Source organism: Paraburkholderia rhizosphaerae (assembly GCF_004366595.1).
Taxonomy (GTDB): domain Bacteria; phylum Pseudomonadota; class Gammaproteobacteria; order Burkholderiales; family Burkholderiaceae; genus Paraburkholderia; species Paraburkholderia rhizosphaerae.
In genome coordinates this window covers 461,083-502,491 of the sequence record NZ_SORE01000001.1, presented here as the reverse complement: position 1 = coordinate 502,491, position 41,409 = coordinate 461,083, and the positions used below count along the sequence as shown (strand labels likewise).

Annotated in this window: 39 protein-coding genes and 1 pseudogene (1 of these 40 only partly in view); 16 read left to right on the top strand and 24 right to left on the bottom strand. The window is 61.5% G+C overall.

The genetic code is table 11. The annotated features are described in order from the left end of the window. Positions 1-156: 156 nt before the first annotated feature. The 3 genes from BX592_RS02150 to BX592_RS02140 form a co-directional block, all read right to left on the bottom strand. A complete protein-coding gene (locus BX592_RS02150) occupies positions 157-1,098 on the bottom strand; it encodes an SMP-30/gluconolactonase/LRE family protein (protein ID WP_134189977.1) in 942 nt (313 codons plus the stop codon). Between the two features lie 216 nt (positions 1,099-1,314). Then, positions 1,315-2,895 (bottom strand): aldehyde dehydrogenase (NADP(+)), encoded by a 1,581-nt coding sequence (locus tag BX592_RS02145; protein WP_134189976.1) that lies wholly within the window; start codon positions 2,893-2,895, stop codon positions 1,315-1,317. Positions 2,896-2,976: 81 nt separating this feature from the next. Beyond that, the gene (locus tag BX592_RS02140) at positions 2,977-3,918 is read right to left on the bottom strand and encodes a dihydrodipicolinate synthase family protein (RefSeq protein ID WP_134189975.1); all 942 of its coding nucleotides are present in this window, start codon (positions 3,916-3,918) and stop codon (positions 2,977-2,979) included. Positions 3,919-4,438: 520 nt separating this feature from the next. Between BX592_RS02140 and BX592_RS02135 the strand changes: the two genes are divergently transcribed. After that, a complete protein-coding gene (locus tag BX592_RS02135; RefSeq protein ID WP_208327833.1) occupies positions 4,439-5,143 on the top strand; it encodes a helix-turn-helix transcriptional regulator in 705 nt (234 codons plus the stop codon). Here the strand turns inward: BX592_RS02135 and BX592_RS02130 are convergent. After that, positions 5,127-5,435, bottom strand: a complete 309-nt coding sequence (locus BX592_RS02130; RefSeq protein ID WP_134189973.1) for a helix-turn-helix domain-containing protein — start codon at positions 5,433-5,435, stop codon at positions 5,127-5,129. The genes BX592_RS02135 and BX592_RS02130 overlap by 17 nt on opposite strands. 151 nt (positions 5,436-5,586) lie before the next feature. Here BX592_RS02130 and BX592_RS02125 point away from each other — a divergent pair, with 151 nt between their 5' ends. Continuing rightward, complete coding sequence (locus BX592_RS02125; protein ID WP_134189972.1) at positions 5,587-6,183, top strand: acyl-homoserine-lactone synthase; 597 nt, start codon at positions 5,587-5,589, stop codon at positions 6,181-6,183. A 169-nt stretch (positions 6,184-6,352) separates the two neighbouring features. Here the strand turns inward: BX592_RS02125 and BX592_RS02120 are convergent, their stop codons facing one another. Together BX592_RS02120 and BX592_RS02115 are read right to left on the bottom strand one after the other, a co-directional pair. Further along, entirely contained in the window at positions 6,353-7,861 is a 1,509-nt protein-coding gene (locus BX592_RS02120; RefSeq protein WP_134190017.1) for an MFS transporter, read from the bottom strand. Between the two features lie 181 nt (positions 7,862-8,042). Beyond that, on the bottom strand, positions 8,043-8,735 hold the full coding sequence (locus BX592_RS02115; RefSeq protein ID WP_134189971.1) for a FadR/GntR family transcriptional regulator: 693 nt from the start codon (positions 8,733-8,735) through the stop codon (positions 8,043-8,045). 256 nt (positions 8,736-8,991) lie between these two features. On the opposite strand from BX592_RS02115, the gene BX592_RS02110 reads away from it, so the two are divergent. The 3 genes from BX592_RS02110 (at position 8,992) to BX592_RS02100 (ending at position 11,804) form a co-directional block, all read left to right on the top strand. Beyond that, positions 8,992-9,471, top strand: coding sequence for a universal stress protein (locus BX592_RS02110; protein ID WP_134189970.1), 480 nt, complete (start codon positions 8,992-8,994; stop codon positions 9,469-9,471). Positions 9,472-9,642: 171 nt separating this feature from the next. Continuing rightward, complete coding sequence (locus tag BX592_RS02105; protein WP_134189969.1) at positions 9,643-10,401, top strand: helix-turn-helix domain-containing protein; 759 nt, start codon at positions 9,643-9,645, stop codon at positions 10,399-10,401. Positions 10,402-10,505: 104 nt separating this feature from the next. Then, a complete protein-coding gene (locus tag BX592_RS02100; RefSeq protein ID WP_134189968.1) occupies positions 10,506-11,804 on the top strand; it encodes an SUMF1/EgtB/PvdO family nonheme iron enzyme in 1,299 nt (432 codons plus the stop codon). Positions 11,805-11,899: 95 nt separating this feature from the next. On the opposite strand, the pseudogene BX592_RS02095 reads toward BX592_RS02100, so the two are convergent. The 8 genes and pseudogenes from BX592_RS02095 to urtA all read right to left on the bottom strand — a co-directional run bounded on the left by BX592_RS02095 (position 11,900) and on the right by urtA (position 19,733). Then, a pseudogene (locus BX592_RS02095) lies at positions 11,900-12,937 on the bottom strand (aliphatic amidase). Positions 12,938-13,030: 93 nt separating this feature from the next. Beyond that, the gene (locus BX592_RS02090; protein ID WP_134189967.1) at positions 13,031-13,381 is read right to left on the bottom strand and encodes an FmdB family zinc ribbon protein; all 351 of its coding nucleotides are present in this window, start codon (positions 13,379-13,381) and stop codon (positions 13,031-13,033) included. Positions 13,382-13,407: 26 nt separating this feature from the next. Beyond that, the gene (gene fmdA / locus BX592_RS02085; RefSeq protein WP_134189966.1) at positions 13,408-14,646 is read right to left on the bottom strand and encodes a formamidase; all 1,239 of its coding nucleotides are present in this window, start codon (positions 14,644-14,646) and stop codon (positions 13,408-13,410) included. A 107-nt stretch (positions 14,647-14,753) separates the two neighbouring features. Then, complete coding sequence (gene urtE, locus BX592_RS02080) at positions 14,754-15,443, bottom strand: urea ABC transporter ATP-binding subunit UrtE (protein ID WP_134189965.1); 690 nt, start codon at positions 15,441-15,443, stop codon at positions 14,754-14,756. Positions 15,444-15,454: 11 nt separating this feature from the next. Next, positions 15,455-16,198, bottom strand: coding sequence for an urea ABC transporter ATP-binding protein UrtD (gene urtD / locus BX592_RS02075; protein ID WP_134189964.1), 744 nt, complete (start codon positions 16,196-16,198; stop codon positions 15,455-15,457). After that, complete coding sequence (gene urtC / locus BX592_RS02070) at positions 16,188-17,375, bottom strand: urea ABC transporter permease subunit UrtC (protein WP_134189963.1); 1,188 nt, start codon at positions 17,373-17,375, stop codon at positions 16,188-16,190. Before urtC ends, urtD begins: the two co-directional genes overlap by 11 nt. Positions 17,376-17,448: 73 nt before the next feature. Next, positions 17,449-18,366, bottom strand: a complete 918-nt coding sequence (gene urtB / locus BX592_RS02065; RefSeq protein WP_134189962.1) for an urea ABC transporter permease subunit UrtB — start codon at positions 18,364-18,366, stop codon at positions 17,449-17,451. Positions 18,367-18,425: 59 nt separating this feature from the next. Then, positions 18,426-19,733: an urea ABC transporter substrate-binding protein gene (gene urtA / locus BX592_RS02060; RefSeq protein ID WP_134189961.1), complete on the bottom strand. Its 1,308-nt coding sequence runs from the start codon at positions 19,731-19,733 to the stop codon at positions 18,426-18,428. 190 nt (positions 19,734-19,923) lie between these two features. On the opposite strand from urtA, the gene BX592_RS02055 reads away from it, so the two are divergent. Together BX592_RS02055 and BX592_RS02050 are read left to right on the top strand one after the other, a co-directional pair. Further along, positions 19,924-23,361 carry a hybrid sensor histidine kinase/response regulator gene (locus BX592_RS02055; RefSeq protein ID WP_134189960.1) on the top strand — a complete coding sequence of 1,146 codons (3,438 nt, stop codon included), beginning with the start codon at positions 19,924-19,926 and terminating at the stop codon, positions 23,359-23,361. Then, complete coding sequence (locus BX592_RS02050; protein WP_134189959.1) at positions 23,354-24,322, top strand: response regulator; 969 nt, start codon at positions 23,354-23,356, stop codon at positions 24,320-24,322. Before BX592_RS02055 ends, BX592_RS02050 begins: the two co-directional genes overlap by 8 nt. A 65-nt stretch (positions 24,323-24,387) precedes the next feature. On the opposite strand, the gene cynS is transcribed toward BX592_RS02050, so the two are convergent. Beyond that, positions 24,388-24,837, bottom strand: coding sequence for a cyanase (cynS, locus tag BX592_RS02045; protein ID WP_134190016.1), 450 nt, complete (start codon positions 24,835-24,837; stop codon positions 24,388-24,390). A gap of 107 nt (positions 24,838-24,944) precedes the next feature. After that, positions 24,945-25,073: a hypothetical protein gene (locus tag BX592_RS34820; protein WP_279589162.1), complete on the bottom strand. Its 129-nt coding sequence runs from the start codon at positions 25,071-25,073 to the stop codon at positions 24,945-24,947. On the opposite strand from BX592_RS34820, the gene BX592_RS02040 reads away from it, so the two are divergent. Then, positions 25,072-26,361 carry a serine hydrolase domain-containing protein gene (locus BX592_RS02040; protein WP_134189958.1) on the top strand — a complete coding sequence of 430 codons (1,290 nt, stop codon included), beginning with the start codon at positions 25,072-25,074 and terminating at the stop codon, positions 26,359-26,361. The two genes, BX592_RS34820 and BX592_RS02040, sit on opposite strands and share 2 nt — an antisense overlap. Before the next feature lie 12 nt (positions 26,362-26,373). On the opposite strand, the gene BX592_RS02035 is transcribed toward BX592_RS02040, so the two are convergent. From BX592_RS02035 to BX592_RS02005, 7 genes are all read right to left on the bottom strand, one after another. Then, the gene (locus tag BX592_RS02035; RefSeq protein WP_134189957.1) at positions 26,374-27,078 is read right to left on the bottom strand and encodes an ABC transporter ATP-binding protein; all 705 of its coding nucleotides are present in this window, start codon (positions 27,076-27,078) and stop codon (positions 26,374-26,376) included. Between the two features lie 11 nt (positions 27,079-27,089). After that, positions 27,090-27,809, bottom strand: a complete 720-nt coding sequence (locus BX592_RS02030) for an ABC transporter ATP-binding protein (protein ID WP_134189956.1) — start codon at positions 27,807-27,809, stop codon at positions 27,090-27,092. After that, the gene (locus BX592_RS02025) at positions 27,806-28,951 is read right to left on the bottom strand and encodes a branched-chain amino acid ABC transporter permease (RefSeq protein WP_243849243.1); all 1,146 of its coding nucleotides are present in this window, start codon (positions 28,949-28,951) and stop codon (positions 27,806-27,808) included. The genes BX592_RS02030 and BX592_RS02025 overlap by 4 nt, the downstream gene beginning before the upstream one ends. Next, positions 28,948-29,814, bottom strand: coding sequence for an ABC transporter permease subunit (locus BX592_RS02020; RefSeq protein WP_134189955.1), 867 nt, complete (start codon positions 29,812-29,814; stop codon positions 28,948-28,950). Before BX592_RS02020 ends, BX592_RS02025 begins: the two co-directional genes overlap by 4 nt. Before the next feature lie 49 nt (positions 29,815-29,863). Further along, a complete protein-coding gene (locus BX592_RS02015) occupies positions 29,864-31,090 on the bottom strand; it encodes an urea ABC transporter substrate-binding protein (RefSeq protein WP_134189954.1) in 1,227 nt (408 codons plus the stop codon). Positions 31,091-31,133: 43 nt separating this feature from the next. After that, positions 31,134-32,651 (bottom strand): amidase, encoded by a 1,518-nt coding sequence (locus BX592_RS02010; RefSeq protein ID WP_134189953.1) that lies wholly within the window; start codon positions 32,649-32,651, stop codon positions 31,134-31,136. A gap of 201 nt (positions 32,652-32,852) precedes the next feature. Next, a complete protein-coding gene (locus BX592_RS02005; protein ID WP_134189952.1) occupies positions 32,853-33,911 on the bottom strand; it encodes a substrate-binding domain-containing protein in 1,059 nt (352 codons plus the stop codon). Between the two features lie 200 nt (positions 33,912-34,111). Here BX592_RS02005 and BX592_RS02000 point away from each other — a divergent pair, with 200 nt between their 5' ends. The 8 genes from BX592_RS02000 (at position 34,112) to BX592_RS01965 (ending at position 40,834) form a co-directional block, all read left to right on the top strand. Then, the gene (locus tag BX592_RS02000) at positions 34,112-34,546 is read left to right on the top strand and encodes a MarR family winged helix-turn-helix transcriptional regulator (RefSeq protein WP_134189951.1); all 435 of its coding nucleotides are present in this window, start codon (positions 34,112-34,114) and stop codon (positions 34,544-34,546) included. Between the two features lie 107 nt (positions 34,547-34,653). Next, complete coding sequence (locus BX592_RS01995; protein ID WP_134189950.1) at positions 34,654-35,643, top strand: acetamidase/formamidase family protein; 990 nt, start codon at positions 34,654-34,656, stop codon at positions 35,641-35,643. 313 nt (positions 35,644-35,956) lie between these two features. After that, complete coding sequence (locus BX592_RS01990) at positions 35,957-36,913, top strand: ABC transporter substrate-binding protein (RefSeq protein ID WP_134190014.1); 957 nt, start codon at positions 35,957-35,959, stop codon at positions 36,911-36,913. 3 nt (positions 36,914-36,916) lie between these two features. After that, complete coding sequence (locus tag BX592_RS01985; protein ID WP_134189949.1) at positions 36,917-37,750, top strand: ABC transporter permease; 834 nt, start codon at positions 36,917-36,919, stop codon at positions 37,748-37,750. After that, positions 37,751-38,572, top strand: a complete 822-nt coding sequence (locus BX592_RS01980; RefSeq protein WP_134189948.1) for an ABC transporter ATP-binding protein — start codon at positions 37,751-37,753, stop codon at positions 38,570-38,572. A gap of 84 nt (positions 38,573-38,656) precedes the next feature. Further along, positions 38,657-38,950: a hypothetical protein gene (locus tag BX592_RS01975; RefSeq protein WP_134189947.1), complete on the top strand. Its 294-nt coding sequence runs from the start codon at positions 38,657-38,659 to the stop codon at positions 38,948-38,950. 370 nt (positions 38,951-39,320) lie between these two features. Then, complete coding sequence (locus tag BX592_RS01970; protein ID WP_134189946.1) at positions 39,321-39,935, top strand: rhomboid family intramembrane serine protease; 615 nt, start codon at positions 39,321-39,323, stop codon at positions 39,933-39,935. Positions 39,936-40,009: 74 nt separating this feature from the next. Then, entirely contained in the window at positions 40,010-40,834 is an 825-nt protein-coding gene (locus tag BX592_RS01965; protein ID WP_134189945.1) for an alpha/beta fold hydrolase, read from the top strand. An 84-nt stretch (positions 40,835-40,918) separates the two neighbouring features. Here BX592_RS01965 and BX592_RS01960 read toward each other — a convergent pair whose 3' ends face one another. Next, positions 40,919-41,409 carry the 3' portion of a quinone oxidoreductase family protein gene (locus BX592_RS01960; protein WP_134189944.1) on the bottom strand. It continues 472 nt past the right edge of the window, so only the last 491 of its 963 coding nucleotides appear in the window; its start codon lies beyond the right edge, outside the window; the stop codon is at positions 40,919-40,921.

Here is a 41,409-nt window from a genome sequence, read left to right as displayed (position 1 = left end):
CTATAGCCCATCTGCGCGGTACGCGACCGATGGCCGAACGAACGCAGGTCGTTCACGCCGTACCAGCGATGGCTACGCAATTCCTCGGGGGTCTTTCTCTTTGCCACAGCAGCGGCTCCTGACAGATGTGGGTTCGATAGCAGGCAAGCGGAACGATCAGCCGCCTTTGACGCCCTGCGTGTTCACATAAAGCGCGTACAGGCCGTGGCTTGCCGCCATGAAGAGCCGGTTGCGATGCCGCCCGCCGAAACAGACATTCGCGCACCGCTCGGGTAGTGCGATATGGCCGAGCGCTTCGCCGTGCGGCGAAAACACGCGCACGCCGTCGAGTTCGTCGGTGCCCATACCCCAGCCGCACCAAAGATTGCCGTGGATATCGACGCGAAAACCATCGGGTGTACCCGCCGGCCCTGCATCGATCAGTACGCGGTTGTTCTCCAGCGCGCGGCCGTTCTGCACGACATCGAATGCGCGAATCGTGCGTGGCTCGCTGCGCGATTCAACGATGTAAAGCACCGACTCGTCCGGCGAAAACGCGAGTCCATTCGGGCCGATCACATCGTCGTTGACGAGCGTCACTTCGCCAGACTGATCATCGATGCGATACACACACTGCGGCAGTTTCGATTCCTGCTGTTCGCCTTCGTAGAAGCTGTCGATGCCGAAGCTCGGATCGGTAAACCAGATCGAGCCGTCCGATTTGACGATCACATCGTTCGGCGAGTTGAAACGCTTGCCCTGATACCGATCGGCAAGCACGGTGATCGAGCCGTCGTACTCGGTACGCGTCACGCGGCGCGTCAGATGTTCGCAGGTCACGAGCCGGCCCTCGCGGTCGCGCGTATTGCCGTTTGCGTTGTTCGACGGCCGGCGGAACGGAGTCACTGCGCCGGTCTCTTCGTCCCAACGCAGAATCCGGTTGTTCGGGATGTCGCTCCATAGCAGGTAGCGCCCGTCGCCGAACCACACCGGCCCTTCGGACCAGCGTGCGCCCTGAAACAGGCACTCGACCGATGCGGACGCGAGTCGCAACGCGGTAAAACGCGGGTCGAGAATACGAATGGAAGGATCTGGATAGCGGCGGCTGTTGTCGGTCATTGCGAGGTCGGTTGTGGTCTGCGACGGCGGCGCGCGGGTGGAGATACGTCGCGCGTCGCGTGTCTTGAATCGAAAGCAGCGTCGTCGGCCACTGCGCTGCACAGCGCTGCGCGAACGTACGCGTGTTTTTCGTGCGTCAGAATGACAACGGCGCGCGTTGCCGTGATGGCTTCGCGCGCCGCATGGTCACACGGGAGTTAAGCGTAGACCGTCGCGTTAAGCCTGCACCGGCTTGCCGTCGAGAATACGCAGCAGTTTAAGCGGATTCTCGTCGTGCAGCGCTTGCGGCAACAACGCGGCCGGCAGGTCCTGATAACACACGGGACGCAGGAACCGCTCGATTGCCATCGCGCCGACCGACGTCGCGCGCGCATCGGACGTGGCCGGATACGGGCCGCCGTGCACCATCGCGTGACACACTTCAACGCCTGTCGGAAAACCGTTCGCCAGAATGCGGCCGGCCTTGCGCTCAAGCGTCGGCAGCAGTTGCCGCGCAATTTCGTAGTCTTCCGGCTCGATTTGCAGCGTCGCGGTCAGCTGGCCTTCGATGTACTCGGCCACCTTCACCATTTCGGCAATATCGCTGCAAGTGACGATCAGCGATGTCGGTCCGAAGATCTCGTCTTCGAGTTGCGCGGTCGCGAGGAATTGCATCGCGTTGGTCTGGAACAGCGCGGGCAGTGCCGAGCACGACGCATCCGACTGCTGTCCTTGCGCAATGCTTTGCACGCCGTTCAATTCGCGACGCTGCGACACGCCATCTTTGTACGCGTTTGCGATGCCGGCGGTCAGCATGGTTTGCGCGCCCTTCTGCGCAAGAGCTTTCGCGGCCGCATCGATAAACGTCTGCTTGTGTGGCCCATCGAGCAGCAGCACGAGACCCGGATTCGTGCAGAATTGGCCGACGCCGAGCGTCACCGATTCGACGAAGCCGGTCGCGATCGCTTCGGCGCGCTTGGCAAGCGCACCAGGCAGCACGAAGAACGGGTTGATGCTGCTCATCTCCGCGAAGACCGGAATCGGCTCGCGGCGCTTTGCCGCGATATTCACCAGCGCGACGCCGCCGCGACGCGAACCCGTGAAGCCGACCGATTTGATCGCCGGATGTGCGACCAGCGCTTCGCCGATTTCATTGCCCGCGCCGACCAACAGCGAAAACACGCCTTCGGGCAAGCCGCTGTCGGCCACTGCCTTCTGGATGGCACGGCCTACCAGTTCCGACGTGCCCAGATGTGCCGGGTGCGCCTTGACGACGACCGGGCATCCCGCCGCGAGCGCCGAAGCGGTATCGCCGCCCGCGACCGAAAACGCGAGCGGGAAATTGCTCGCACCAAATACGCCGACCGGGCCGACCGGGATTTTCTGCGCACGCAGGTCGGAGCGCGGCAGCGGCTTGCGTTCCGGCATCGCGGAATCGAGCGTCGCTGCGAGCCAGCGGCCTTCGCGCACCAGCGATGCGAACAGACGTAGCTGACCGACAGTGCGGCCGCGTTCCCCTTCGAGGCGCGCCTTCGGCAGCGCCGATTCGGCTTGCGCGCGCTCGATCAGCGCGTCGCCAAGCGCGACGATGTTGTCCGCGATCGCTTCGAGAAGACGCGCGCGCGTCTCGAGCGGCGCCAAACGATACGGATCGAACGCCAGCGCGGCCAATTCGCAAGCGCGGTCCACTTCCACCGTGCCGCCGGCGCCGAATTCGGGCTCGATCTCCATGTTACGGGCCGGGTCGAACGCGCGCAGCGTGCCTTTGGTACCGCGCACCGCGGACCCGCCGATCAGCATGTCTCCGGTAATCTGCATGTTGCAACTCCTGTCGTGTGCCGCGCGCCGATCATTGGGGTTGTTGCGCGCGGCTCAAAACCAAATAGTGGGTATGCGCCTTCAGTTGTCCACGGAAACTTCCGCGAGACGGCGCTCGAATGCGAGCAGTGCCTGCGTCGCAGCATCGATCTTCGCATGATGTTCGACCGGAGTCGAACTGAGCAGCGGAAGCAGCGGCCCCATGTTTGCGATTTTCGACATCGTCACCGCGTCGTGCAGCACGCGAATCAACGAGATTTTGTCGCGCAGCGTTTCGAGCGGCATGAACGCGTCATACAGATTGCGCGCTTCGCCGCCGCGATTCGATTTCACCGCATTGAGCAGCGCCATCACCGTGCGCGGCGCAATGCAGCCCGATCCTGTCGTCCAGGCAGCGAGTCCGAATTCCTGCACATGCACGAGTGCCGGCCGTTCGCCCATGCCCGAAATCACGCGTGCGCGATCGACCTGCTCGAGCAGGCGCCGCAAGTACAGATCGTTCGATGGATCGCGCCGCGCGATTGCATACTTCACCGCAATCAGCGTGCCGCGATTGACAAGGCGCGCGAGCGCATCGACGTCGACATAGTCTTCGCTCCTGATGTACAGCGTGAGCGGCATGCCGGCGACTTCGGCGATGCGCGTCAAGCCGTACTCGACGCCCGTCGACGTCGTAAAGCCCGGAAACGGCAACACCATCGCGGTGCGGTACGCGGTCCGCGCAAGGATGCGCGCCTGATCAAGCATCTTGCCGTAGTCGGCGCCGATCGCGGGAATCACGCGTGTCTGGGGTCCAGCACTCTGCGCCAGCAGGTCCAGCAATTCGTGATACTCGCTGATTGCGACGTGGTACAGGTTCGCGTTGCCGCCGTACAGCAGCGTGCGCACCCCGCCCGCTTCGATATGGCGAATCAGCTTCTCGTTCTGAGCGGGATCGAGACTGAAATCCGCGTGTCGGGCGAGCGGCGGAACGGCCATCACGCTGGCAGAAAACTCGTGCTCGTGAATCGGAGAGACATTCATGGCGGCTCGCGTCGAAGATGCGCTAGGCCGCCAGGGTACCACTCGCCCGGCTAGTTGTCAAACAACTTGGCAACATCCGGGTATATCAGTAGGTCAGGGGAGTCGTCATCTCGCCCAAGTAGGTTCAATATGACGTAAAGATCTATGCAAACAATGTGACGTTTCAATGACAAAAAGCTCACATCGCGCCCCCGCGAATGTATTTAACCTTATTACCGAGATTGATTTTGCCCGTCCATTGCAGCGTTATCGGAAGATATATTTGCCCTAATTGCCGAAGCAAAGTTCGGTAAAAACGCTTAATTGCCGTCCGTTTTCGTCAATTCCGAATGGCGGGTCCGAATTCGACGTAAGGTTTTCCAATCGACAATTTTGACTGTCGCAGTTTTTCAGTAAAACAAGAATAATGATGCTAAATTGATACAGTACAGAACGAGTGGTCATGGCGCGCACACACAACCCGCGGCATGATTCGCCGCGCCCCGAGAGAACTGTCTTGTCGCTACCTTATTTTGAGCAGCTGTCGCCGATGCTCAACGCTACCGACGACACCACGTGGTTCAACGAACTCGCCCGTCTGGCAGATGGTTGGGGGTTCAACCGCGTGCTCGTCGCGATCGTGCCGCGCCCGAGTATCCGGATGGAAGACTCGTTCCTGCGCAGCTCGTACGCACCGGCCTGGCGCCAGTTTTACGACGCGCACGGCTTTGCGCACATCGACCCGACGGTCGCGCATTGTGTATCGAAATCGTCGCCGCTGATCTGGTCGCCAGATCTGTTCGCGACGAATCCGCAGCAGTCGATGTATGAGGAGGCACGCCTGCACGGGCTGCGCGCGGGCGTCACTCTGCCGATTCACGGGCCACAGCAGGAAAAAGGAATGATCTGCTTCGTGAACGACAGCAACCCGACCAGCGAATTCTGGCGCCATATCGACGTCGTATTGCCGAATCTGGTGTTGCTGCGCGATCTCGTGATCGACACGAGCCAACCGTACCTGAGTAGTCACACGCAGGCGCTGTTGCCGAAGCTGACACCGCGCGAGAGGGAGTGCCTACAGTGGACAGCGCGCGGCAAGTCCACCTGGGAAATTTCGCACATTCTCGGATGTTCTGAAGCCGTCGTGAACTTCCATCTGAAGAATATCCGTGCGAAATTCGGTGTGAACTCCCGCCGCGCCGCGGCCGTCATTGCGACACAACTTGGCCTTATTGATCCAGGTTGATCAGCTCTCTCGCCTCGCCCGACATCACACGCCCAGCCTTGCCGAGGTCGCTGTCGTTGACCGTCTTCGAAAAATAAAGTCCGAGCAGAATCGAAACCGGTGCCGGAATTTCGGCGCCCGACTCGAATCGGCTGCCACGCGATTGCGTGACGCCAAAGCGAGCCCAAAACTGCCTTTGGCTCTCTTTTCTCTTTTTCCGATAAGCGATGATTAAAACGCGGTCAACCGCGGACGAAACGTCTGCTGCGCGGTTTTGAACGGCCGCTTGCCAATGATTTTCCAGCATTTCCATGGTAATCCCCATTGGGTTGGGTAATGTTCATCTCAATTTTGATGACGAGGGGACTACGCCGACACCTATCCAGGTGGATAGGTGCAAATGTCTATCCAGAATGCATAAGTTTTTCTGCGTACGGGAACGGACCCGGGCGGAGGAGAACATCATGCATGCAGCGATTCGAATTGGTACCCCGAAGGAGTTCGACAACACGGATCTTCACGAGATGTATCGCTTGCGCGCGCGAGTATTTCACGGGCGCATGGGGTGGGATATCCCGATCATCGCGGGCATGGAGGTCGACGGCTACGACGCGCTCGGGCCGCACTACATGCTGATTCAGGACTCTTCGCAGCGTGTACGCGGCTGTTGGCGGCTGATGCCGACTGAAGGACCCAACATGCTGAAAGACACGTTTCCTCAGCTACTGCACGGCAATGCCGCGCCAGTCGGCCGGCACATCTGGGAACTGAGCCGCTTTGCGATCGAAACCAGCGACGATCACGAGCAGTCTTTCGGGTTTGCTGACGTGACGATGCACGCGATCCAGGAGCTCGTCACGTTTGCGGACAAGATGGGCATCACGCGTTACGTGACCGTGACGACCACGCCGATCGAACGGTTGCTGCGCAGAACCGGTATCGAAATCGGCCGTCTCGGGGCGCCGGTGCAGATCGGTGTCGAGCGGGCGGTGGCGCTCGATATCGCGGTCAGCGAGCAAACGCGCAATGCGTTGTTTGGCCACATGGCGGCGGCAGCATAGCGACGGCTACGCGTAGAAGCGCTCGCCGTTCCGACGCCTCTGGCAGCGCTTCAACGCGCCCCCGCGCTTGCTTGGGATCACGTCGATGCGTAACGCGCTGACGTTACGCAGGGCTTCGCTTGCCCACGCAATCTCGGTCACGTGCAACGCACGTTTGCGGTCGTCGACGCTACTTTCGACGAAACGTAATGTGCGCGATTTTGCGCACGAGTAGCGCCGCGGCCAGCGCCGCGCAGCCGGTCAACACGACGCCAATGTGAATCGACTGGACCATCACGTGCCGCGCGGCATCGAGCAACGCAGGACCATCGAGCCCCGCACGCTTCAGTTGCGCGAGCAACGAATCGCGCAAGCTCTCGTCGACGAGAATGCGCGGATCGCCGAGCGCCGGGCGCCATTTCGCGGCGACAGGTTCACCGAAGACGCGCAGCGCGTCGTCGACGCCCGACGCGTAGCGGCGATTGACGATCGTCGCGACGACACTCGTGCCCAGCATGCCGCCGACCATCCGCGTCGACTGCAGCAGCGCAGTGGTGATACCGAAGCGTTCGCGGCCGGCGATCTCCTGCCCGAACACGTTCAGGTTGTTGAGGATAAAACCCAGCCCGATGCCGACCGCTCCCATCGAAAGTTCCAGGTATAGATGCGGAGTGACAGGCGTTGATAGCGAAATGCCAATCGACGCCGCGACGAGCAGCCCGAAGCCAATCGTCAGAATTGCCGACGGCCGCGACATGTGAATCACGATACGCGTGTTGATCATGCTGCCCAGCGCGACGCACGCGGCGATCGGCGTCGCGAGCAGGCCGGCCTTCTGCGGCGACAACCCGAAGCCGCCTTGCAGCAGCAGCGGCGCGAAGAAGATCAACGAGAACATCACGAAGCCTGACAACACCGACAGCGTGAACAGCGTGACCAGCTGCGCGTCGTTGAAGAGATCGAGCGGAATGATCGGATGCGTCGCGCGCCGTTCGCACGCAAGCAGCAACGCGACGCAGATGACGACAATCGCGGCGAGCAGCAGATTGCTGGCCGTCAGCCCTTCTTTCGCCACCGCCTCGATAAACATCTGCAGGCCACCGAGCGCGAGTGCGACGAGCAGCGCACCGCCCCAGTCGATGCGAACCTCGCCAACCTGCTCGCGCCGGTAATACGGCAAATGTGCCCAGATGAAATACAGCGCGAGCGCCCCGACCGGCAGATTAACGAGGAACGTCGAACGCCAGCCGAGATGCTGGCTCATCCATCCGCCAAGCGACGGTCCAGCCGCCGTGCCGATACCGTATGCGGCCGCCATCACGACCTGCCAACGCACACGTTCACGCGGGTCCGGAAACAGATCGGGAATCGAAGCGAACGCGGTGCCGACCATCATGCCGCCGCCGACACCTTGCAGCCCGCGCGCGACGACAAGAAACGGCATGCTCGTCGCGATACCGCACAGTAGCGACGCCACCGTGAACACGATTACCGCCGCGATCACAAAGCGCTTGCGGCCGAAATAATCGCCGAGTCGGCCGAACACCGGCACCGTGACGACAGACGCAAGCAGATACGCGCTCGCAATCCACGCGTAGAACTCAAAGCCTCGCAGTTCGGACACGATCGACGGCAGTGCGGTGCTAACCACCGTTTGATCGAGCGCGACCAGCATGTTGACGAGACCGATGCCGAGCATGGCGAGCAAGGCATCACGGAAGGGCAGGACAATCGGCTGCGGATGCGGAGGATTCACTTCGACACGGCGCGGTAAAGCGCGCAAAAGAATTCAAGCGGGCTTAACGAACCGGCCGCGAAAGATTGAAAAAAAAGACTTTGAAGACAGCACTCAAAAGCAAAGTAAAGCGAACACGCCGGATTCACGAGCCGAACATCCGGTCGCGCGCGTTCATAAGATGCGTGCGCATCGCGTCGCCGGCGGCCTGCACATCGTGACCGCGAATGGCCTCGAGCACCGCGCGATGCTCCGCTTGCACAAGCCGCTGCCGCTCGAGCGTTTTCACGAGCGAAAGGTTGCGCGACAGATTCATGCTGAACGCGATCTGCTCTTCGATAAACGACATCATCGTAATGAAGAACTGGTTTTTCGACGCGCGTGCGACCGCGAGATGAAAAGCGAAGTCGTCTTTTGCGCCGATGCCCTGCGTTTCGATCACACGTTCGAGTTCGTCCCACGCGTGTTCGATCGCGGCGATGTCGTCGTCATCTGCCATTTGCGCGGCCAACGCGGCAGCGCCGGCTTCGGTCACGATACGGAAGTCGTAGCAGCGGCGAATGTCGGACAACGATTCGAGCGGCGCGAAGCGGCGTACATCCGGGTCCGGACGGCGCGCGACCGTGGTGCCCGAGCCGTGCCGCGTGACAATGATGCCGTCCGCGCGCAGACGCGCGAGCGCTTCGCGCACGGTGGGCCGTGACGTTTCGAAGCGCTCCGCGAGCGCGTGCTCGGTCGGCAAGCGTTCGCCTTCCTTGTACTCGCCCTCGAGAATGCGGTTGAGGATGTCGCCGTATATCTTGTCCGGCAGGCCCATCGATTTGCGCTCGTTGTTCATCTTGGCAGGCGGCTTGTCAGCATGGACGATAATTGTAAGGCAAGTTGCGTATGCCGGAAGAATAAAAGGTTTTTAGTGCGGCCCGCAATCGCAGGCGCGACCTTGCTTTCAACGCGTTGTGACGCGCGCAAGCGGCACGGCAAAACTTGCTAAGCGATTGATTGACATCATCGACAGACCCACACGTGTGGCCGCCGATCAATTAAGCTTTTGTGGCAATTGACGAATGGCCGACACTTTTCTGCGCGGAGCTGATATGTACAAACGCATCCTGGTAGCAGTCGACGGCAGCCGTACGTCGCGTGGCGCGTTCGATGCCGCACTTGATCTTGCTGCGTCGACCGGCGCGACGTTGCGCGCGTATTACGTGGTCGAGAACACGCCGATGTATTTCGAAGCGCCTGGCTATGACCCGGGAATTCTGCTGAGGCAGTTCATCGAAGTGGGCAAACTGCTGACGCTCGAGCTCACGGAGGCGATGGACGAGCGGAAGGTGACCGGCGACGTCACGATTGGCGAAGCAACGCCAAGCGACGATGTGCCGACGCTCGTTCTGAAGGCCGCCGCGGAATACAACGCCGAGCTGATCGTGATGGGCACACATGGACGGCGCGGCATGCAGCGTCTGATTCTTGGCAGCGTTGCCGAGCGTTGCGTGCGACAGTCGACGTTGCCGGTGCTGCTAATCCCGTCCGCAGCCATCGAGGAAACACCGGAACCAGACGCCAAGCCGTGAAGAACGCCTGAAGACGCGCAGTCCCGCGCGTAGTACGGCAGTCACGTAAAAGCCGCTTGCGAGCCGCCACCGGCGCGGCTCGCAATGACGCGGCAGTGCGTCATTTTGACGCGAAATCGAGAACGCCCCTGGTGGGACAATGGGTATTGTTACCTTACATTGTCCTTCGCCATGTTGACATCCGCCGTCTCAACCCAGATCGCCGTTCATCGCGCGGGCCACGCGGTCGTCGCGCCGGCTACCCGTCATATCGCGCGCTGCTCGACGTGCGCGATGCGTCATCTCTGCATGCCACAAGGCATGTCAGCGGAAGAACTCCCGAAACTGGAAGCATTGATCTGCACCGCCCGCGCGGTACGACGCGGCGAACCGCTGTATTGCGCGGGCACACCTTTCGAAAACCTTTACGCAGTCCGCTCGGGCTCGCTGAAAACGACGATGGCGCACCGCGATGGCCGCGAACAGGTGACAGGCCTGCGGCTTGCTGGCGAATCGCTTGGGCTCGACGGCATCAGAGACGATGTGCACGCGTGCAGCGCGGTCGCCCTTGAAGACAGTTCCGTGTGCATCGTTCCGTACGCGGCGCTCAAGCGCCTGTGCCGCGAAAGCGGCGCGATGCAGGAACGGTTGCACCGGTTGATGGGCGAACAGATCGTCCGCGAAGCGAGCCAGATGATGCTCTTGGGTTCGCTGAGCGCCGACGAACGTGTCGCGGCTTTTCTGCTGGATGTGTCGGAGCGCAATGCACAGCGCGGTTATTCGTCGGCCGAATTTAACCTGCGCATGACACGCGAAGACATGGGCAGCTATCTCGGCATGACACTTGAAACCGTCAGCCGCACGTTGTCGAAGTTCCAGAAACGCGGCCTGATCGATGCGCGCGGGAAGTTCATTCGTATAGTCGACCTGGAGGGACTGCGCGGCTTGTAACCGCTAAACGTCCATCGCCGGGACTTTTTCGGCCATGCGGCTTCACAGGGTTGCGATCAGGCGTTACAGTCTTAGACCCGTCCCCCGCAAGGAGACCCGGCGAAATGAATCGCGATCTACGTTTGCAGCACCCGCTGGTCCAGCGTCTGCACGACGCCCGCCACGTCACCGACGCGTTGTTTGCCGTCGTTAAACCCGAACATCTGTATGAAAGACCGATCCGCGAGCGTCACCGGATCGTCTTCTACATCGGCCATCTCGAAGCGTTCGACCACAATCTGTTCGACGGGCGCCTCTTTCCGCTGCAAATATTCGATGCCGAACTGGACAAGCTGTTCGCGTTCGGCATCGATCCCGTCGATGGCGGTTTCCCGACCGATCAACCCTCCGACTGGCCGTCGCTCGACGTCGTGCGCGACTATGCGCAGCGTGCGCGTGCGCAAATCGACCACGCGCTTGCAACCTTCGAGTTCGACGCCGATGACGTTTCGACGAATTCGCCCGCACAGCTGATGCAGGTCGCGATCGAGCACCGTCTGATGCATGCGGAAACGCTCGCGTACATGCTGCATCAGTTGCCGATCGGGCAGAAGATCGCGCCGGAAAGTACCGCGACGATCAGCGCCGCTGCGAACAAGGTTGCGGATACAACGAAGATGGTTCGCGTTAGCGCTGGCCCGGTCGCGCTTGGCATGCCGCGCGACAAAGGCCAGTTCGGCTGGGATAACGAATTCGGCGAACGGCAGATCGATGTCGACGCATTCGAAATCGATCGCTACATGGTGACGAACCGCGCATTCCTGCAATTTGTCGATGCGGGCGGCTACCGCAATCGCGCGTACTGGACCGACAAGGACTGGGCGTGGAAAGAAGCGGAGCAGATCGAACATCCGGTTGGCTGGACGCGGCGTGATGAAGGTGGCTGGACCTTGCGCACGATGTTCGACGAAGTGGCGTTGCCGCTCGACTGGCCCGTCTATGTCAGTCATGCGGAAGCGAGTGCGTACGCGCGCTGGGCCGGCAAGTCGCTGCCGACCGAAGCGCAGTGGCAACGTGCTGCACAAGGCACACCGCAAGCCGACACACTGCCCGGCAACTTCGATTTCCGCAGTTGGGACCCGCAGGCGGTCAACGCGCATCCGGAAAACGTCAGCGCGTTTGGCGCCGAGGGCATGTTCGGCAATGGATGGGAATGGACAGAATCGTTATTCGAGCCATTGCCCGGCTTCGAAGCATTTCCGTTCTATCTCGGCTATTCCGCGAACTTCTTCGACGGCCAGCATTATGTGATCAAGGGCGGTTCGGCGCGCACCGCGCAATGCATGATGCGGCCGACGTTTCGCAACTGGTTTCAGCCGCGGTATCAGTATGTGTATGCCGGGTTCAGGTGTGTGCGGAATTGACGCGTTAAGCGATCAACGGCGTCCGCTGATTCCGCTGCATAGCGGAACGCCGCTGAAACCCGCTCCGGCGGCTTTCGCTTTCCGTTTGGCCGCCGCTACCGGTGACCATCCGCGCTAGCGGGAATCCCTTCGATCGGGCATTCAGCGGTACCGGGCGCCGACCGCGTAATCGCCTCGACCCGCTTGCGCGCCGCTTCGGGATCGTCGATCCATTGGCGGTAGAACTCAAACGGACAGGCGGCCACCCCATGCATGCCGTCGCCGGAATTGATTGTCCCGGTGTACCCACGATGCAGCAGTTTGTACAAATGGTTTTGCGACTGCATATTGCGCCGCGCATCGCGAATCAGGCTCAGCGAAAGCTCCGCATACTGCACACCCATTTCCTCTTCGCCGCATTCGCCAAGCGTGCGCCCATCGAATCCGACAATCGCCGAATGGCCGAAGTACGAGTACACGCCGTCCCAACCCGTCGCATTCGCGACGGCGACATAGGTGTTGTTCATCCACGCCATCGTCTTGGCGACCATCACCTGCTGTTCCTTTGCGGGATACATATACCCCTGGCAACGGACAATCAGTTCCGCGCCTTGCATCGCGCAATCGCGCCAGATCTCGGGATAATTGCCGTCGTCGCAAATGATGAGACTGATCTTGAGTCCCTTTGGCCCCTCCGTCACATACGTGCGATCGCCCGGATACCACCCCTCGATCGGCGTCCACGGCATGATCTTGCGATACTTCTGCACGATCTCGCCATGATTGTCGATCAGCACTAGCGTGTTATACGGCACCTTCTTCGGATGCTCCTCGTGGCGCTCGCCCGTCAGCGAAAACACGCCCCACACATTAGCCTTGCGGCAGGCCGCACTGAACACTTCGGTCTACGCACCAGGTATGACCGACGCCGTGTCGAACATTTCGGCGCGGTCGTACATGATGCCGTGCGTCGAATACTCCGGGAAGATCACGAGGTCCATGCCCGGCAAGCCCTGCTTCATGCCGACCACCATGTCCGCAATCTTGCGTGCATTGTCCAGCACCTCGGCTCTTGTATGCAGCCGCGGCATCTTGTAGTTGACGACGGCTACACCGACGCTGTCCTTACTGCTCGAAATATCGCCATGTCTCATTGCTGTTCCTCTGTTCGATTAAGTCGACCACCCACTGTTCGTGTTGCGTAGCCATTGCAAGCAGGCCACCCGCAGCCGCGCCGCAGGTAGCCGTCAATGGCTGATCATCCACGGCCGCCGACCGCCTGAAGGGTTTTTCAACGCGCCCGGCTGTGCACTGCCGCTCGCACCGGCGAGTGCGATGCGCGACCCGCTACAGCAACCGCATCCGGAAGGATGGCGTGCAGCCGGACCGCTCGCATGGCGCGGCTCGTGCGCGGCCCGCTCGTTGGTCGCATGTGCACTGCGCTGCATGCTTGCCATCAGCGCGAGAGCCGGTGCGGTGATCATCCGCGCCGCACTCGCGCCGCAGTCGGGACAGCACATCGGAAGGTCGCGCGCGGCGATGCTGCGCATCACCGCAAACGGGCCGCACGTCGCGCACTGAAAGTCGTAAACCGGCATTGCTCGCTCCTCGCGTCGAATCAATCTCAGGACCGCGCGATGTCGTATGAAATGGGTACATCGACACCGCCTTTCACATGCTTGACCGGCCCGTCGGCATTCGGACGGATGTCGAAATCGAAGATCTGCGTCGGCAGCCATAGCGTCGCGCACGCATTCGGAATATCGACGACGCCGCTGATATGCCCTTGCACCGGCGCGGTGCCGAGCACCGCATACGCCTGCGCGCCCGAGTAGCCAAACTTCTTCAGATATTCGATTGCGTTCAGGCAAGCCTGCCGGTACGCGATATGCACGTCGAGGTAATGTTGCTTGCCGGCTTCGTCGACTGAAATGCCCTCGAAAATAAGGTAGTCGTTGTAGTTCGGCGTGATCGGACTCGGCTTGAAAACCGGATTGCGGATGCCGTATTTTTCGACGCCGCCCTTGATCAGGCTCACGCGCATATGGACCCAGCCGGCCATCTCGATTGCGCCACAAAAGGTAATCTCACCGTCGCCCTGACTGAAGTGCAGGTCACCCACCGACAGGCCCGCGCCGTCGACGTACACCGGGAAATAAACCTTGGAGCCGCGCGACAGGTCCTTGATGTCGCAATTGCCGCCATGCTCGCGCGGCGGCACGGTGCGTGCGCCGTGCGCCGCGGCCTTGGCCTTCGCGTCGCCGCTCAGCTTGCCCATATGCGCGGTTGCGGCAAACGGCGGATTGGCGAGCGGCGGCACACGCGCAGGCTCGGTCGCGATCAGCGCGGCTTCGCGTGCATTCCACGTTTCGAGCATGTTTGGGTCCGGCAGGCAGCCGATCAGCCCAGGATGGATCAGCCCAGCGAAATTCACACCGGGTACATGCCGCGAACTCGTGTAGAGACCGTGAAAATCCCAGATCGACTTCTGCGCATTCGGAAAATGGTCGGTCAGAAAGCCACCGCCATTGGACTTCGAAAAGAAGCCGTTGAAACCCCACTGACTGTCGGGCCGCGCGCCGATATCGAGCAGATCGACCACCAGCAGGTCGCCCGGCTCCGCACCGCGCACGCCGACCGGCCCGGACAGAAAGTGCACGATCGACAGGTCGATATCGCGCACATCGTCGGCGCTGTCGTCGTTCTGGATGAAGCCACCGGTCCAGTCGTAGGTTTCGAGGATGAAGTCGTCGCCCGGATTCACCCAGCAGGCCATCGGGATGTCCGGGTGCCAGCGGTTGTGGACGTTTTCGTTTTCGTAAGCCGACTGGTTCAGGTCGACCTTGATCAGGGTATCAGGCATCTCACACGCTCCTCGTTTCATTGGCTCAAACATGCGCAGCGGCTCGTGCCGCCGCACGCTACGCGGTCGCTCGCGGTTCCGTCATATCAGTTCGTATTTCCAGGCAATCAAACCGACAGGTACTCGCGAATCCGCCCGGTATCGTCGGCGTCTCGTGCGCTCTGATGCACGAAGCGGCCGCCTTCGATCACGAATAGCCGGTCCGCCACGTCGAGCGCAAAGCTCAGCACCTGCTCCGACACGAGAATCGCGATCTCTCGCGTCTTGCGGATTTCGTTGAGCGCCTTCGCAATGTCCTTGATCACCGACGGCTGGATGCCCTCGGTCGGCTCGTCGAGCAGCAGCACTTTCGGCTCCGTCACGAGCGCGCGCGCGATCGCCAGCTGCTGTTGCTGGCCGCCCGACAAATTGCCGCCCTTGCGCTTGCGCATATCGAACAGCACCGGAAATAGCGCGTAAATGTCGTCCGGCACCTGCGTGCTCTTCGCGTTCTCGAGACCGGTCTGAATGTTTTCCTCCACGGTCAGCCCGGGAAAAATCTGCCGACCCTGCGGCACGTAGCCGATACCCCGCGCAACGCGGCGATAGCTTTCGTCGCGGGTCACATCCACCCCGCCCACCTTCACTGAGCCGCGGCGCGACGGCAGAATGCCGATCAGCGTCTTGAACAGTGTGGTCTTGCCCATGCCGTTGCGGCCCATCACGGCCACGGTTTCCTTGCTCGCGACGTTAAAGCCAATGCCGTGCAGCACTTCGCTTTGCCCGTAGCTGACCACCAGATCGTCGACTTCCAGCATGCGCGTCCCCTTCAATGGCCGAGATAAACGTCGATCACGCGCGGGTCGGCCTGCACCTTCGCCATCGGCCCTTCCGCGAGGATCTTTCCCTGGTGCATCACAGTCACCTTGTGCGCGATGCGCTCAACGAACGCCATGTCATGCTCGATCACGATCATCGAGCGGTTCTGGCAGATCCGTTCCAGCAGTTCGGCCGTGATCTCGCGTTCGCGCACGCTCATGCCCGCGATCGGCTCGTCGAGCATCAGCAGTTCCGGCGACTGCATCAGCAGCATGCCGATTTCGAGCCACTGCTTCTGGCCATGCGACAGCAGGCCCGCCTCGAGATCGAGCGATGCGGCAAGACCGATTTCGCCGGCCACCGATTGCACCCGGTCCGCGACCTCGGAATCGCGCCGGTACGCGAGCGCGCCGAATACGCTGCGCCCGCGCGGAAACGACACCTCGAGGTTTTGCGCGACCGTCAGGTTTTCGTAGATCGACGGCGTCTGGAATTTGCGGCCGATTCCTTTGCGCACGCGGCGGAATTCCGCGAGATTCGTGATCTCCTCGTTGCGGAACTTGATGGTGCCGGCGGTTTCGCGCGTTTTGCCGCAGATCAGATCGAGCAGTGTCGTTTTGCCGGCGCCATTCGGACCGATCACGACGCGCAGCTCGCCGCGCTCCAGATACAGGTTCAGCGAGTCAATCGCCTTGAAGCCGTCGAACGACACGGTCAGGTCTTCGACCGCCAGAAGAAAATCGCTATTGCTCATCGCCCGCGCTCCGTTGGTGCGCCGCGCCGCGCAACGCCCGTTGCAGACGCGCGCGTACATGCCGCTCATAAAGCCCCGCCAGTCCGTCCGGAAACGCCATAACGACGCCGATGAACATCGCGGCCATCAGGTACAGCCACAGATTGGGAAAGCTCTCCGAGAACCACGTCTTGCCGAGATTGACCAGCACCGCGCCGTACACGGCGCCGACCAGCGACATCCGGCCGCCGACGGCTGCATAGATCACCATTTCGATCGACGGCACGATGTTGACGAACGACGGCGACATGAAACCGACCTGCAGCGTGAACATCGCGCCGCCGACCGCCGCGAGCAATGCCGCGACGCAGAACGCAAACACCTTGAACATCGACACGTCGTAGCCGGAGAACCGCACGCGGTCCTCCTTGTCGCGCATCGCGAGCAGCAGCGTGCCGAGCTTGCTGCGCTGTACCCAGCGGCAAGCGATCAGCGCCACGAGCAACAACACCGCGTTGACGAAATAAAGAATGAGCTTCGCGTGCGTCGTGCGGATATCCCAGCCAAGCAGCGTACGCAGATCGGTGATGCCGTTGACGCCGCCGGTGAAGCCCTGCTGACCGATAATCAGCACCGACAGAATCAGCGCCACCGCCTGCGTGATGATGGCGAAATAGACGCCGCCGACGCGCCGCTTGAACATCGGATAGCTGACGATCAGCGCGACCGCGGTCGGCACGACAAGCGCGGCAAGAATCGCAAACGGTAGCGAATGAAACGGCTTCCACCAGAACGGCAGCGCGGTGACCTGATTCCAGTCCATGAAGTCGGGAATGCCTGGCGTCGTCTGGGTTCGGGTCGCAACCGGGTCGGACGCTTCCAGCTTCAGAAACATCGCCATCGCATAGCCGCCGAGCCCGAAGAACACGCCCTGCCCAAGGCTCAGCACGCCGCCGTAGCCCCACGCGATCACCAGACCGATCGCGACGAATGCATAGGTCAGATACTTGCCCATCAGGTTCAGGCGGAACGCGTCGAGCGCCAGCGGGAAAACCACCAGGATCACAAGCGCGAGCAGCACGATGCCGCCGTACCCGGACGCTTCGATGCGCAAGGCCAGCGCGCGCAAGCCACCCGCCGCGGCCGGCCTGTTGACGCCGCCCGTCGCTGGGCCCGCCGAAGGATTCAAGGGTTCCATGTCCGTCTCTCAGAACAGGTTGATCGATCAAATGAAGCCGGGTGCCGGCACCCGGCCCGGGTGATGCAGCGTGTCACGCGCGCCGCACCTTCGACGCGAAAAGTCCTTGCGGACGCAACATCAGGATGATCACGACCGTCAGCAACGTCAGCACGCGTGCGTTGGACCCCGACAGGAAAAACTCGCTGATCGATTGCGTCTGCGCAATACCGAACGCCGACGCGACGGTGCCAAGCAGACTCGCCGCGCCACCGAACGTGACCACCAGAAACGAATCGACGATGTACAGCGAGCCGCTCGTCGGCCCGGTCGAACCGATCGCGGTGAACGCGGCGCCCGCGACGCCCGCCACCCCGCAACCGATCGCGAAGGTCACGCGGTCGGTCAGCTTCGTATTGATGCCGGCAGCGTTTGCCATCGGTCGGTTCGCGACCGTGGCCCGCACGCGCAGCCCCCAGCGCGAGCGATACAACGCAAGCAGCAAGCCGCCGGTCATCAATAGCGCAAGCCCCATCACGAACATTCCGCTGACCGGAATGTCCAGTCCCTGCGCCGGCTCCCACGACCCCATTAGCCAGTCGGGCAGCGCCGGGCTCACCTCTTTCGGGCCGAAGGTCGAGCGGAACACCTGTTGCATGCCGAGGCTCAGGCCCCAGGTGGCGAGCAATGTGTCGAGCGGTCGCCGGTACAGATGCCGGATCAACGCCCATTCGGCGAGCCACCCCGCCGCGAACGCGATCAGAAACGCCGCGACGATCGCGAAGAAGAAATACACCGGCGCGAATGCGTGCCAGATGTTCTGCGCAAACAGCGAAAACAGATAGACCGTGTAAGCGCCAATCGTCATGAATTCGCCGTGCGCCATATTGATCACACCCATCTGGCCGAAAATCACGGCGAGCCCGAGCCCCATCAGCAGCAGCACGCTGAACAGGCTCAAGCCGGCAAACCCTTGCATCAGTGTTATGTTGAGAATGTCGGTTGGCGACATCGAAGTTCTCCCAGGTTCAGCGGACGCATGCGCGCCGCTGCACGGCAATCGCAACGCGCTTACATGTAGCCTTTCGGGAACGGGTCCGGCTTGATCGGCGCGTCGGATTGAGCGACCACCTTGAACTGGCCGTCGGGCTGGCCTTCGCCGATCAGCGATCGGCTCCACAAATGATGGTTCGCGTCGACCTTGGCGTAGCCTTGCGGCGCGTTGTTCAGTTCGATGTTGGGCGACGCCGCGACCACCTTGTCGACGTCGAAGCTGCCGGCGCGCTCGCACGCGGCCTTCCAGATCCAGGGCCCCAGATACGCGGCCTGCGTGACGTCGCCAATGACCGCGTGCGGCCCGTATTTCGCCTTGAAAGCCGCGACGAACTTCTTGTTGTTGTCGTTAGGAAGCGATTCGAAATACTTCATCGACGAATAGAAGCCAGCGAAATTCTCACCGCCGATACCGAGCACTTCGTCTTCGGTCACCGATAGCGTCAGCAGGAACTGCTTCTGCGGCGTAATGCCTGCGGCTTTCAGCTGTTTGTAAAACGCGACGTTCGAGCCGCCCACCACCGTTGCGAAAATGCAGTCCGGGCGCGCGAGCTTGATCTTGTTCATCAGCGAATTGAATTCAGTGGTACCGAGCGGGTAGTACTCTTCGCCGACCACCTTCGCGTGCAAGTGCTGTTCGATATGGCGCCGCGCGATCTTGTTCGACGTACGCGGCCAGATATAGTCAGAACCGACAAGGAAGAAAGACTTCGCTTTCTTCGTCTGCGAGGCCCAGTCGAGCGCCCACAGAATCTGCTGGGTCGCTTCCTGGCCCGTGTAGAACACGTTTTTCGACTGCTCAAGACCTTCGTAAAAGGTCGGGTAGTACAGCAAGCCGTTGTCCTTTTCGAACACCGGCAGCACCGCTTTACGCGACGCCGACGTCCAGCACCCGAACACGGCGGCGACGTGATCGTTTTCGAGCAGCTTCTTCGACTTCTCCGCGAAGGTCGGCCAGTCCGATGCGCCGTCTTCCTGAATAATCTGGATCTTGCGGCCGAGCACGCCGCCCATCGCATTGATCTGGTCGATCGCGAGGCGCTCCGCCTGGATTGAACCCGTCTCCGAAATCGCCATCGTGCCGGTCGCCGAGTGCAGTTGCCCCACGGTCACAGTCGTGTCGGTCACCGCGAGCCCGGTCGTGTTGACCTTCGCGGTGGGCGCTCCTTGAGCAAACGACAGGCGCGGCAAACCCAGCGCCATCAGCGGCGCGGCGGCGAGCCCGCCCATCAGGCGCCTGCGCAACGGCGAAGGCGCTTCGCTTGCGGTTGCAGATGCGTGCGCTGTTGCGTCTGCGGGGTCTTCGAATCGATCGTCTACGGCCATCGTTATTCTCCTTGTCTGATCTGCGTCGCGGTAAATCGCCGGCGATGTCCGGCGCCATGTGGCCGCAATGTAGGAAGACAATTTCGGCGCCGATATACGTCGATTGACGTATATCGGTCAAAAAGAATGGCCCGTAATTTGCTCGATGCATCGACCCGCCCAGTGTGCGCACTAAACTGGATCAACCGCTATGGCTCAGGTGCACCAGACTGCATCGCTCCCGCCCACGACGCAGCGCATCGTCAAAATCCGGCGCGACTACAACGCGTGGGTAGGTGACGAAACGCTCGAGGATTACGCGCTGCGCTTCACGCCGCGCTCATTCCGGCGCTGGTCCGAGTTCCGGGTCGCGAATACCGCGATGGGCGCCGTGTCTTTTCTGGCACTGGAGGCGATCGGCGGCGCGCTGGTGGTCAATTACGGCTTCACAAACGCGGTCTGGGCGATCGCGGCCGTGTCGGTGCTTATCTTTCTGACCAGCCTGCCTATCAGCTACTACGCGGCGCGCTACGGCGTCGACATGGATCTGCTCACGCGCGGCGCGGGCTTCGGCTATATCGGCTCGACGCTGACGTCACTGCTTTACGCGAGCTTTACGTTTATCTTTTTTGCGCTCGAAGCGGCCATCATGTCGCTCGCGTTGCAGCTGTACTTCGGTATCGCGATCGACATCGCGTACGTGATCAGTTCCCTCGCGGTGATACCGGTCGTGATGTTCGGCATTACGCTAATCAACCGCCTGCAGAGCTGGACCCAGCCGCTGTGGCTCGTGCTTCTCGTGCTGCCATACGCAGCGGTGCTTTGGCATAATCCCGGGTTGCTCGTCGACTGGACCACCTTCGCCGGCCTTGCGCCCGGCGGTCACGACTTCAGCGCAATCGCGTTCGGCCAGGCGTGCACGGTCGTGTTCGCGCTGATCGTGCAGGTCGGCGAGCAGGTCGACTATCTGCGCTTTCTGCCGCCGCTCGCCGAACACAATCGGCGGCGCTGGTGGCTCGCGCTGCTCGCCGCCGGACCCGGCTGGATCGTGCCGGGCGCGTTGAAAATGCTCGGCGGTGCGTTTCTCGCGTTTGTGGCCGTCCAGTATGAGATCGACGTCGGGCGCGCGGCGCAGCCCACGCAGATGTATCTGATTGCGTATCACCATCTGTTCGATTCATTCGGGCTCGCCGCATGGGCGCTGCCGGCGATGACGCTGTTCGTGATCGTGTCCCAGTTGAAGATCAACGTGACCAATGCGTATGCCGGCTCGCTCGCATGGTCGAACTTCTTCGCGCGCCTGACGCACAGTCATCCTGGCCGTATCGTCTGGCTCGTGTTCAATGTGCTGATCGCGCTGCTGCTGGTCGAAATGGGGGTGTTCGAAGCGATCGGCAAGGTGCTATCGCTGTACGCGAACGTCGCGATTGCCTGGATCGGCGCAGTGTTCGCGGACCTCGTCGTGAACAAGCCGCTCGGCTACAGCCCGCGGCACATCGAGTTCAAGCGCGCCCATCTGTACGACGTCAATCCGGTCGGCGTCGGCGCCATGCTGATCGCCGCGATCGTCGCCGCGGCCGCGCACCTCGGCACATTTGGCGTACTCGCTCAGGCAATGTCGTCCTACATTGCGTTCGGCGTCGCATTCGTCAGCGCGCCCCTCATCGCGATCGCGACGCGTGGCCGCTTCTACCTCGCGCGCGCCGAGGAACCGGCGGAGCGCGACGCGACGCGACGTTGCGTCATTTGCGAGAACGCGTTCGAGTATGACGACACCGCGCACTGCCCCGCATATGGCGGCACGATCTGCTCGCTATGCTGCTCGCTGGACTCGCGCTGCAACGACCGCTGCAAGCCGCACGCGCGCTTCGGCTCGCAGTTGAGCGCCGTCGTTCACCGTCTCTTTCCGGGTAAGGTGCCAGGGCCAACCACATTGCGCCTTGCACGCTATCTGAGTCTGGTGGCAACGATGCTGGCGCTGCTCGGCGTCGTTCTGTATCTGGTCTGGTCGCAAAGCGCCCGCGTGCTCGGGCCACTCGATATATCGACCGGGCACGCGCTTGCGCATAGCTATGTGACGGTGTTCTTCGCGCTGTCGCTGATCGGCTGCATCGGCGCCTGGTGGCTCGTGCTCGAACGCGAAAACCGGCGGGTCACGCAGGAGGAGTCGCAACGACAGACCGAATTGCTGATGCTCGAAATCGACGCGCACCAGAAAACCGATGCCGCACTCAAGCGCGCCACCGAGGCCGCGAAATCCGCGAATCAGGCCAAGAGCCGCTACGTGACCGGTTTGAGCCACGAGCTGCGCACGCCGCTCAACAGCATCCTCGGCTATGCGCACCTGTTGCTCCAGGCGAGGGACGAGATTCCGCCCGGACGTCACCACGCGATCCAGACGATCCAGCGCAGTGGCGAGCATCTGCTCGCGCTCGTCGACGGCCTGCTCGATGTCGCGCGCATCGAGGCGGGCAAGCTGCAGTTGAATGTGACCCAAGTGCGGCTGCCGGACTTCATCGCGCATCTGAGCGCGATGCTGCGGCCGCAAGCCGCCGAGAAAGCGCTGGCCTTCGACGTGCAAACGATCGGCCGCCTGCCGCGCATCGTGCGCACCGACGAAAAATGCATGCGTCAGATTCTGATTAACCTGATCGGCAATGCGATCCGCTTCACGCAGGACGGGGCGGTCACGCTACGCGTGAGCCATGCGTGGGACACGTTGACGTTCGAAGTGGCAGATACCGGCCCAGGCATCGCGCCTGCCGATATCGAACGGCTCTTCATGCCGTTCGAACGCGGCTACGCGGCGCGAGAGCACGACCATGGCACGGGCCTCGGGCTCACGATTTGCCGGCTACTCACGCAGGCGCTCGGCGGCAGCCTCGAAGTCGATAGCGCGCCCGGCCGCGGCACGCGCTTCGTCGTCAAGCTGTTTGCGCCCGAGGTTCACGCGGTGGAGGACAAGCCGACTGCCGCCAGCGGCCTGCACGGTTACCGCGGCGCACGCCGCACCGTACTCGTGGTCGACGATCTACCGGAGCAGCGCGCGATCGTCGTGCAGGTGCTCGCGCCGCTCGGCTTCACCGTGGTCGAAGCCGGCAGCGGGCCGGACGCATTGCGCTGGCTCGGAATGCACGCAGCCGACGCCATCATTATGGACATCTCGATGCCCGACATGGATGGCTACGAAACCAGTCAGCTGATCCGCGACAGCCAGTTGAGCCACGCGCCAATCATGCTGCTGTCCGCCAACGCATTCGCCGACGACCGCGAGCGCGCCGCAGCGATCGGCTGCGACGATTATCTGGTCAAGCCGCTGCAGGTCTCGCTGCTGCTCGAGAAACTGGCCGGCCTGCTGCAGATCGAATGGATCGTGACGCAGGAAACCGTCGAGGCGAAAGCAACCCCGCAGCCGCAAGCGCTTGCGCCACCCGCGCGGCTTGCACTGCCTCGTGCGCTATGCGCGACGCTGGAGGCATTGCTCGAGATGGGTTATGTCCAGGGGATCGTCGAGCAGATCGACACCGCCATTTCACAAAGGTCGGAATGGCGGCACGAACTGGAGCCGCTGCGTACGCTTGCGCAGCGCTTTGAGCTGGCCGAATTCGCGCGCCGGCTCGCTCTCGTTGCGCGCGACTCCGATGACTGAAGCCTACGTCGATCTGTCCGCGGTAGCCGCACCGGACTTCGCCGGCAACCGCAGCGTCGTGCTGATCGTCGACGACACACCGGACAATCTCGCACTGCTGTCCAATACGCTGCAGACGGCCGGCTATGTGGTGCTCGTCGCGTTGAGCGGAGAAGCGGCGCTCAAGTGTCTGTCACGCGTGACACCGGACGTCGTGCTGATGGATGCGATGATGCCCGGCATGGATGGCTTTGAAGCTTGCAGGCAGCTTAAACTCGACCGCCGCCACGAGCATTTGCCGGTCATCTTCATGACGGCACTCATTGAAACCGAACATGTGGTGCAAGGGTTTCGGGTCGGCGGCATCGACTACGTGACGAAACCCGTGAAACCCAGCGAGGTCTGCGCGCGGATTGCTGCGCACGTTCAGCGCGCCAAAGCGCAACGGTATGCGGATGCGGTGCTGGGTCTCGATGCGCGTGCGGCGCTGATCACGACCGCGGACGGCACGATTCGCTGGCAAAACCCGCTCGCCGCAGCGCGGCTTGCGCATCATGCGGCAGCGGCCGGCAGTGAACACGAGTTGCCGACCCGATTGCCTGCGACGCTACTGCAGTGGTTCACCGTGTGGATCGAGCGTGGCTGCGATCCGCAGGCTGTGTGCGAATGCAACACGGGGGGCGTGCGACGTACCGCGCGCGTGCTGGGTAGCCCAGCGCGGGGCGAGTGGATTCTGGCTCTGGAGGAGTTTGACGACGTCGCGCAAACAGGCGTGCTAGCCGCACGATTCGGCTTGACGACGCGTGAGGCGGAAGTGCTGCTGTGGCTGTCGCGCGGCAAGACGAATCGTGATATCGGCGAGATACTCAATATGGCGGTACGGACAGTGAACAAGCATCTCGAACATCTATTTCATAAGCTGCATGTGGAGACGCGTTCCGCTGCCGCAGCGATCGCGGTGAAAGCGGTGAACCGGCATTAGGCCTGATGGCTTCGGGCGAACACCTTCCCGCGAAGCGTCCCGGCACGACAGGTCGAATTGCGCGTTTAGTAAGTCTTGTACGGCAAAAACTTCCCCGACAAGACCACATGGACGCGATCGCCTTTCGGGTCGCTTTCGCGCTGGATGTCCATTGAAAAGTCGATCGCGCTCATAATGCCGTCGCCAAACTCCTCGTGAATCAGTTCCTTGATCGTCGTGCCATAGACGTTGACGATTTCGTACCAGCGGTAGATCAGCGGGTCCGTCGGTATCGCGGTCGGCAGCGATCCCTTGTAAGGGACGATCTGAAGCCATGCAACGGCTTCATCCGGCAGATCGAAAAGCTTGCCGACAATCTCTGCCTGCTTCTTGTCGAAAGTCATCTGGCCCAGACATCCCGCTGTCGTCCATTCTTTCGACAAGCCAACTTCTTTAGCGACGTCGGCCCACTTGAGGCCCTTGCGGACTTTTGCGGCGGCGATCATCTCGGTTACCTGTGCGCGGCTGGAAATCATGACTGGCTCCTGAAGGAAAGCGAATGGCACGGCGTAGGTCGACCGCGCAATACATTCTAGAAAGAAAAAATCGGGCGAGCACGACCGATCGCCAAACGACTCACGAATCAATCGGACAGGCTCCAGCGCACTTTAACCAAAGCCACTAAAATCCTTTCGCTCGCTGGACGACGTGCTGCCGACGCTTGCCCTGCCAGCAAGACCTTGAACATGCCAACAACCAAGAGGATCACCATGCCTGTGTCTGCGTTGCGCAATGCCACGTGTCTGTCCTGCAAGAAGCACGTGGTTTCCCGCTCGACTCAACTCGCACTGACGCTGTGCAGCGCGATCGCCCTGCTCAGCGGATGCGCGAGCAACGCTCACCACTCCACCGACGCGTCCAGCGACGAACCGATCGGCACCGTGCAACAGATCTACGACGGCGCGCTCACGCCCGACATGGCCGTCCATACTTTTCGCCACATCGACAAGCTCTTTCCGACGCGCCGCATCGCCCGCGGCGACACCGTCTCGCCGCTGCCTGAAGCGCCTCAGCCCCAGCAACTCACGCAGGTCAAGTTCGTCTCGAACGGCAAGCACTACGATCTCTTCGATTTCCTCGCGCTTGACCGCGTATCGGGACTGCTGATCCTGAAGAACGACCAGATCGTCTACGAGACCTACCAGTACGGCAACACGCCACAAACGCGCTGGATGTCGATGTCGCTCGCCAAATCGATTACGTCGACGCTGTTCGGCGCCGCCCTCAAAGACGGCCTGATCGGCAGTATCGACGATCCAGTGACGCGCTACGTGCCGCAACTGACCGGTTCCGCGTATGACGGCGTCACGGTCCGCAACATCCTGATGATGGCCTCGGGCGTGCGTTGGGATGAAACCTACACGAACCCGAAATCGGATCGGCGCGCACTGCTCGAAGTGCAACTGGCACAAAAGCCGGGCGGCACGATCCAGCTGATGAGCAAGTTGCCGCGCGCGGTGCCGCCGGGCAGCCGCTTTAACTACAGCACCGGCGAAACGCAGGTTGCCGCTGAAGTCCTGCATGGCGCGCTCAAAGGCAAGACGATCTCCGCGTACCTGTCGGAGAAAGTGTGGAAGCCGCTTGGCATGCAGTCCGATGCGACGTGGTGGCTCGACTCACCGGATGGCGTCGAGATCGGCGGTAGCGGCCTGAGCGCGACGCTGCGCGATTGGGGCCGCTTTGGCGTGTTTATCGAAAACGGCGGTGTCGTCGATGGCCAGCAGGTGGTGCCTGCCGGCTGGACAACCGAGGCCGGCACGCCGAAGACGCTCAGCACAGGCCAAGTGTCCCACTACGGCTACTTCTGGTGGCCGGTAACGTCTGGACAGTCGGTTCAGGATGGCGCCTATGCCGGACATGGCATCGAAGGACAAGGCCTTTACATCAATCCGAAAGAGAAGGTGGTCATCGTGATGTGGGGCGCACAGTCCAAGCCGGGCGGGATGGAAGTGATCAACCGCGACGATTTCTTCAATGCGGTTTTAGCGGCCGTCAAGTAAGCGGATTTGACGCTACGCATGAACCCCCGTGTATTCGCTGACCTTATCGGGGTCCGCCAGATGCTCACGGGGAATTTCATCGCCGATCTGTCCGCGCCGGATGACCAGCACCCGTTGAGACACCGCAGCGATGAAGTCGAGATTCTGCTCGACCAGCACAATCGTCAACCCGCGTTTTTCTCTTAGCGTCACCAGCGTCTCGGCGATTTCCTCGATGATCGAAGGCTGAATACCTTCGGTCGGCTCATCGAGCAACAGCAGCGATGGCTCACCCGCCAGCGCGCGGGCCAGCGCAAGCAACTGCTGTTCGCCTCCCGACAATGACCCCCCTGGACGGTCAAGTAGCGGACGCAGTCGTGGAAAGTCATCGAGCAGCGCGGCAATCGCATCGTCCGGCTTGCGTCCGGTCTTCACGAGGCCGAGCCGCAAATTATCGTACGCGGACAGCGTCGGAAAAATCTCGCGGCCTTGTGGCACATAGGCCATCCCCCGCCGCGCGCGAGCGTGCGGCGGCAGCGCAGTGATATCGTCAGCGCCGAACCGGATCGTGCCCGCCGTGGCGGGCAGCGCGCCAATCAATGTGCGCAGCAAGGTCGTCTTGCCCATCCCGTTGTGTCCGAGAATCCCAATCGCCTCGCCGTCGCGAACCGAGAGCGCCACGTCGTACAACACCGGAATCGCGCCATAGCCTGCGCATAAGCGTTGTGTTTCCAGCATCGCGCCTCCGTTCAATGCGGCTTCTTGCCGAGATAGATTTGCTGGATGAACGGGTCACGCATGATGCGTTCGGGCGTGTCTTCGCGAATCACCGCGCCCTGATGCAACACCGTGACTGTCTTCGCGATGCGGCGGATAAAACTCATATCGTGCTCGACCACCACAAGTGCATGCCGCCGATTGATCTCCAGAATAAGCTCCGCCGTGCGCGCGACTTCCACATCGCTCATGCCCGCCGCGGGTTCATCGAGCAGAATGAGCGGTGGGTCCGCGGCGATCACCACCGCCAGTTCGACCCACTGCCGCTCGCCGTGCGCAAGCAGGCCCGCGATCGCGTCGCGATGCGACAGCATGCCGACCCGCTCCAGCACTTCACGCGTCACACGCTCGGTCTGCATCGGCGTATTCACGCGCCGCGCCGCGAGCCACACGTTCTCCCACACGGAGAGCCCGTTGAAAAGGCTCGGCACTTGCGTTTTGATGCCGATGCCCAACCGCGCGGGCTCATGCGGCTGCATCGCGGTGATGTCCTTGCCGCGAAACAGAATCTCCCCTGACGTCGGTTTGACCTGACCTGTCAGCAATTTGAAGAACGTGCTCTTGCCCGCACCATTCGGACCGATCACGCATCGCAATTCCGCCTCCGCGAGCGTGAAGTCGACGTCGCGGGTCGCATGCACGCCGCCGAAGCGGACATTGAGCTTGCGCGTTTCGAGCAGCGGCGTCGTCATGCGGTTTCCTCGTGCGATGGGCGATGCGTGTTACTGCGCGCTTCGTCATGCGATGCGCCCGCCGCCGCGTGCGCCGCCCCCGATACTTTGCGGCCGCGCCGAACTAATGCGGCAAGCCGCATGCCGATCTCGCCGACAGCCGGAACGATGCCCTTGGGCACCATCAGCACGAACACGACGAGAATGGCGCCGAGCACGAGATTTGAATTGATTGTCTGTTGCGTGCCGATCTGCGCGGTGAGCCATTGAATCGCCACGCAACCGACGACGGGTCCGACCAGCGTCCCCAGCCCGCCCACGATGACCCAGATAATGATTTGCGCCGATTGCGCGAGACCAAATACCGTCGGACTTGTAAACGCGCCCCAGTTCGCGAACAGACACCCCGACAGCCCGGCGATCGCCGCGCCGAGCGCAAACGTGAAGAGCTTGTACGCGCGCGAGTCGTAACCGAGCAGAAGCAGACGCTGTTCGTTTTCCTTGCTCGCGACGATGACGCGCCCCATCTTCAACGCAAGCAGCACACGCAGCAACAGGTAGACGCCGAGCAGCGCGCCGAGCGACAGTTCGAACAAGCCGCGCGGACTGATGACATCGTCCACATTGCCCGGCATATTGAGCGGCGCGATGTTCGGAATGCCGTTAAAGCCGCCGAGCGGTGCGTGGCCGATCGTCCATTCCGGGCCCGCAGTCGAATTGACCGTGTTGAACAAAATCAACGTGACGGTAAGGGTGATGACACCCATGTACACGTCCGACAGCCGACCGTAGAAGATCAGATAGCCGAGCACCGCCGCGAAGGCGGCCGGCAGCACGATCGCGAGAATGAACGGCACAGTGCTGTCGCCGACATTCGTGACGGCGATTGCGTACGTGTACGCGCCGAGTCCGAAGAACGCCGACTGCCCGAAGCACAGGATGCCACCGAAGCCCCACACAAAGCCAAGACTCACGGCAAGTATCGCCATCACCGCGTACACGGTTGCCTGCACAAGCGCGAAGTCGTCCAGCACGCGAGGCAGCATGATCAGCATCAGCACGCCGATTGCCAGCGTGAGCGCCGCGCTCTTCCACGAGCGCGAGAACCGTGACAGCGCGTCCGGCACCGGCATCGCGCGATTCGCATTGGCAGGGCTATTCACAATGCCCCCTTGAAGAAGCGGCCGGTGATGCCGCGCGGCAGGAGCCGTAGCATCACGATAGCGCCGGCCAGCAGCGCCACTTCGCCGAATACCGGCGTCGAAGCAAACGTCGCGATCTGATTGATCGCACCGAATAGCGTCGACGAGCTGATCAGTCCCGCCACGATGGCCGGCCCGCCGCCGATCACGGTGATAAACGCCTTGGCTACGAATGCGCCGCCCATGGTCGGCACGACGCCCGTCATCGGCGCGAGCAGCGCACCGGCGAGTCCCGACAGCGCAGCACCGATCGCGAAGGTCGCGGAATAGACACGGCCCGGCGCGATGCCGAGCGCGTCGGCCATTTGCGGATTCTGCATCGTGCCGCGCGCAATCAGCCCGAGCGACGTGTGCAGCAATACCCAGCGCATCGCAAGCGCAAGCACCGCGGCAATCGCAATAATGACGAGCGTATAGCTGCTCACCGAGTAGCGACCGACGGCAAAGCTGCCGAGCGGCGCGGAGATGCCCGCAGTCGTATTACCGGCGATCGATGTGACGATACCGATCAGCAGCAGCGAAAGCCCCCACGTCGCGAGCATCGTGTCGATCATCCGGCCGTACAACCGCCGGATAAACACCCGCTCCAGCACGACGCCGATCAGCGCGACCACGACCGGCGCGACGACGAGAATTGCGACCCATAGGTTCACGCCGAAATGGATCGCCTCGATGCACGCATAAGCGCCCAGCATCATGAACTCGCCGTGTGCGAGATTGATCACCTTCATCATGCCGAAGATGACCGCAAGCCCGGACGAGATCACGACGAGGCTCGCTATCGCGTACAGCACCTGAATCAGAACAATCACGGCAAGATCCATCGCCTGGCTCCCTTGTATGACGCCGATAAAACGATGCGACGCGCGCACCTCACAGCTTGATCACATATTGCTGGTTATCGCGCGGATTCTTGATGAGGTTGCACACCGCGCTGGTATCGCTTGGCGGCTGCGCGACGAAGGTCTGCACGATGTCCAGTTTGTGATTCTTCACCTGCGCAATGCTTACGTTGAGCACGCAGTGATGCGTCGCCGGATCGATCGATACCTTACCGCTCGGCGCATCGATACTGATGCCGGATTCGAGCGCGTCGATCACCTTGGTACGCTCGAGCGTTCCTGCCTTCTTCACGCCCTGCGCCCACAAATTGAAGCCCTGATAAGTGCCCATCGCGAGCTCGGTGATGTTCGGGTAGTTCGCGCCGAAACGCTTGTGAAAGCGCGCCTTGAACGCGGTGTTCACCGGGTTGTCCAGACTCTCGAAGTAGTTATACGAGACGAGGAAGCCGTCGCATTCGTCGGGTGACAGCACGATCTGCTCGTTACCCACCGCGAAGGTCGTCGACGCGAGTGGGATCTTCTTGTGCAATCCCGCTGCCGCCCATTGCCGATAGAACGACATATGCGAGCCGCCGACGAGCGCGGAAACTAACATGTCGGGCTTCGCCGATTCGATCTTCGAAATGGTCGGACCAAAGTTGGTCACATCGAGCGGGAAAAAGTCGATCGATGCCACCGACCCGCCGTTCTCCTGCACGAACTTCTTGACCCACTGCGACGTGATCTGACCATAGTTGTAATCGGCTGCGATCACATAGACTTTCTTGCCCCATTGCTTCATCGCGTAGGGAACCAGCTTCGCGACAGTCTGCGCCGGCGTCACGCCCGTACAGAACGTGTTGCGGTCGCAAACGCCCCCTTCATACTGCGTGTTGTAAAAGTAGAGCGTGCGATAGCGGTCCAGCACGGGTCGCATCACTTCGCGCGACGCGGACGTGATGCCGCCTTGCACGACCGCGACCTTGTCCTTGAGCGCCGCTTGCTGCGAGAACTGCGTATAGAGCTGCATGCTCGATTGCGGATCGTAGTTCAGCAGTTTGATCTGTTTGCCGAGCAAACCTCCCTGCGCGTTCCATTCTTCGACCGCGAGGGTCAGGCAATCGGCCATCGGCTTGCCGTAGATGTCGAGGCCGCCCGACAGGTCGGTGATGCCGCCGACAAGAATCTCGTCGGCTGCTTCGGCGATGAGCGGCAATGTGCCCGTCATGCCAGCCACGGCCGATACCGCAGACGACTTCAAAAACGAACGTCGATCCATAGCGTGGTTCCGGAAAGTGACACGATGAAAGAACAGGACAGGCTCAGAGCTTGATCCAGTCGACCGACTGCTCGAATGCATAAGCGCCGCGATAGATCGTCGCTTCATCCCAATGCTTGCCGACCAGCATCATGCCCACCGGCAGACCGTCGACCGTGCCGCACGGCACATTCATCGCAGGATGCCCGGTGCAATCGAACGGGCAGGTATTCGGCAGCATTTCGAACGCGCGCGTGACCACTTCGTCGACGCTCGCGCCGGGCTCCGGCAGCGGCGTCGCCGTAAGCGGTAGCGTCGGCATAAGCAGCAGATCGTAGTCGGCGAAAGCGGCGTCATAGGCAGCCGTGAGCTGGCGGGAAAGATTCTGCGCCTTCGCATAGAAGCGCCCACGATAGTGACGGATAAAGTACTCGCCTAGCACCATCGTGATCTTCAGTGTTTCGGACAACTCGTCCGCACGCTCGCGCCAACCGGCGTGGAAGTCCACCATGCTGGTCACGTAGAGGCCCTTCCAGTTGAAGCCGTGACCGTTGTCTTTCATCATCTGCTGGGTCGCGCCTTCAGCGGCAATCGGCAACCAGATCGACGGACCGACGCGATGCATCGGTATCGATACGTCGCTCACCTTCGCACCGAGTTCGGCGAAATGATCGGCGGCGGCGCGCACTTTGGCATCGGACGCAGCAAGCGACTGCGGCCAGCCGAAGCCTTCCTTCACTACGCCGATCTTCAAGCCGCGCACGCCCTCTTTCATGAGCTCCGCGTAAGGCTTGGCGGTTTGCCCGGCGTATTGGCGCGGATCGAGACCGTCGGGCCCAGCCAGCACCTCGAGCATCAACGCGTTATCCGTGACGTTCGCCGTCATTGGGCCGGTATGGTCGATGGTCAATTCGATCGGCATGACGCCGGTATAAGGAACGAGCCCGTGCGTGGGCTTCATCCCATAGACGCCGCAATAGGAGGCCGGCATGCGGATCGAGCCGCCCTGATCGCCGCCGATCGCGAGATCGACTTCTCCCGCGGCCACCAGCGCGGCGCTTCCCGATGAAGAACCGCCCGCCGAATAGCCGATCTTGCGGGGGTTGTGTACCGGCGCCGGCGCGCTCGTGTGCGAACCGCCGGAGAAGCAGAAATACTCGCAGGTCGCCTTGCCGACGATGGTCGCGCCCGCGTCGAGCAGACGCGTCACGATAGTCGCATCGACATCCGGCACATAGCCCTCGAGTGTGGACGCGCCATTCATCATCGGCACACCCGCAAGGCAAACGTTGTCCTTCAGCGCGACAGTCTTGCCGGCGAGCTTGCCCGTGGGCGCACCCTTCACTTCAGTTTTCACGTACCACGCGTTATAGCGGTTTTCATCGCCGGAAGGCCGATAGCCCGGGGTGCGCGGATAGGTGACGCGCGGGATGTAATCGGGCATCGCGTCGATCACATCGTATGCGTCGAAATTGGGCTGCAACAACGTGTGATAGGCGGCGAGCTGCGCTTCGGACAGATGCATGCCGAGGCTTTTGGCAACTTCATCAAGCTGGGCGGGTGTCGGACGTTTCACTGCCATGGCGTTTCCTCGCTCGAACGGATTCGTGTCGGATTGCCGCCTGCTTGCTGTGCACTCGTGCAGGCGTGTCTGGATAAACAGGACGTTTCGGCATACGAACGCCTGATCTGAGACCCATGGTAGGAACACATATTTTCCTCGTCAACAATTTATTTTCCTCGGAAAGTAAATTGAACGAGACGAGAACGGTAGCGCAGCGATCTATGCCGCCTGGTCCCGCGGGATCACCTCGAACCGATGACCTTCCGCGCGCGCGAGATGGATCGGCATATGATTCACACGGCCGCCCGCATAAGCAGCGCCACGGGCGCTGCGATACGACAGCGGCGCGATACCAAGCTGTGCGAGCCCTGCATCCTGCGACAGACGTCTGCGTTGCGCGTCGTCGAACAACGCCGCGAGAAAGTGGATGCCTTCATACGTGGACTGGCCGAACGTATCCAGCGTCGGTGCGCGCGCACCGAATCGTCCGAGATAGCGCTCCTTGAATGCGAGGTTCGCATCCGTGCGCAATGAAGCGAAGTAGCCCGAGGCCACGTAGAGATCCGCGGTGTTGCGCGCGCCGATTCCGAGCAGCTCGTTCTCGCCGAGCGCGCACGACAGGCGCACTGCTTTCTGCGCAAGCCCTGCTTCGCCAAACGCACGATTGAAGTCGATCGTGTCCTGTCCGATCAACGACAGCAGCACAGCATCCGCACGCCGTTCCCGAATCGCGTCGAGCACACCATCGTATTCACCCGCTCCGAACGGCAAGTACATGTCGCCGACCACCTGCGCGCCCGCTTCCGTTACGAAGCGATGGGCGAGCCGATGGGTAGCGTGCGGCCACACGTAATCGTTGCCGACGAAGAACCAGCGCTTCGGGCGAAACTGCGTGGTTAGCCACTGAATGGCTGGCTGAAGTTGCCGGGGTGTGGTCTCGCCGATCGCGAATACGCCGGGCGTGCGCTCGCCACCTTCGTAGAGCGGCGTATAGATAAACGGGATATGTCCGCCGACGGCCTTCAAAAGGTCGTAGCGCACTGCGCTCGTGTGCATGCCGACCAGCGCATCGATCTCGCCTTCGTCGACAAGACTTGTCAGCGCGGATTCGAGCTCGCGCGCATCGTCACCGGCGTTAATGGTGACGAGCCGGCAAGGCCGGCCCGCGATTCCGGACGCCGCATTGAGTTCGGCCACCGCGAGCTGCGCCGAGGCAAGCGCACAAGGCCCCCAAAGTCCGGCCGCGCCGCCGAGAGGCACGCATAACGCGATGGTCATCTCCTGCGCATGACGGCAGGAACGGGAACGCTGCTTCATCAAACGGTTGACGACGCACAAGAGTTAAACGATCGGAATGCACCAACAAATGGCGTGCAGGCACCATCAGGCATCGATGCAAAGGACAATCTGCACCGATACTTTCCACGGAAAACTTATTTGCGTAAGATTCAACTATTCCCATCGACAAAGCATCTACCATGCCGGACACCGAACTCTCTGGATACCTCGCGTGGCTCATCGCGTCCGCGCATCGACAAATGAAGCTCAGTCTCGCGCAACTGACCGCCGAGGAAGGCGTCAGCGAAGAGCATTGGCGTATCTTGCACGCGGTCTCGGACGAAGCGGGGCACTCAATGAGCGAGCTCGCCGAACAGGTGCTGCTCAACCTTCCCGCGTTGACTAAAAATGTCGACAAGCTGGTGAGCCGCGGCCTCGTGCAGCGCTCCGCGGACGACTACGATAGCCGCAAGGTGCTGATCTTCATCACTGACCGTGGCATCAAGCTGCTTGCGCGCCTTCAACCCGGCGTGGACGCACATCATGCCGCCATCGAAGACGCGCTCGGGGCGCGTAACGCGAAGCAGTTGAAGCGTCTGCTTGAACGGTTTATCGACGAAGCAGGGCCACGCTGAGTGACACGGAACAGGCGCGGTCTCAGCAATTAAGATCGCTTGACACGCGAAAATCCGATTCGTAGATTCTCGACTCGCACTTTCAGCGCTGTGCCACAGGAGGATGGATGGGGCGGTCGCACGTGTTGCATGCTGGACCGGACACGGTCCACTGGGGCTACTTCGACGCCGCGCTTGCGCCGGCGCTCACAGTTGAGTCCGGCGACTCTGTTCGCATCGAATCGGTAAACGGCCAGCCACGCGATCTCGTCGGTGCGCCTTTTGATGTCCTGCCCGAGCATCGGCGCATCCATGAAACGTGCACACCGAAGCTCGGCCCGCATATCGTGACAGGCCCAGTTGCCATCAATGGCGCAGAGCCCGGCGATCTACTCGAAGTCCGCGTGCGCGAAATCGAGCTGCGCCAGGACTGGGGCTGGAACGTGATACGCCCGCTACGCGGTACGCTGCCCGAAGACTTTCCACTCACGCGCTTGCTGCACGTGCCGATCGATCGCGAACGGCACACGACGACATTGCCATTCGGCGTCACGTTACCGCTACGCCCGTTCTTTGGCGTGATGGGCGTCGCGCCCCCCGCGGCTTACGGTGCGATCAGCTCGATCGAGCCGCGCGAACATGGCGGAAACATCGACAACAAGGAGCTGTGTGCCGGTGCCACGCTGTTCCTGCCCGTGCACGCGAGCGGTGCACTTTTCTCGGCGGGTGACGGGCACGCGGTGCAAGGCGACGGCGAGGTCAATCTCACTGCACTCGAAACTTCGCTTACAGGATTGTTCGAGTTTCACCTGCACAAGGCCGTGCATGCGCCAATGCCGATCGGCTTGTCGGTCACTCACGTCATCACGATGGGCTTCGATGAAGACCTCGACACCGCGGCACGCCAGGCGCTGCGGGAAATGATCGCGCTGCTGCGCGAAATCACCGGATGGGCGCGCGAAGACGCCTACGTGTTCTGCAGCATGGCGTGTGACCTGCACGTGACACAAATGGTGAACGGCGAAAAAGGTGTGCACGCAATGGTCGATCGGGCTCGCCTGTCTTCGGTGCTTAAAGGCTCGCATCCGCTAGCGGTCGCGCTGCGGCGTACGAGCTGATTTCTTCGTCGCGCGAACGCAGCAAAATCATTTTTGAAATTTCTGGAAACCCCTCCAGAATGATTCCCGTAGCCTGATAGTCGATTCGCAAACGGATGCGACTACCGCGACATCACATGCGCACAACCCATGCGCAAATAGATGACCAGCGACATCCGAATTCCAGCCGCCTGTCGCGTCTCGTGCTTAAGCGAAACGTAAAACTCAATCCCCGCAAAACGTAAGCCCCTCTTCATACCGTCAGGAGCTCCAGGTGTCTCGCGCATCAAACAAGTCGATTCCATTACACGACGCGAAATATAGCCGCCGTCATATGCTGAAGCTCGGCGGAGCGCTTGCAGGCGCCCTGGCGATGCCGGGCCTTGCGCGCGCGGCCGGCCCGAAGATACGAGTCGGCTATCTGCCGCTATCGGCAGGTCTGCCGTTCTATGCGGCCGTGGAGAAAGGCTATTTCAAGGAAGCGGGTCTCGACGTGGAGCCCGTGCGTTTCAGTTCCGCGCAACAGATCATGGAAGCGATGCTCGCAGGCCGCCTGGAAGGCTGCGCGAACGGCACCGGCACCGCCACGCTGGGCATTGGCGCAATCGCGGAACACGGCGTCTTCCGCGTGTTCTGCACCAACCCTAGCAACAAGGATCACATACTGGAAGAAATCCTGGTCGGCAAAGCGAGTCCGTACAAGACGATTGCCGACCTGAAAGGCAAGAAAATCGCGTGCGGCCCTGGCATTCAGAACACGACCCTGTGCAAAGCAATTCTTGAAGGCGGCGGCGTGCCTGGCATCAAACCGGTCGAGTTGCCGTACGAGCAGCACGTTGCGGCCATCGCTGCAGGCCAGGTCGATGCGGCCTACGCGCTGGAGCCGATGGGCACCCTCGGTCGCCTGAATGGATCGACCCGCGTGCTGGAACCCGCGGTGGTGTCCCATTACGTACTTGGCGATCCGTCGGCCCCGTGGCATGGCGGCGCAGCGGTACTGACCGCGGCGTTCGTCGAGGCAAACCCGCAAGTATCGAAGCAGTACATCGCCGCGTATCTACGCGGCGTCGATCTGGTGCGTCATTCACTCGACTCGACGCTCGTCTATCTGAGCGGCTATACGCCGATTACCGCGGATCTCGCCAAGCAAGTCCCAATGGCAGCCTACGCGTCCTACACCGAATTGAGCGCTGACGATCTGCGCTACTACCAGAAGTTCTACGACTTTTTCTCGCAGAAAGGCGTGTTCTCGGAGAAGGTCGACGTGACATCCATGCTGTACAAGGGGTAAGTGATGAACAAGCCCGCTGCTTCCGATTCGTCAGCCGCTGGCTGGGCGCCGCCGGCATCGCGCGATACGGCCGCACCGCGCGCGGCGCTGCACGACCGCATGCTGCCGTTCGTCGGCCCGGTGATTCTGTTTATCGTGTGGGAAGCGGTAGTCCGCATGGGGCTGATCAAACCCATCCTGCTGCCGGGCCCGATCGACACGCTGGGCGCATTGGTACACGGCCTCGCGGGCGGCCCGCTGTTGAGCGATTTCCTCGTGACGGTCGGGCGCACGCTGGAAGCGTTCGTGATCGCGGCGGTCATCGGCATGCCGCTTGGCATCGCACTCGGCAGCAATCAGCGTGCATATCGCAGTGTCGAGTTTCTTGTCGACTTTTTTCGCTCCACGCCAGCATCCGCACTCATTCCGCTGTTCCTGCTGATCTTCGGCGTGTCCGATATCAACAAGGTCGCGATTGCGGCGTTCGGCTCGCTGCTTATCGTCGTGTTCAATAGCGCGTACGGGGTCATCAATGCGCGCAAGCAGCGGGTGATGGCAGCCAGAGTGATGGGCGCATCGCGTTGGCGCATCTTCAAGGACGTGCTGATCTGGGAAAGCCTGCAACCCAGCTTCGTAGGCTTGCGCTCAGCGGTGTCGATGTCGCTGGTGATCGTGATTGTGGCGGAGATGTTTATCGGCTCGCAAGACGGCCTGGGTCATGCGATTCTCGACGCGCAGCAGGTGCTCAACGTAAAGACGATGTATGCCGCCATTCTCGCGGCAGGCGGTCTGGGTTACGCGCTCAACATTCTGTTTTTGTTGCTGGAGCGACGCGTGGTTCACTGGAGCGGAAGATAAATGAACACCGTACTGAACGCTCCGTCTTTCGCCGATGTCCCTTCCCGTCGCTTCGTTCCCGGACCGGCAGGCACGCACATCACGATCCGCGGCTTAACCAAATACTTCGCGGGATGGCCGCTTTATGAGGACTTCGACCTCGATATCCCGAAGGCGCGCATCGTGTCGGTGTTCGGCCCTAACGGCTGCGGCAAGAGCACGCTGATCAACATGATCGCAGGCCTCGTGCCGATCGACCGCGGAGAAATCCTGTTCGACGGCAAATCGTTGAAAGACACGCGTATCGGCTATGTTTTCCAGAACTACCGCGAGGCGCTGTTCCCGTGGATGCGCACGATCGACAACATTGCGTACCCACTGCTGCTCGAAGGCAAAAGCAAGGCGGAAGTCGATCGGCGGATGGAAGAACTGATGGCTTCGTTCGACGTCCGGTTCGACCTGAAACGCTATCCGTACGAGTTGTCGGGCGGACAGCAGCAGACAGCATCGATCATGCGCGCACTGGCGCCGCGTCCCGAGGTGCTATTCCTCGACGAGCCGTTTTCCGCGCTGGACTACGAGATGACGCTTTTTATCCGCGAAAAGCTGCAGGAAGTCTTTATGCAGACCGGCACCACGATGCTGCTGGTTTCGCACGACCTGGAAGAGGCGGTGTATCTCGCTGATCAGGTGCTGCTGCTGACCAAGCGGCCCACGCGTATCGCCGAGATAATCGACTATGACGAAGCACGGCCGCGCACGGTCGAGACGCTGTCTCAAGCTAGCTTCATCAAGACCCGGAAGCGCAGCCTCGAAATTTTTCAACGTGAGGTGCGCCGATGAACAACCGGCGCACTATATTGGTTACGTGAAGGCGAGCGTCGCGATGCTGGATCACTAGCTGGCAAGGCCACGGAGATCGACGTCATGCAGATAGCAAAACCGCTTATCGGAATGGCCGCGATGGTCGGCGTAACCGCCGCCTATGCTTCCGGGTTCGTCGTCACGAGCGAAATGTCGAACGGCCGGGACATACGTCTGTTCGAGCACGTTGCGGCGTGCGATGGTGGGCCCGGCGCGTTCGTCTACAGGCACGGCACACTGGTCAGTCAAACCTGCAATGTGCGCGTCACCGCGAGAGGTGCGACCGTCGTGCTTCCCGCTTTTAACCAGCGGTTTTTCTTTCCGCGCGATACGTTGTACGCGCACTCGGATTCTTGAGCGCGGCGAAGCGGGCGCAGACGACGCTTACACGATCATCCGATTGGAGGAACCGCTCGTCCGCAATATCCACCTGCTACAAACGTCGCTCAGTTCGCTTCGGCTGCTCGTCGTAACCGCTCCACAGCACACTCCCGTTTCACTGTTGACCCACCGTGACAGCGTGCGCGCGGGCGTGTTCGCCATTTAAGACCGTGCTCAGCAAGCAGGTCACCACTGTGCTCCGCCCGTCGGCCAACGCTTACAATTCGTCGCGCAAGTAGAATCCGCTTTCGGCGCCAGGCGTCGTCTCACCGGCGAAGCCGCGCCGTGCGCTTGCTGCCCGATACGAGCACCCTTTGAACACCCCGGGCCTCCGGAGCCTCTTTGAATGCCGCAAAATAAAGCGTCGCTGTCACGCGCAGTTCACAACGCCGTCTCCCAGTTCGAGACCCGGGTGCTGGTGCTCGTGCTTTTTGTCGGGTCCATCTGGGCGGTCTTTATCGCGACTGCTGCCTTCCCTGAGCTTCATCTATACCGGTACGGCGTCGTGCCGCGCACGCTCAGCGGGCTGCAGGGCATTCTCTTCGCGCCATGGTTGCATGCGAGCGTCGGCCATATCGCTGCAAACACGGGCGGGCTGATCGTTCTCGGCTGGCTCTGCATGTGGCCGCGCATCTCCAACTTCGTATCGGCGACGATCGGCGCGATGCTCGGTGGCGGCATGTGCGCGTGGCTCTTCGGCGCGCCGCACTCGGTGCACATCGGTGCGAGTGGCCTCGTGTTTGGCTACGCTGCATATCTCGTCGCACGCGGGCTCTATACCCGAAACCTTTTGTCGGTACTCGTCGCTGGATTCGTCGGTTTCAGTTATGGGTTGACGATGCTTTTCGGTGTTCTGCCGCTTTATCCAGGCGTGTCATGGCAAACCCATCTCGGTGGTGCGCTGGGAGGGGCAGTGGCCGCGCGTATCGGTGCGAGGAACCGCTCGCGTGTGCGCGCATAGCAAGTTCCGCGGGCCGAATACGGAGATCGCGAATATACTTCCCGTTCCGTTCGCCCACCCGCACCGACCTCACCATGCCCTTCATCACCATCGCAGGACAACAGCTGCATTACCAGACCCGCGGCAGCGGCTTTCCGGTACTGCTCGGCCACAGCTACCTGTGGGACTCCGCAATGTGGCAGCCGCAAATTGAAGCGCTTTCGCAGTCGTACCAGGTCATCGTCCCCGAGCTATGGGGCCACGGCCAATCCGGCCCGATGCCCGAAAGCACCCGCACCTTCGGCGACCTCGCCGCGCAAGCGAGCGAGCTGCTAGACGCGCTTAACATCGAACAATGCGCGATGATCGGCTTGTCGCTTGGTGGCATGTGGGGCTCCGAACTCGCGTTGCGTGAACCGAAGCGCATCAAGGCGCTCGTAATCATGGATTCGGACCGCGGCGCCGAACCCGCAGCAACGCTCGCGCAATACACGCAGATGGTCAACACAATCGAATCGCTCGGGCAGATTCCCGCACCGATGATCGATGCGATCGCACCGTTGTACTTCCGCCGCGGCGCACCGCTCGACAGCGAACTGATCGTGTCGTTCAAACGCGCATTGGCTGCGTTTTCAGCGGATCAGCTACGACAGTCGATCGTGCCGCTTGGCCGCCTCTTCATGAATCGCGCCGATGAAGTGGCGAAGCTTGCCGCGCTCGACGCGTCCACCACGCTCGTGATGGGCGGCGAACTCGACATTCCGCGCCCGCCCGCCGAAGCAATCAGAATGGCCGAGACGATCGGTTGCCGGCATGTGCTGGTGCCTGAAGCGGGTCATATCTCGTGTCTCGAGAACCCGTCATTCGTGAACCGTGAGCTTCTTGCATTCCTCGATCAACACGTCGGTGCGAACGCATAACGCGCGCGGTTAGAAGAACAGTTGCAGCGACCGGTCTCTGCAACGAGAGACCGGCGCCATCGCAACACGCAAACATCCCTGCGCTCACATCGTCAGCACCACGCGCCCGCGCGTACCCGCCGCCACCGCTTCATACGCGGCCTTCGCATCACCCAACGCAAACGACTGCGCAATCACCGGCGGCTCGTAGCGCTCTTTCTCGAAGCCTTCCACTAGGGCGCGTAAAAGCGGCGCCGATTCAGCGACCCCGAGCTTCGCACTGTCGGTGCCGAACAACTGTGTCTCGTTGTGGTAAAAGTCGATCAGGTCGAACTCGACACGGCGCTTACCCGTCGCGCTGATTTCGACAACCCGTCCACGCCGCTTCACGAGACCCAGCGCCGTTTCGAACGCGACACCGCCCACCGCGTCATACACGACATCAACGCCTCCGTTGGTCAGTGCCTTCACGCGCTCGGCAGCGTCGTCGCCAATCCGCACATACCCGTCGATCAGCCGGCCCGCCGGCGAATCCGGATCCGGTTCGCGGCGGTCCACCGCAATCACGCGCGCGCCGCGCGCCTTCGCGATCTGCG

Excerpts from the sequence above, each read along its gene's own strand:
- BX592_RS01965 (WP_134189945.1), top strand. The coding sequence starts at position 40,010 with ATGCCCTTCATCACCATCGCAGGACAACAGCTGCATTACCAGACCCGC.
- BX592_RS01990 (WP_134190014.1), top strand. The coding sequence starts at position 35,957 with ATGCTGAAGCTCGGCGGAGCGCTTGCAGGCGCCCTGGCGATGCCGGGC.
- BX592_RS02010 (WP_134189953.1), bottom strand. The coding sequence starts at position 32,651 with ATGGCAGTGAAACGTCCGACACCCGCCCAGCTTGATGAAGTTGCCAAA.
- BX592_RS02015 (WP_134189954.1), bottom strand. The coding sequence starts at position 31,090 with ATGGATCGACGTTCGTTTTTGAAGTCGTCTGCGGTATCGGCCGTGGCT.
- BX592_RS02020 (WP_134189955.1), bottom strand. The coding sequence starts at position 29,814 with ATGGATCTTGCCGTGATTGTTCTGATTCAGGTGCTGTACGCGATAGCG.
- BX592_RS02125 (WP_134189972.1), top strand. The coding sequence starts at position 5,587 with ATGCATGCAGCGATTCGAATTGGTACCCCGAAGGAGTTCGACAACACG.
- BX592_RS02005 (WP_134189952.1), bottom strand. The coding sequence starts at position 33,911 with ATGACCATCGCGTTATGCGTGCCTCTCGGCGGCGCGGCCGGACTTTGG.
- BX592_RS02110 (WP_134189970.1), top strand. The coding sequence starts at position 8,992 with ATGTACAAACGCATCCTGGTAGCAGTCGACGGCAGCCGTACGTCGCGT.
- BX592_RS02000 (WP_134189951.1), top strand. The coding sequence starts at position 34,112 with ATGCCGGACACCGAACTCTCTGGATACCTCGCGTGGCTCATCGCGTCC.
- BX592_RS02050 (WP_134189959.1), top strand. The coding sequence starts at position 23,354 with ATGACTGAAGCCTACGTCGATCTGTCCGCGGTAGCCGCACCGGACTTC.
- BX592_RS01995 (WP_134189950.1), top strand. The coding sequence starts at position 34,654 with ATGGGGCGGTCGCACGTGTTGCATGCTGGACCGGACACGGTCCACTGG.
- BX592_RS01980 (WP_134189948.1), top strand. The coding sequence starts at position 37,751 with ATGAACACCGTACTGAACGCTCCGTCTTTCGCCGATGTCCCTTCCCGT.
- BX592_RS02055 (WP_134189960.1), top strand. The coding sequence starts at position 19,924 with ATGGCTCAGGTGCACCAGACTGCATCGCTCCCGCCCACGACGCAGCGC.
- cynS (WP_134190016.1), bottom strand. The coding sequence starts at position 24,837 with ATGATTTCCAGCCGCGCACAGGTAACCGAGATGATCGCCGCCGCAAAA.
- urtD (WP_134189964.1), bottom strand. The coding sequence starts at position 16,198 with ATGAGCAATAGCGATTTTCTTCTGGCGGTCGAAGACCTGACCGTGTCG.
- BX592_RS02150 (WP_134189977.1), bottom strand. The coding sequence starts at position 1,098 with ATGACCGACAACAGCCGCCGCTATCCAGATCCTTCCATTCGTATTCTC.
- BX592_RS02030 (WP_134189956.1), bottom strand. The coding sequence starts at position 27,809 with ATGACGACGCCGCTGCTCGAAACGCGCAAGCTCAATGTCCGCTTCGGC.
- BX592_RS02130 (WP_134189973.1), bottom strand. The coding sequence starts at position 5,435 with ATGGAAATGCTGGAAAATCATTGGCAAGCGGCCGTTCAAAACCGCGCA.
- urtE (WP_134189965.1), bottom strand. The coding sequence starts at position 15,443 with ATGCTGGAAGTCGACGATCTGGTGGTCAGCTACGGGCAAAGCGAAGTG.
- BX592_RS01985 (WP_134189949.1), top strand. The coding sequence starts at position 36,917 with ATGAACAAGCCCGCTGCTTCCGATTCGTCAGCCGCTGGCTGGGCGCCG.
- fmdA (WP_134189966.1), bottom strand. The coding sequence starts at position 14,646 with ATGCCTGATACCCTGATCAAGGTCGACCTGAACCAGTCGGCTTACGAA.
- BX592_RS34820 (WP_279589162.1), bottom strand. The coding sequence starts at position 25,073 with ATGGTGATCCTCTTGGTTGTTGGCATGTTCAAGGTCTTGCTGGCAGGG.
- BX592_RS01970 (WP_134189946.1), top strand. The coding sequence starts at position 39,321 with ATGCCGCAAAATAAAGCGTCGCTGTCACGCGCAGTTCACAACGCCGTC.
- urtB (WP_134189962.1), bottom strand. The coding sequence starts at position 18,366 with ATGTCGCCAACCGACATTCTCAACATAACACTGATGCAAGGGTTTGCC.
- BX592_RS02090 (WP_134189967.1), bottom strand. The coding sequence starts at position 13,381 with ATGCCGGTTTACGACTTTCAGTGCGCGACGTGCGGCCCGTTTGCGGTG.
- BX592_RS02040 (WP_134189958.1), top strand. The coding sequence starts at position 25,072 with ATGCCTGTGTCTGCGTTGCGCAATGCCACGTGTCTGTCCTGCAAGAAG.
- BX592_RS02035 (WP_134189957.1), bottom strand. The coding sequence starts at position 27,078 with ATGCTGGAAACACAACGCTTATGCGCAGGCTATGGCGCGATTCCGGTG.
- BX592_RS02120 (WP_134190017.1), bottom strand. The coding sequence starts at position 7,861 with ATGCTCGGCATCGGTCTCGTCAACATGCTGGTCGCGCTCGATCAAACG.
- BX592_RS01975 (WP_134189947.1), top strand. The coding sequence starts at position 38,657 with ATGCAGATAGCAAAACCGCTTATCGGAATGGCCGCGATGGTCGGCGTA.
- BX592_RS02115 (WP_134189971.1), bottom strand. The coding sequence starts at position 8,735 with ATGAACAACGAGCGCAAATCGATGGGCCTGCCGGACAAGATATACGGC.
- BX592_RS02140 (WP_134189975.1), bottom strand. The coding sequence starts at position 3,918 with ATGAATGTCTCTCCGATTCACGAGCACGAGTTTTCTGCCAGCGTGATG.
- BX592_RS02100 (WP_134189968.1), top strand. The coding sequence starts at position 10,506 with ATGAATCGCGATCTACGTTTGCAGCACCCGCTGGTCCAGCGTCTGCAC.
- BX592_RS02145 (WP_134189976.1), bottom strand. The coding sequence starts at position 2,895 with ATGCAGATTACCGGAGACATGCTGATCGGCGGGTCCGCGGTGCGCGGT.
- urtC (WP_134189963.1), bottom strand. The coding sequence starts at position 17,375 with ATGGAACCCTTGAATCCTTCGGCGGGCCCAGCGACGGGCGGCGTCAAC.
- BX592_RS02105 (WP_134189969.1), top strand. The coding sequence starts at position 9,643 with ATGTTGACATCCGCCGTCTCAACCCAGATCGCCGTTCATCGCGCGGGC.
- urtA (WP_134189961.1), bottom strand. The coding sequence starts at position 19,733 with ATGGCCGTAGACGATCGATTCGAAGACCCCGCAGACGCAACAGCGCAC.